The organism is bacterium (genome assembly GCA_030697645.1).
GTDB lineage: Bacteria > Patescibacteriota > Minisyncoccia > Phycocordibacterales > VMGT01 > JAUYPI01.
This window is the reverse complement of the sequence record JAUYPI010000018.1, coordinates 1-56,345: the sequence shown is the minus strand read 5'-3', so window position 1 is coordinate 56,345 and position 56,345 is coordinate 1. Positions and strand designations below refer to the sequence as shown.

At 54.3% G+C, this 56,345-nt stretch carries 55 protein-coding genes, 3 tRNA genes and 1 other RNA gene; 23 read left to right on the top strand and 36 right to left on the bottom strand.

All coding sequences use genetic code 11. From position 1 onward, the window contains the following. Positions 1–31: 31 nt before the first annotated feature. The 3 genes from Q8R39_04510 to Q8R39_04500 form a co-directional block, all read right to left on the bottom strand. Positions 32–808, bottom strand: coding sequence for a hypothetical protein (locus Q8R39_04510; GenBank protein ID MDP3735658.1), 777 nt, complete (start codon positions 806–808; stop codon positions 32–34). Positions 809–1,051: 243 nt separating this feature from the next. Beyond that, positions 1,052–2,281 carry a DUF5667 domain-containing protein gene (locus tag Q8R39_04505; GenBank protein ID MDP3735657.1) on the bottom strand — a complete coding sequence of 410 codons (1,230 nt, stop codon included), beginning with the start codon at positions 2,279–2,281 and terminating at the stop codon, positions 1,052–1,054. Positions 2,282–2,301: 20 nt separating this feature from the next. Then, a complete protein-coding gene (locus Q8R39_04500; GenBank protein MDP3735656.1) occupies positions 2,302–2,811 on the bottom strand; it encodes a sigma-70 family RNA polymerase sigma factor in 510 nt (169 codons plus the stop codon). Between the two features lie 92 nt (positions 2,812–2,903). Between Q8R39_04500 and Q8R39_04495 the strand changes: the two genes are divergently transcribed. The 4 genes from Q8R39_04495 to Q8R39_04480 all read left to right on the top strand — a co-directional run bounded on the left by Q8R39_04495 (position 2,904) and on the right by Q8R39_04480 (position 7,800). After that, the gene (locus Q8R39_04495) at positions 2,904–4,217 is read left to right on the top strand and encodes a glycosyltransferase (GenBank protein ID MDP3735655.1); all 1,314 of its coding nucleotides are present in this window, start codon (positions 2,904–2,906) and stop codon (positions 4,215–4,217) included. 56 nt (positions 4,218–4,273) lie between these two features. Further along, positions 4,274–5,905: a polysaccharide deacetylase family protein gene (locus tag Q8R39_04490; GenBank protein MDP3735654.1), complete on the top strand. Its 1,632-nt coding sequence runs from the start codon at positions 4,274–4,276 to the stop codon at positions 5,903–5,905. 151 nt (positions 5,906–6,056) lie between these two features. Continuing rightward, complete coding sequence (locus Q8R39_04485; GenBank protein MDP3735653.1) at positions 6,057–6,734, top strand: response regulator transcription factor; 678 nt, start codon at positions 6,057–6,059, stop codon at positions 6,732–6,734. 34 nt (positions 6,735–6,768) lie between these two features. Then, positions 6,769–7,800: a HAMP domain-containing sensor histidine kinase gene (locus Q8R39_04480; GenBank protein MDP3735652.1), complete on the top strand. Its 1,032-nt coding sequence runs from the start codon at positions 6,769–6,771 to the stop codon at positions 7,798–7,800. A 236-nt stretch (positions 7,801–8,036) separates the two neighbouring features. Here Q8R39_04480 and Q8R39_04475 read toward each other — a convergent pair whose 3' ends face one another. Continuing rightward, complete coding sequence (locus Q8R39_04475; protein MDP3735651.1) at positions 8,037–9,653, bottom strand: hypothetical protein; 1,617 nt, start codon at positions 9,651–9,653, stop codon at positions 8,037–8,039. Positions 9,654–9,935: 282 nt separating this feature from the next. On the opposite strand from Q8R39_04475, the gene Q8R39_04470 reads away from it, so the two are divergent. Then, the gene (locus Q8R39_04470) at positions 9,936–11,276 is read left to right on the top strand and encodes a nucleotide sugar dehydrogenase (GenBank protein ID MDP3735650.1); all 1,341 of its coding nucleotides are present in this window, start codon (positions 9,936–9,938) and stop codon (positions 11,274–11,276) included. A gap of 906 nt (positions 11,277–12,182) precedes the next feature. Here the strand turns inward: Q8R39_04470 and Q8R39_04465 are convergent. From Q8R39_04465 to smpB, 3 genes are all read right to left on the bottom strand, one after another. After that, positions 12,183–12,482: a potassium channel family protein gene (locus Q8R39_04465; GenBank protein MDP3735649.1), complete on the bottom strand. Its 300-nt coding sequence runs from the start codon at positions 12,480–12,482 to the stop codon at positions 12,183–12,185. 795 nt (positions 12,483–13,277) lie between these two features. Continuing rightward, positions 13,278–13,692: a transfer-messenger RNA gene (ssrA, locus tag Q8R39_04460) on the bottom strand. 51 nt (positions 13,693–13,743) lie between these two features. After that, positions 13,744–14,196, bottom strand: coding sequence for an SsrA-binding protein SmpB (gene smpB, locus Q8R39_04455; protein MDP3735648.1), 453 nt, complete (start codon positions 14,194–14,196; stop codon positions 13,744–13,746). 346 nt (positions 14,197–14,542) lie between these two features. On the opposite strand from smpB, the gene Q8R39_04450 reads away from it, so the two are divergent. The 3 genes from Q8R39_04450 (at position 14,543) to Q8R39_04440 (ending at position 15,880) form a co-directional block, all read left to right on the top strand. Beyond that, on the top strand, positions 14,543–14,926 hold the full coding sequence (locus Q8R39_04450) for a hypothetical protein (GenBank protein ID MDP3735647.1): 384 nt from the start codon (positions 14,543–14,545) through the stop codon (positions 14,924–14,926). 100 nt (positions 14,927–15,026) lie between these two features. Then, positions 15,027–15,101: transfer RNA gene (locus tag Q8R39_04445), tRNA-Thr, on the top strand. Beyond that, positions 15,077–15,880 carry a hypothetical protein gene (locus Q8R39_04440; protein ID MDP3735646.1) on the top strand — a complete coding sequence of 268 codons (804 nt, stop codon included), beginning with the start codon at positions 15,077–15,079 and terminating at the stop codon, positions 15,878–15,880. Before Q8R39_04445 ends, Q8R39_04440 begins: the two co-directional genes overlap by 25 nt. Positions 15,881–16,105: 225 nt before the next feature. On the opposite strand, the gene pgk is transcribed toward Q8R39_04440, so the two are convergent. The 9 genes from pgk to Q8R39_04395 form a co-directional block, all read right to left on the bottom strand. Beyond that, positions 16,106–17,281 (bottom strand): phosphoglycerate kinase, encoded by a 1,176-nt coding sequence (gene pgk, locus Q8R39_04435; protein MDP3735645.1) that lies wholly within the window; start codon positions 17,279–17,281, stop codon positions 16,106–16,108. A gap of 139 nt (positions 17,282–17,420) precedes the next feature. After that, positions 17,421–18,194 (bottom strand): triose-phosphate isomerase, encoded by a 774-nt coding sequence (gene tpiA / locus Q8R39_04430; protein MDP3735644.1) that lies wholly within the window; start codon positions 18,192–18,194, stop codon positions 17,421–17,423. A gap of 78 nt (positions 18,195–18,272) precedes the next feature. Continuing rightward, positions 18,273–19,562 (bottom strand): hypothetical protein, encoded by a 1,290-nt coding sequence (locus tag Q8R39_04425; GenBank protein ID MDP3735643.1) that lies wholly within the window; start codon positions 19,560–19,562, stop codon positions 18,273–18,275. Positions 19,563–19,698: 136 nt separating this feature from the next. Continuing rightward, positions 19,699–20,229: a hypothetical protein gene (locus Q8R39_04420; GenBank protein ID MDP3735642.1), complete on the bottom strand. Its 531-nt coding sequence runs from the start codon at positions 20,227–20,229 to the stop codon at positions 19,699–19,701. A gap of 295 nt (positions 20,230–20,524) precedes the next feature. Beyond that, positions 20,525–21,571, bottom strand: a complete 1,047-nt coding sequence (locus Q8R39_04415) for a prepilin-type N-terminal cleavage/methylation domain-containing protein (protein ID MDP3735641.1) — start codon at positions 21,569–21,571, stop codon at positions 20,525–20,527. A gap of 157 nt (positions 21,572–21,728) precedes the next feature. Further along, a complete protein-coding gene (locus Q8R39_04410; GenBank protein ID MDP3735640.1) occupies positions 21,729–22,175 on the bottom strand; it encodes a prepilin-type N-terminal cleavage/methylation domain-containing protein in 447 nt (148 codons plus the stop codon). Between the two features lie 201 nt (positions 22,176–22,376). Further along, the gene (locus tag Q8R39_04405) at positions 22,377–23,606 is read right to left on the bottom strand and encodes a type II secretion system F family protein (protein ID MDP3735639.1); all 1,230 of its coding nucleotides are present in this window, start codon (positions 23,604–23,606) and stop codon (positions 22,377–22,379) included. A gap of 140 nt (positions 23,607–23,746) precedes the next feature. Further along, entirely contained in the window at positions 23,747–25,513 is a 1,767-nt protein-coding gene (locus tag Q8R39_04400; protein ID MDP3735638.1) for a GspE/PulE family protein, read from the bottom strand. A gap of 246 nt (positions 25,514–25,759) precedes the next feature. Continuing rightward, positions 25,760–26,101 carry a hypothetical protein gene (locus Q8R39_04395; protein ID MDP3735637.1) on the bottom strand — a complete coding sequence of 114 codons (342 nt, stop codon included), beginning with the start codon at positions 26,099–26,101 and terminating at the stop codon, positions 25,760–25,762. Positions 26,102–26,541: 440 nt separating this feature from the next. On the opposite strand from Q8R39_04395, the gene rny reads away from it, so the two are divergent. From rny to Q8R39_04380, 3 genes are all read left to right on the top strand, one after another. After that, entirely contained in the window at positions 26,542–28,071 is a 1,530-nt protein-coding gene (gene rny, locus Q8R39_04390; protein MDP3735636.1) for a ribonuclease Y, read from the top strand. A 211-nt stretch (positions 28,072–28,282) separates the two neighbouring features. Then, positions 28,283–28,555 (top strand): HU family DNA-binding protein, encoded by a 273-nt coding sequence (locus tag Q8R39_04385; protein ID MDP3735635.1) that lies wholly within the window; start codon positions 28,283–28,285, stop codon positions 28,553–28,555. Between the two features lie 207 nt (positions 28,556–28,762). Next, on the top strand, positions 28,763–29,443 hold the full coding sequence (locus Q8R39_04380; GenBank protein MDP3735634.1) for a hypothetical protein: 681 nt from the start codon (positions 28,763–28,765) through the stop codon (positions 29,441–29,443). Positions 29,444–29,601: 158 nt separating this feature from the next. On the opposite strand, the gene Q8R39_04375 is transcribed toward Q8R39_04380, so the two are convergent. Next, positions 29,602–30,405: a hypothetical protein gene (locus Q8R39_04375; GenBank protein MDP3735633.1), complete on the bottom strand. Its 804-nt coding sequence runs from the start codon at positions 30,403–30,405 to the stop codon at positions 29,602–29,604. A gap of 237 nt (positions 30,406–30,642) precedes the next feature. Here Q8R39_04375 and Q8R39_04370 point away from each other — a divergent pair, with 237 nt between their 5' ends. The 3 genes from Q8R39_04370 to dxr all read left to right on the top strand — a co-directional run bounded on the left by Q8R39_04370 (position 30,643) and on the right by dxr (position 33,534). Beyond that, positions 30,643–31,260 (top strand): isoprenylcysteine carboxylmethyltransferase family protein, encoded by a 618-nt coding sequence (locus Q8R39_04370; protein MDP3735632.1) that lies wholly within the window; start codon positions 30,643–30,645, stop codon positions 31,258–31,260. Between the two features lie 66 nt (positions 31,261–31,326). Next, positions 31,327–32,199: a laccase domain-containing protein gene (locus Q8R39_04365; GenBank protein MDP3735631.1), complete on the top strand. Its 873-nt coding sequence runs from the start codon at positions 31,327–31,329 to the stop codon at positions 32,197–32,199. A gap of 177 nt (positions 32,200–32,376) precedes the next feature. Then, on the top strand, positions 32,377–33,534 hold the full coding sequence (dxr, locus tag Q8R39_04360; GenBank protein MDP3735630.1) for a 1-deoxy-D-xylulose-5-phosphate reductoisomerase: 1,158 nt from the start codon (positions 32,377–32,379) through the stop codon (positions 33,532–33,534). Here the strand turns inward: dxr and Q8R39_04355 are convergent. From Q8R39_04355 to Q8R39_04340, 4 genes are all read right to left on the bottom strand, one after another. After that, positions 33,531–35,117 (bottom strand): Mur ligase family protein, encoded by a 1,587-nt coding sequence (locus Q8R39_04355; GenBank protein ID MDP3735629.1) that lies wholly within the window; start codon positions 35,115–35,117, stop codon positions 33,531–33,533. The two genes, dxr and Q8R39_04355, sit on opposite strands and share 4 nt — an antisense overlap. A 32-nt stretch (positions 35,118–35,149) precedes the next feature. After that, on the bottom strand, positions 35,150–35,599 hold the full coding sequence (locus Q8R39_04350) for a hypothetical protein (GenBank protein ID MDP3735628.1): 450 nt from the start codon (positions 35,597–35,599) through the stop codon (positions 35,150–35,152). Positions 35,600–35,612: 13 nt separating this feature from the next. After that, positions 35,613–36,197, bottom strand: a complete 585-nt coding sequence (locus tag Q8R39_04345) for an alpha/beta hydrolase (protein MDP3735627.1) — start codon at positions 36,195–36,197, stop codon at positions 35,613–35,615. Between the two features lie 32 nt (positions 36,198–36,229). Continuing rightward, positions 36,230–36,313, bottom strand: a tRNA-Leu gene (locus Q8R39_04340). A 287-nt stretch (positions 36,314–36,600) separates the two neighbouring features. On the opposite strand from Q8R39_04340, the gene Q8R39_04335 reads away from it, so the two are divergent. From Q8R39_04335 to Q8R39_04325, 3 genes are all read left to right on the top strand, one after another. Next, positions 36,601–37,464: a DHHA1 domain-containing protein gene (locus tag Q8R39_04335; protein ID MDP3735626.1), complete on the top strand. Its 864-nt coding sequence runs from the start codon at positions 36,601–36,603 to the stop codon at positions 37,462–37,464. Positions 37,465–37,532: 68 nt separating this feature from the next. Further along, positions 37,533–37,781: a hypothetical protein gene (locus tag Q8R39_04330; protein MDP3735625.1), complete on the top strand. Its 249-nt coding sequence runs from the start codon at positions 37,533–37,535 to the stop codon at positions 37,779–37,781. After that, positions 37,741–38,094, top strand: a complete 354-nt coding sequence (locus tag Q8R39_04325) for a type II toxin-antitoxin system PemK/MazF family toxin (GenBank protein ID MDP3735624.1) — start codon at positions 37,741–37,743, stop codon at positions 38,092–38,094. Before Q8R39_04330 ends, Q8R39_04325 begins: the two co-directional genes overlap by 41 nt. An 18-nt stretch (positions 38,095–38,112) precedes the next feature. On the opposite strand, the gene Q8R39_04320 is transcribed toward Q8R39_04325, so the two are convergent. The 6 genes from Q8R39_04320 to Q8R39_04295 all read right to left on the bottom strand — a co-directional run bounded on the left by Q8R39_04320 (position 38,113) and on the right by Q8R39_04295 (position 41,471). Beyond that, positions 38,113–38,241 (bottom strand): hypothetical protein, encoded by a 129-nt coding sequence (locus Q8R39_04320; GenBank protein MDP3735623.1) that lies wholly within the window; start codon positions 38,239–38,241, stop codon positions 38,113–38,115. A gap of 50 nt (positions 38,242–38,291) precedes the next feature. Then, on the bottom strand, positions 38,292–38,873 hold the full coding sequence (locus Q8R39_04315; GenBank protein MDP3735622.1) for a DNA-3-methyladenine glycosylase I: 582 nt from the start codon (positions 38,871–38,873) through the stop codon (positions 38,292–38,294). A 163-nt stretch (positions 38,874–39,036) separates the two neighbouring features. Then, positions 39,037–39,720 (bottom strand): hypothetical protein, encoded by a 684-nt coding sequence (locus Q8R39_04310; GenBank protein MDP3735621.1) that lies wholly within the window; start codon positions 39,718–39,720, stop codon positions 39,037–39,039. 146 nt (positions 39,721–39,866) lie between these two features. Continuing rightward, positions 39,867–39,941, bottom strand: a tRNA-Ile gene (locus tag Q8R39_04305). A gap of 135 nt (positions 39,942–40,076) precedes the next feature. Then, on the bottom strand, positions 40,077–40,493 hold the full coding sequence (locus tag Q8R39_04300; protein ID MDP3735620.1) for a hypothetical protein: 417 nt from the start codon (positions 40,491–40,493) through the stop codon (positions 40,077–40,079). 96 nt (positions 40,494–40,589) lie between these two features. Beyond that, positions 40,590–41,471: a ComEC/Rec2 family competence protein gene (locus Q8R39_04295; GenBank protein MDP3735619.1), complete on the bottom strand. Its 882-nt coding sequence runs from the start codon at positions 41,469–41,471 to the stop codon at positions 40,590–40,592. 260 nt (positions 41,472–41,731) lie between these two features. Here Q8R39_04295 and Q8R39_04290 point away from each other — a divergent pair, with 260 nt between their 5' ends. Further along, the gene (locus tag Q8R39_04290) at positions 41,732–42,505 is read left to right on the top strand and encodes an NTP transferase domain-containing protein (protein ID MDP3735618.1); all 774 of its coding nucleotides are present in this window, start codon (positions 41,732–41,734) and stop codon (positions 42,503–42,505) included. 249 nt (positions 42,506–42,754) lie between these two features. Next, a complete protein-coding gene (locus tag Q8R39_04285; GenBank protein ID MDP3735617.1) occupies positions 42,755–43,705 on the top strand; it encodes an NAD-dependent epimerase/dehydratase family protein in 951 nt (316 codons plus the stop codon). A gap of 66 nt (positions 43,706–43,771) precedes the next feature. Here Q8R39_04285 and Q8R39_04280 read toward each other — a convergent pair whose 3' ends face one another. Further along, the gene (locus Q8R39_04280; protein MDP3735616.1) at positions 43,772–44,638 is read right to left on the bottom strand and encodes a VIT1/CCC1 transporter family protein; all 867 of its coding nucleotides are present in this window, start codon (positions 44,636–44,638) and stop codon (positions 43,772–43,774) included. Positions 44,639–44,772: 134 nt separating this feature from the next. On the opposite strand from Q8R39_04280, the gene sodN reads away from it, so the two are divergent. The 3 genes from sodN (at position 44,773) to Q8R39_04265 (ending at position 46,049) form a co-directional block, all read left to right on the top strand. Next, entirely contained in the window at positions 44,773–45,243 is a 471-nt protein-coding gene (gene sodN / locus Q8R39_04275) for a superoxide dismutase, Ni (protein ID MDP3735615.1), read from the top strand. A gap of 267 nt (positions 45,244–45,510) precedes the next feature. Next, positions 45,511–45,819, top strand: coding sequence for a hypothetical protein (locus Q8R39_04270; GenBank protein MDP3735614.1), 309 nt, complete (start codon positions 45,511–45,513; stop codon positions 45,817–45,819). After that, on the top strand, positions 45,816–46,049 hold the full coding sequence (locus tag Q8R39_04265; protein ID MDP3735613.1) for a hypothetical protein: 234 nt from the start codon (positions 45,816–45,818) through the stop codon (positions 46,047–46,049). Before Q8R39_04270 ends, Q8R39_04265 begins: the two co-directional genes overlap by 4 nt. 304 nt (positions 46,050–46,353) lie before the next feature. On the opposite strand, the gene Q8R39_04260 is transcribed toward Q8R39_04265, so the two are convergent. Beyond that, positions 46,354–47,328, bottom strand: a complete 975-nt coding sequence (locus Q8R39_04260) for an NAD(P)-binding domain-containing protein (GenBank protein MDP3735612.1) — start codon at positions 47,326–47,328, stop codon at positions 46,354–46,356. A gap of 125 nt (positions 47,329–47,453) precedes the next feature. On the opposite strand from Q8R39_04260, the gene Q8R39_04255 reads away from it, so the two are divergent. Then, on the top strand, positions 47,454–47,615 hold the full coding sequence (locus tag Q8R39_04255) for a hypothetical protein (GenBank protein MDP3735611.1): 162 nt from the start codon (positions 47,454–47,456) through the stop codon (positions 47,613–47,615). A 46-nt stretch (positions 47,616–47,661) separates the two neighbouring features. Here Q8R39_04255 and Q8R39_04250 read toward each other — a convergent pair whose 3' ends face one another. The 7 genes from Q8R39_04250 to Q8R39_04220 all read right to left on the bottom strand — a co-directional run bounded on the left by Q8R39_04250 (position 47,662) and on the right by Q8R39_04220 (position 56,193). Further along, positions 47,662–48,783 (bottom strand): glycosyltransferase family 4 protein, encoded by a 1,122-nt coding sequence (locus Q8R39_04250; protein ID MDP3735610.1) that lies wholly within the window; start codon positions 48,781–48,783, stop codon positions 47,662–47,664. Positions 48,784–48,908: 125 nt separating this feature from the next. Further along, entirely contained in the window at positions 48,909–49,238 is a 330-nt protein-coding gene (locus tag Q8R39_04245) for a hypothetical protein (GenBank protein ID MDP3735609.1), read from the bottom strand. Positions 49,239–49,295: 57 nt separating this feature from the next. Further along, positions 49,296–50,141: a hypothetical protein gene (locus Q8R39_04240; protein MDP3735608.1), complete on the bottom strand. Its 846-nt coding sequence runs from the start codon at positions 50,139–50,141 to the stop codon at positions 49,296–49,298. 91 nt (positions 50,142–50,232) lie between these two features. Next, a complete protein-coding gene (locus Q8R39_04235; GenBank protein ID MDP3735607.1) occupies positions 50,233–51,564 on the bottom strand; it encodes a glycosyltransferase family 4 protein in 1,332 nt (443 codons plus the stop codon). A 317-nt stretch (positions 51,565–51,881) separates the two neighbouring features. Beyond that, positions 51,882–53,030: a glycosyltransferase family 4 protein gene (locus Q8R39_04230; GenBank protein MDP3735606.1), complete on the bottom strand. Its 1,149-nt coding sequence runs from the start codon at positions 53,028–53,030 to the stop codon at positions 51,882–51,884. A 164-nt stretch (positions 53,031–53,194) separates the two neighbouring features. Beyond that, entirely contained in the window at positions 53,195–54,559 is a 1,365-nt protein-coding gene (locus Q8R39_04225) for a glycosyltransferase (protein ID MDP3735605.1), read from the bottom strand. A 20-nt stretch (positions 54,560–54,579) separates the two neighbouring features. Then, the gene (locus tag Q8R39_04220; GenBank protein MDP3735604.1) at positions 54,580–56,193 is read right to left on the bottom strand and encodes a lamin tail domain-containing protein; all 1,614 of its coding nucleotides are present in this window, start codon (positions 56,191–56,193) and stop codon (positions 54,580–54,582) included. Positions 56,194–56,345 lie beyond the last annotated feature (152 nt).

Genomic DNA, 56,345 nt, shown 5'->3' with positions numbered 1-56,345 from the left:
GGGAGGTACGAGTACCTCCCCACACTATGAGCTATAGACCTCCTGTACTGAGGCGGGCAAAGAATTCTTCGACACCGCCGTACGGACCAGGCTTTTCTATTTTTAACCCCTTTCTTTTCTTGACGATTCTTTGGATGTCAGCGGTACCGTTTGCAAACGTTACCGGAATTATCCCTCTCAAACGCATGGCACCCGCATCATTCCCCGAGTCGCCCAGATAATAGGCTCGTTCATGGGATGTGCTTCTCAAAATCACCCTGACCACACGTTCTTTTTTCATGACCTGCGGGTGGCCGATATCAAGATACGTGTACGTGCCACTTCTGCCAGCTCTCATATAGAGCGGCAAGTCCAGCCTTCTAATGTGATTTTGAATCCATGCTGCGACGTGCTCAGGCTCTGCTGTTGTGGACTGGCCGGGGTAGAGCGCATGCTCTCCAAAAAAAAGTGTCAGGGATGTATGCCGTACGCCCTCAAGGCCAAACGTGCCGTATGGACTGCCGACGATTCCATCTTCGGCTCTGACGTCGAGACCCTGTTTTAGCGTGCGTAGAGCTCTGACTGCCCTCTCGGCATAGCGTGCTACGGCGACAGCACCATCGGGCAATAGTTCCACGCCACCGGCTTCGCCAAAAGCGCGATCAGCTTTGAGGCCGTCAGAGAGGTGGGCAACGGGGGCGCCGGTGATTCTGACGAACATGATATCGAGCCGCGCGCGGGCAGTGTCGATTGCTCGAATGATTTCTAGTGGCACCGGCTTCTTGCCATCTTTGAGAACGCCGTCTGAATCAGAGCAGACTAGAATCACCTCTCAAACCTCCATGCAGTATAGGAGAACTGTTTTTGTGTCGCGACATTTAAGAAAACAAAGAGTGCGGACGAAAAGTTTCTCGGAACCGTCCGCACATCACGAACCGCGCAGCTTGCTGCGCGGTTCGTGATGTGCGGTGTGCGCTTGGTGGTGGAGATGGGGGAATGTTTCGCTTCGAGCTCTTTGGAAATCCAACGCATAGCTTCGTGGTGCAGCAAGGTAGCGCAACAGCGGAGATGGTTACAACCCAACATCGATTTTTATCTTACCTTCTCCTTCAATTTTTTTAGAATCAGTTTCCGATTCCAGTTTTGTTTCCGATTCCAGCTCAATGAAAGCCCTTGACGATGTTCCTTGTGTGGCACCCTCTTCGGCTTCTCCCGCTCCTTCCACTCGTGCCTCATCCTCTAAGGCGTCGCCGGTTTTTATTTTTAGATCGATCCCCGGCACCTCGATTTCAATGTCGATGCGATCTTCCACTGCCGTGAGCACCTGTACCTCCTGGGCAATACGGATTGCCTCCTGCAAGCTCGCAAATGCACTGCCGTATGTTTCGGCCTCCATTTCTGCTTTTCCTCGGGCAATGACGTCTGCTGCAACACCGAGCCGTGCTTCGGCCGCTGCGTATGCGCCTGCGCTGATGGACGCTTTCTTTCTCTCGAGAAAGCTGCGAACTTCGCGGATTTTGTTTTCTGCAGCGCGCATCTTACCTTCTGCCGCGGTTTTGAACTCGCCGTTCGCTTGTGCTCTGACATCCGTCTCGGCGCTGACCCTCGCTCTCTCTGTTGCTTCGAGCCGCGTACGTACGCTAATCAAGAGAGGTTCCAGCACGAGACGAGCCTCTGAGCGCTCGAGGGCGAGCCGAGCCAGAACTTGTTCGTGAGCACCGAGCGACGCTTCAAAGTTTGAATGCATTTCAAACGATGATGGACTATTTTTCTTTGCCGCTACCGCCGCGACACCCTCTTCGAATGCTTTGGTGTGACTCTCGAAGCGAGATTCTATTTGAGCACTTGCCTCGGCATCTAATCGTCCTTTGGCGGCGAGCTTTTCCGCCTCCTCGAGCCTATTCTCCGCCCTTCTCGCATCGAAGCGGGCTTGCGCTTCGTCGGAAAACGCGAGGAAACTGCCGACCTCTTCATTGACGCCGATCTTGACCGGGTACAAGACATCGCCGGGAAGGGCGCTCCCCGCCGCAAACGACGTGCCTCCTCCTACGAGGAGTGCAATAAGTAAAGCTATAAACATAGGTTGTAATCTGCTTAGCAATGATTGTAATGCCGACATTTCCGCAAACGCGAGAATATCGGGTTTCGACCTTTCTCTCATGAGTTGTCGGGCGACCGCGATGTTTCTTACCGGGTGTTTTTCCGTGAACAACACCAAGCCCGCCCGCATCTCTGCTTTTTCCACAGATGAGAGGCGTACGTGCTGTGCTGTATTAAAAATGTTTTGTAGATCGTTGTCCATACGAGTGAGATAGGAAAGGATCATGCTTGTTCTGCGTGTAGTAAGTGCCGCAGTTTTTTCGTCCCCCGGTGTATACGTACCGATACGACGTTTTCCGATACGCCGAGAATCGAGGCTATTTCTTTGGGAGACAGCTCGTCAACAAATCGCATGCGGACCGCATCTCGATACGGTTCATCAAGGCGGCTTAATTTCTGCAGAAGCTCGGTGACGACACGGCGCTGATCCTCGCCCTCTAAAAAGGATTCGTCCTGCGGCGAGAATCCCTTTTCTATAAGCCGATCGAGCGAGATCGACTTTTTCCGTCTTATTTCATCGACAATGACGTGGTGGAGGACGCGGTAGAGAAAGGCGCGGATGTTGCCGATCTCTTTGCCTTCGGCAAGATACGTCCACGTTCTGCAGAATGTCTCCTGGGTCAAATCCTTCGCGAGCTCCCGGTCGTAGACGCGGAAATAGCAATGGCGAAAGAGCGCATCGGCGTATGCGTCGTGTGCTTTCAAAAATTGTTCCTCGATATCCTGATTCATACTAGTTGTCGGCGTGCCCCATGAAATCTTACATTTCCTGGGGGAAGATTCATTCATCTTTTTTTAATGCTCCTGTTGCTAGGGTGAGGCACATGCCTCGAAACGCCCTCCCACAGCAGCGGCATGTATTTCGCTATCCTGGCTCTGTCCGGGGGGTTTTTGGCGACCTCGGCGCTTGGTTTCTTTTCTTTTTTACCATATATGTCATCTTGCTGCTCAAGGCCCTGACCGCGTCTTCGATTACCGACAATATACTTTTTGGGACCTATAGCATCCTTATCACCGTCTATATTCTCTCTCGGTTTTTGCTTGCATACTTTCAGCGTTCTCTGCCGTACGACAAGAATTATGAACCGTCCGTTACTTTTGTCGTACCTGCAAAGAACGAAGAAGACAATATTGCGCAGACGATATGGCGGTTTGCGGAGGTGAATTATCCGCACGAGAAGATCGAAGTGATCGCGATCAATGACGGCTCGACGGACGGGACGCTCGAAAAAATGCTCGAAGTCGAGCGCCTGATCGAGCCGTTCATCAAGCGCGTTGAGGTTATTGATTGGAAAAAAAATCGTGGCAAACGGCACGGGATGGCCGAAGGCGTCAAACGCGCGTTGAATGAGATCGTCATCTTTATCGACTCCGACAGCTTCATTGAACCGGACTGCGTCAAACACCTCGTGAAATATTTTTCGAATCGCGCTGTGGGAGCCGTGTCGGGGCACACGGATGTCTATAATCGGGAGACGAATCTCCTGACGCAAATGCAGTCCGTCCGTTATTATATTTCTTTCGCGGTATACAAGGCCGCGGAATCAGTCTTCGGGATGGTTACCTGTTGCCCCGGCTGCTGCAGCGCATACCGGAGGGCCTATATCATGCCGGTGATTGAGGAATGGCTGCACCAAAAATTTTTAGGCACCGAGTGCACGTTTGGCGATGACCGCAGTCTGACCAACTTCGTGATTCGGCGTTGGAAAGCCGTTTATTCTCCGGAGGCAAAGGCGCACACCGTTGTTCCCGATACGTTTAAGAAGTACCTGCGGCAGCAGCAGCGCTGGAAAAAATCATGGGTGCGGGAAACGTTCATCGCCAGCTCGTTCGTGTGGAGAAAAAATCCGATTGCCGCGCTCTCGTTCTACTGTTACGTCTTTCTTGCTTTTGTCTCGCCGATTGTCTTCTTTCGAGCGGTTCTCTGGCTGCCGCTCTCGACGAGGGCACTGCCGATCGCCTACCTGTTCGGTCTTTTTTGCATGTTGCTTCTCCACGGCGCGTATTATCGGCTGAAAGCAGGGCCGCGGGCATGGATTATGGCGGTTTTATATTTTTGGATCAATACGGTCGTGCTGATATGGCAGCTGCCGTGGGCCATCTTCACCCTGAATGACTCCCGGTGGGGAACGCGGTAAATCCCCTTTTTTCTAATGACGAAAGGGCAGTTTCGTAATTCACGTTCTTTATCTTCATGCACGCCGACATCTCTTTAAGAAAAATATGTGTGCTCGCCGCCATCATAATCATGCTGATGGGGTGTGTCGCGGGTACCCTCGCGGTTAAAGAAGCCCGGTTTGGCAGTATGCCGTTTACCTACGCGCTCAAGCGCATCGGTGAGCGGTATGTTTTCCTGGCGAACTACTCGAGCCGGTGGGCGCTCGGCGGGGGTACGTCGCTCGCGGCTGCCATTGCCGGTATCAGCGCGGTGCGCTACAGACATGAATCCCCGCCCACCGAGGCTCTTCCGGTCCTGATATACCACGCCCTGACACGTGAGCCAAACGGGCACAAGGTGACGCGAGCGCTGTTTGCGGAGCAGATGTTTATACTGAAGCGTGCCGGGTGGCACACGGTGACGCTTAGAGACGCAGCGGCCTTCCTTGACGGCACCAAGCGACTTCCGGCGCGCTCATTTCTCCTCACCTTCGACGACGGTCCAAAAGAGAGCTTTTACCCCGTCGATCCTGTGCTCCAGATTCTCGGGTTTAGAGCGGTCAACTTCATACTTCCCAAGTATTCAACCAGAGAAGGCAGCAGTTATTATCTCTCAGAAGGCGAAATTGCCTCGATGCTCGCGAGCGGCAGGTGGGAGATCGGCTCTCATGGCCAGGACGGACACGACGCCTCAGTCGCTATAGACAGAGAGGGGAATACCGGCTCGTACCTCGCGCACCCGCTCTGGCTCGCCGAGGAGGACCGCACGGAGACTCTCGAGGAGTACCGCGCGCGCATCGGCGAGGATCTCAGAGTCTCGCGGGAGAGACTTGAGGCAGTTTATGGCCTGCCGGTGCACACGTTTGCATTCCCCTTTGGAGATTTCGGGCAGTTGGATTCAGGCCTTGAACCGTCAGTCGTTTTACGCGACAGAGCGCACGCTGTCTATGATACCGTGTTCTACCAGACTTTTAGGGGCGAAGGGCTCTCGCAGAATTATCCTGATCCGCACCATGAGTCGTTTATGGTAAAGCGCATCGAGGTATCTTCTCTCTGGGACGGAAAAGACCTGCTCGCGGTACTCGAGAGCGGGTACGGAAAAGACTTGCCGTATCGCGATATATTCGAAACGAATACTCTTGACTGGTTCTCGATGTGGGGTGAGCACGCCCTCGAAAACGGAGTATTGAAAATGGTGAATTCCCCCGGGGAAACCGGCAGCGCCGCTTTGCTTGATGGAACCGGTCATTGGGGTGATTATGAATTCAGGGCACTCGTCGCATCAGAGCCCCGCACCGGAGTGCTCCTCTGGGCGCGTTTTAAGGACAAAGACAACAATGCCGCTTGCAATTTCGGCAATGGGTTTGCGCACGTCGAAGAGACGCTTGAGGGGGAGCGGCGTGTCATAAAGGGCGAGCGGCGTCCTTCGTTTTTGATCCCGGAGGGCACCTTTAGCGTCGGTATTCGTGTGGAAGGCAGAGTCGTCTCCTGTAGCATGAACGACGAGGTGCTCGTGGCAAGCGAATTTCTCGAGCCCGAGCTGTCTCAAGGTGGCATCGGTATAAAGATCTGGGACCCTGAGGTAGACAAAAGCGAGCTTGTGGTTGATTCCGTCTCGGTAACCCCAATTAGAGCGACAACCCCTCGTGCGACGCCGATCGACGAATAGCGCTCGAAAACCCGTCTCTCGCATCGGTGGACGCCCGTTCATGAAAAATTCATGTACGAGTAGTATACTGAACTGTAGAGACGATTTCTGAGACGACGCGTGAGCAGCGCAGAATACCTACCTACTCGCTTTAACCAGTATATATTCTCGTATGCGAATACTACTCATTGAAGACGAAGAGAAGCTCGCCCAGAGCCTCGAAAAAGGACTTACGAAGATGGGCTATGCGGTAGATATATTAGATGACGGACATAAAGCCCTCCGTCGTATCTTGCTCTACCGCAATGAGTATGACCTGGCGATAGTTGACTTGATGCTCCCCTCGCTTGACGGTATAGCCATATGTCGCGAGGCGAGAGAGGCGGGAGTGTTGATGCCGTTTTTGGTGCTCACCGCCCGCCACGAGATTGACAAGAAGGTTGAAGCTCTGAACGCAGGTGCAGATGACTATGTCCTGAAACCGTTTTCATTCGCCGAGCTCTGTGCGCGTATTCAGGCGCTTATGCGGCGGCCGCAGAAAACGCTGCCGACTAAATTAAGCGCACACGGTATCGAGCTCGACCCCGCGGCACGGGTTGCAAAAAAAGAGGACGTGCTGCTCGCTCTGACGCTTCGGGAGTTTGCGCTGCTTGAATACCTGATGCGCAATCCCGGCCGAGCGCTGAATCGGGAAGAGATCATAACGAACGTCTGGGATTTTTATTTCGATGGCTTTAGCAATGTAGTCGACGTGTATGTTAAAAAACTCCGCAAGAAGCTTGCGAACAAAGGAGACACTGCGGAAATTATTGAAACGGTCAGGGGAACTGGCTACCGTTTTAAGGAATAAAATCCCGCGAGGCACATTCGCCAACACGACCATCATGGTGGTCGTGTTGATGGTAGTGTTTACCATCACCATGGTGATCGTCTTCACGGCGATGTTATATAGGTTCAACGCGCGGATAACGGAAACCATAACCACCGGCCTCTCGTCGCTTATAAAAACCGGCACACCGCCGAAAATATCCATCGACGAATCCCTTCGTAAGATATACGGCCATAACTACCTCATTTTTTATGCGGTGATGCTCTCGCTTACCGCCGTGTTCGGATACTTCCTGACGCGTCTCATACTGATACCGACTCGTAAAACGATTGAGGCACAAAAACGATTTATTTCCGATATCGCCCACGAATTACGCACGCCGCTTGCCATAGTGAAGGCAAATACCGAAGTCCTCCTGCTTGAGGGAGAAAAATTCGATGCAGAAACGACAAAACAGCTGCAAAGCAATATAGAAGAGCTCGACCGCATCTCTGAAATCATTAACAACCTGCTCACGTTCAACCGGCTCCTTCGGCCCGGACGTATCGAGTTCGTGGACATCGACCTGGGGGTGATAGTGGATCGTACGATTAACAAATTGACCCAGATGATTCGCAGCCAAAACATCGACATCGTTATCAAACGAAGCGATTTTTGCAGTATATGGGCGAACGCGGTGGCGATGGAACAGGTGGTGATGAATCTTCTGAAAAACGCCGTCACGCATACGCCAGAGGGCGGCGTTATTACCCTCACGATTCGGCCCGATTATAAGGGTCATATTGAACTGGTCGTCGCGGACACCGGCAGGGGCATCGCAAAAAAGGACCTGTTTCATATTTTCGAACCTTTTTATCGAGGCGATCCATCGCGCGGCAGAAAACAAGGCGGGAGCGGACTCGGGCTTGCGATAGTGAGCGAGTTGATTCGTCTCCATAATGGCCGCATCAGCATAAAAAGCAGTCAGGGAAAAGGCACGATCGTGTATGTGCTGCTCCCGTGTGGCAATTATGATCCGCGCGCACACGATACAGCCCCTGCTGCGCACTATCAAGACGAGATATCGATCGACTTTTTACGTAAATAGATACATGTTCACGAATTGTTCACGATTGTTGTGGTATTCTAAAAAACAGAACGACGGAAGAGGATTGATATGAAGGCGTGAATGCGAAGGAGTCGTCTGCATTGTATGGGTTGCATCGGTGGTGAAAGTGTTGAGAGAATTCTTGAAAGTTCTGTTTAGTTCTTTTGCGTATAGCATGAAAGACAAACACCCCCGCTATAGGCGGGGGTGTTTGTCTTTCGGTCTCACTGGCATGGCTAGAGTGAGTCGAATGCGTATTTTTTGAACACGACATCCATAAAGTCGGTGCGCATACCCGCGTATCCTGTCTGGTCGATTGTTGGCCCGAAGCTGGTTCCATCGTCAAGAGCGCTGAGAACACGCTCCCAAGAGCCGCTGTTGTTTTTATCCACATCGACCGAGATCAGAATGGTGCCGTCTGGCATCGTCGCCACTACAGAGCGCACGCCGATCCAGACAAGAGTGGGGAGGAGGATGGGGCTCGTCGTACGATTATATGTTCCGTCAAAGATTTTTTTCGTCGCGAGCGTGTAGTACGTTCCTTTTATTTTTTTCTTAATAACAACATACCCGTCAACCCGAATGCCGGTATAGTAGAGATTATTTGCGTCAACGTAGCGGCTGAAGAAAAGGATACCATTATGAGCTTGGCGGTTCGGGCTCTCGCTCGTATTATATCGTTCGATCGTAAAGTACGCCTGCTGGCTCACGTTTTTTGCTTGCTTTTTGGTAACAAGCCGGAAGACATTCTGCGGCCGGTACCCATCGTCGGTGTCTATCGGATTGTCCAGAGCATATACTTTCCGCCAGTAGTCGTTATCTGCAAGCTCTCCGCGCACCGTAGCTCCGGTTTCTCCGAGAATGGAGAAGTAGCCGCCGGAGCTTACCCACCATGCCGCATCGCTGGTCTCCGCCATAGAGCCCTCTTCTTGAACGAGCCGTTCCGGAGAGAGGCCATAATACGGGACGGCGGGTTCCGCAGGGATGCTTTCAATGACGATATCGTCAAGTGTGATGTCGAGGAAGTCTGAGAATAGACCGACGCTGCCGCTTGCGGGGAGGATTGCGCCACCGAGCGCTCCGGTATCGAGTGTCTCGACAAGCGACGTCCATACCCCCGAGCTCGTCGGGTTTTTTTCGAGGGCGATGCGAACATTTCCACCCGGTTCATTTAAGACGCTCATGCGGAGGCGAATGGGTTCGTGGTGTGGCAGGAGATTGTGGGATTTGAGCGGGTCATACAAACCACTAAATACCGGCGCTTGGGCGAGTGTGGTATAGATACCGCCCGATTTTTTCTTTATGGCCGCAGTGCCGTCAAAACGAATTCCCGCGGCGTAGTAATTATTTTCGTCAGTGTAGCGGGCAATAAGGTGCGCGCCGTTCCACGGGTGAGCGTTGTCGGGGTTGAACAGATTGGTGCTATCGAGAGTAACGAGGGCGTCAACATGGACATTGTCCCATGACGTATTTTTTGTAAGCAGCCGGAATACATTTTGGGGATGAAAGCCGTTGTCGGTCGCGTATGCATTTTTCTTTGCAGTAAGTACGCGGACGGGATCAGCGACGTCGAGCGCGCCATGCACGCTCTTCCCGACACCTCCTTGTATGCCGAGATAGCCGCCCGATGCGAGCCACCAGTACGGGCTCGAACTCCCTTCTTTTGTTGCGGATTCTCGCAGGTTTCCGTCTGTTGAAAATGTGTACCGAAACGGCTCACTCGGCGCGGCGCGTACTCTCCCGCGAGTGCCGAGGGTCATTATACCAAAGAGCCCGAGCGAAAAGAGAATCGTCGCCAGGAGCATATTTGAAAGCGCGCGACCGTTATTTTTTTTATTCGGGTTTGTATGCATAGGATGCAGAGAAGTGTATTGGAATTCATTTTTATTTCAAAGCATTTTTGTGCGTGTCTGTTCATAAAATTTTTCATGAATGGAAACCGGCCCACGGCGTCGGGATTTTTAAATCAGTTGACATATCTTTAGGCATATCGCGTATCTCAAAGCGCAGGATGTCTGATGCGTACGTTCATGCTTCGTTCACCGACTCTGCGATACAGTGTATTCAGAATCGTTGAATCGTTGGTCTTTTAATTATTAGTTTGTTTGTTTTTCGCGATTATTCGCGATTATGTTATGAGTACACATAAAGAAGCGCAAAAAACCGAGCGGCGTGAATGGGGTGCTGATGAGCCGGAGAAGAACCGAGAGGAGCAGAGTACGGCTTGGAAGACCCTTGCGGTCGTGGGCGTTGGCTATGTCGGCCTGCCGCTTGCGGAGCAGGCGTACCGCAGAGGGTATTCTGTAACCGGCATAGACATAGACGAGGAAAAAGTGAGCGCACTTGCACACCGCCTCGAGAGGAAGAATGGCGCGAATCCGTCGCTTACATTCTCGACGGATTTTCTCGCCGTGGCCGACGCTGATATCATCGCGGTATGCGTGCCAACGCCAGTCTATAAGAATCATGCGCCGAACTTAAGCCCGCTCAAAGCGGCCTGTCGGGATGTCGGTCGGTACCTCCGGGCAGGGCAGCTCGTCATACTTGAGTCGACCGTAAACCCCAATGTTACAGAGAGTATTGTTGTTCCGCTCCTCGAGAAGAACTCCGGGCTTGCCGTCGAACGTGACTTTTTTGTTGCCCATGCGCCGGAGCGGATTAACCCGGGGGATTCCCTGTGGCATGTCGGGAACATTCCGCGGGTGGTGGGCGGCATTGGACCGGAGAGTCTCGAGAGGGCGTCCGCGTTTTATCGGTCGGTCATTGATGCCGCGATTCTCGAGATGAACTCCGTTCGAGAAGCGGAGGCGGTCAAAGTCGTCGAGAATTCGTTTCGCGACGTGAATATCGCATTTGCAAACGAGCTTGCGCTCTCCTTCGCGCGTCTTGGGATTAACGTGGAGAACGTGATACGTGGCGCCTCGACAAAGCCGTTTTCGTTTCTGGCGCATTACCCCGGCTGCGGCGTGGGCGGGCATTGCATTCCGGTTGATCCGTATTACCTGATCCGCTATGCCGAGGAGAATGGTTTCCACCATGACTTTCTTTCCCTGGCGCGGAAGATCAACAATCGCATGCCTGCCTATACCGCAGACCTCTTACTCCGCGCGCTAAAGGATCTCTCAATACCATTCGCCAGCGCCTCCGCCGCGGTGCTGGGTGTCGCATATAAGCCGAATATCGAGGACGATCGTGAGAGTCCGTCGTATAAGATTATTGAGCGTTTGGAGCGAGCCGGACTTTCCGTGCGTGTCTTTGATCCGTTTGTTCCAAAACAATCCACTGCCGAGACTATCGACGAGGCGGTTTCAGGAGCAACGGCGGTCGTTGTTGCGACAGCGCACCAGCAGTTCGTGGACCTATCTCCCGATTTTTTTACGACGCACGGCGTCAGGGCAGTCGTGGATGGGCGCAATTGTTTAGATAAGGAGAAATTTCTTACGGCAGGAATCGTCTATCGCGGCATCGGTATATAACCCCCACATCTATCAAGATATCAAGAAAATAAAATGTAACACACTAACTATGAATTACGCACCATTATACGAACTGCATGGTAGGGAGCGCTATAGTTGTTCTCGAGCGCGCACTCGATTCCCTCCGTATCTGCTCATCATACAAACACCGCCACGGCAGTGACGGTGTGCGGGGTGGCGTGTGGAGACGGGGGCAATCGAGTAAGCCGCGCTTCTACAAATCAAACGTATATAAACAACCCTGTGCGAAGAGCACAGGGTTGTTTACGGGCTTGATTTCCGTGCGAAGTGCGTGATGGGTTTAGCACCATAGAAACAAAACGAAGTTCATCAAAAAGACAGGGTAACTTACGTATGCTGTTTTTAACGCCTCGTTTTTTTACGAGCGTTACGAGCGCGCCCCTCCGTGAGGAGGGGCGAGTCGAGTGGAGCACCGTGCAGGACGTTAGAACTATTTTTGAGGGGGAAATGGGATATATTCATATGCCAGATATTTCGCTTGCTTGTGGAACCTACGAGCGCAATTTTTGACTTATTAAGATATACATAGTAAAATTTTATAAGATTAGAGGGGTACGTCACTACACATTCGTTTGCTTTCTACATAAGGAAAAGACATGGGAGTCGTGAATAATTCTACTGCCGGAGAACGAAGTATGCGAGAAGCACGGGTGATTTGTATACGCGGGGGAATCTTTGTATCGCAGGCAGAAATTGACGAAGGAATGGCCGAAGAGCAGAGGAGGAAATTAGCAAGAATGAAAAGACGTCGCGCCTGTATCGCCTACGTAAAGGGATTAATACGCCGCCTGCTCGACAGGAAATAAAACGGCAGTCCTGCTCTCACAATATTCAACCCCCTGATTTCAAAAAATCAGGGGGTTGCTCTTTCTGTTACGCCCGGCATTATGCTGTCGTCTGGTCATGGTTGCCCATATATCCGGTAATCTTACCGACCAAGCGAGCGATGCCGATAATCACGATGAACATACCCACGAGGACTTCAGCCATGACAACCAACCGAAGACAGTCACGAGGCACGTGGTCACCAAACCCGAGCGTACTTATGGTTACGATGCTCACGTAGAGCGCGTCCCATGCCGGGGAGGAACTTGTTTCGAGCCCGATATACGGCGCATATGCGCGATAGATCGCGGCGGCGTATATCACCACCGTGAAAAAGATCTGGATCTCTTCAAAGAGCATACGATACACGATTGAGAATCGGACTTGTCGGCGCAGATTTGCCGGCAAACCGCTAATGTATATCAGTTCATATAGAAATACGGTGAGGTGCTCGCCTATCCGAAGTATGAAGAGCGGCAACGGTAAATCCACATACTGAGGCCATAGTAGCGTTGCCAATGCAAGCGCGACCCAGAACGCAAAATACGCGTCGTGCACAACGATATGCCAGCGCAGTGAAAATACTTTCGAGAACGTTGCTAGCGGGAGGACTCTACTCACGACACTCAGCCCATAGATTAGCCATGTCGTGGGCGACTGTGAATCTGGACCCGTTGGAGGAGTTGGTAGCCACTCACTTAACGATATGGCTTCTCCGCGCCGTGAGCGGCGCATAGTATGGAGGAACAATACTAGAATACATCCCAACACCACTGCAATCGGGAGTATGAAGCTCCAGGCGCCGCCATCGAACAATGCACACTCCAGCTTAGGCACAGACTCCCACCGATCTTGAGGAGATATGCTCCCTCCTTATGTTATGAGGATCGGAATTGTCGGTCTTTAGTCTGCATTAGCACTACAATATTTTATACAATAAATCAAGTGGTATAGTAATCCACAGAAATAGTTTGTTTTAAACTATTTCGCGCTTTAGTGTGCAGTGGTTAAAACGATGCGCGGAATGTGGAGGACTAATCCCAGCAGAAGAAAAAAAGTTCATCAAAAAGACAGGGTAACTTACGTATGCTGTTTTTAACGCCTCGTTTTTTTACGAGCGTTACGAGCGCGCCCCTCCGCGAGGAGGGGCGAGTCGAGTGGAGATGCCGGGAGTCGAACCCGGGTGCAAAAGAATTGCTCTGAGGCATCTACGCAGGGTAGCTTGTTTTTATACACTGGCGAGTGAGAAACAAGCAAAATCTCACCGAGCGTGCCGTCCCTAGAATCTTGAGCGCTGCGCGGGACACGCGGCGCTCCAGTCCGAATTTTTATTACACTCGTTCGGTCTTATCGGGCGTCAAAGAGAACAAGCGTCGCAGACGTGAAAACCGCTGACGCGGCTTTAGGCGTATGCGAGAGCAAAGTCGCTTACCCCAAAATAGGGAGAAAGAATAGACTTTGCTCGTGCAAGAGTGTTCTTGGCACGTATTGGTTCCGGCCTTTTTAAGTGATGTCGGAGCACTCCTGCGCACCTCACGGGCGTATTCTTTTGTCAAGACCAATCATCCCCAGCACCACTTTTACAAGCGTAAAAGTGGTGCTGGGAACGACTGCTGAGGGTTTAGCGCGAACTGCTCTTTACAGTGCGTCGCATGTCGCGCTCGGCGTCACGCTTTTTGAGAACCTCACGTTTATCGTGTTTTTTCCTGCCGCGGCCGATCGCGAGCGAGATTTTTATCTTCCTGCGGGAAGTATACACAGAAATTGGTATGATTGTCAAGCCCTTCTGTCGTTCGTAGCCGGCAAGGTGGGCGATTTCTTGTTGTCTGAGGAGCAGTTTTCGCGGCCGCTCTGGATCGTAGCCTGCGGGAGTGTTCGCGCTCTGGTAGGGCGGGATCGACATGTTGACGAGGAACGCCTCGCCGCCGCGCACGATCGCGTGTGCTGCCGAGAGCGACCCCATGCCGGTGCGCAGGGCTTTTACCTCGTGGCCGAGGAGCTCGATGCCCGCCGCGAGCGTCTCAAGGACGTCGAGGTCGGTCAAGCGCTTTTTGTTGGTGAGCAGCTGGGGCATGGTATGGTAGTACAAAAAGCAAAATGAATTTCCAAATTCCAAAAAACAATTTCCAAACAAATCTCAAACTCCAAATCTCAAACGTGCGTGTTTGGAAATTGGAATTTGAATCATTGGAATTTGTTTGGAGCTTGTTTTTTGGAGCTTGGAATTTACGTGGAATTTGTTGGTTGGAGCTTGGAATTTTTACTGTGTTATTTTGCATTATGCGCTAAAATTATGACCTCCAACTTCCAAACCGCGGCGCTGGAAGCGAATGAATACGAAATTGTGGAAAGAGCTGGAGCATATTTTGCGTCAGTATGCTACACTGTAATCATACCATGACTTCTAGCGCAGAACTTCTATGACGGCCTTGATCGTCGTGTTTCTAAGCTCGCTCGGTGCCCTTGCCGCGCTTTTTATCCTCGCCGCCCGTCAAATGCACGTGGGACGACGCTTTGGCGGCACAAGGAGAGAAGCCGCGGATGCGGTGGTGAGCGGAGCATTCGATGCATGTCGCTCGGCGCTTGGGGCTGATTCACGAGTGCGTGTGTGTGTGTGTATCGCGCGCTCTGCCAATGCCGTGATTGAGCAATTCTCGCGCGTGCGCGCGCCGAGCGCGCTGATCTCTCAGCGTGCGACGAACATGATGTTTGCGAGCAAACGTGCGCTCGCCGCGACATCCACCGCCTCGCCCTTCTTGCGTAAGATGGCAGGGTACAAAGAGAGAGTAGCGGATGGAAAGTAGAGGGTGGAGGGTAGAACGAGAAAGCGGCGAGTGGAGAGCAAAGAGTGCCGACAGCCCTGCAAGAGGCAGGGCTTTTGTGTTAGTGTGGTGGTTGAGAGGCGCCGGTGTAGCTCAATTGGTAGAGCAGCGCTTTTGTAAAGCGAAGGCTTTGTGGGTTCGAGTCCCTCCACCGGCTCTATGAGATACGCTTTTTACGATTCTTTGGAATACAGAGAAAAACAAAGCGTGATTTCTATCAACGGTTGGAAGGAAGGTAAGTTAGGTAGTTTGTGCAAAAAGGAGGAACGAACTTGTCTACAAGTTGCCTGTGGTCGGGTGTTCGTCGTTAATCCCTCCGACCCTAAAAAGTTTTGTTCTCAATCTTGCGCGGCGATGTATAATAACGTTCTGCGTCACCACACTGAGGCCACGAGGCATAAAATTGCAAACGCACTACGCGGTCGCCCCAATAAGCATAAAGGTGTCATCCGGGTACCTCCTGTACGAGGGAGGTGTGAAAACGCACTGTGCGGCAAAGAAATTGTATTTGCGCGATGGCAGCCTCGAAAGTTTTGCAGCAATAGGTGCGCGATGCAAGTAATTGGTGGAAAACCAACGTCTCCACGAGCCGCACGCGCCAAGGCTGGCGTGCGTGCTGATCTCGGAGATATATATTTCTATAGTCGGTGGGAGGCCAACTTTGCCCGCCTGCTTGATTTCTTTAGTATTAGATGGGTACATCAACCAAAGACGTTTCGGCTTTTAAGACAAAATTATACGCCAGATTTCTATTTACCCGAGTTGGATCTTTTTGTAGAAATTAAAAATTTTCTCGCGCCATACTCATACCAACGTGATCAAGAATTTCGTTTGTGCTACCCCGACACCCAATTGTTGCTCTTACTGAAAGAGGAATATCTTATATTGCAGGAGCAGTATGCAGAAAAAATTAGAAATTGGGAATATAGCGTGTGATATTTTAGCGAGAAAGCCGTCAAAGACATGTTCTGGCGGTTTCAAGCAGAAAAACTAGAAAAATTTCCAAGACACGCGAATTTGAAGAGGCCTTAGTGGGCGCGATACAGAGAGGCATTGAGGCGCGAAAAAGTCCGCGCAAGATGAAAGCTGATATTGGGTATTCAGTCGGAGAAGTGGTCGTCCCCAACCCCAAAAACCCCGGAGAGTGAAAACTAACCGACTTCACACACGCGCCATCAACGCCTCAAGACCCGGCAGCATGCTATCGGCGAGAAAGTCGAGCATCGCGCCACCGCCGGTGGAGACAAAGGTGAACTTTGCTTCAAGTTTGAGGCGACTGATCGCGGCAATGGTATCGCCGCCGCCAACGACCGAGCGCCCGAGTGCCGCAGCGATCAAAGCCGCAAGCGCCTCGGTCCCCTCCTCGAAATCATGTTCGTAATCGCCAAGGGGGCCATTCCAGACAATGAACGCTGCCGAGCCGATGCTCTCGCGAAGCGCCTCAAGTGTCGCTGGCCCCGCGTCCATAATAATCTCGTCGGCGCTGACATTCTCCGGCCGCGCGAGGTGCGCTGCCTCTTCGCGCGGATCATCCGCCGGACGCACCCGGACGTCCGAGGGCGTGAGGAGTTTTGGGTGATTAACGATGCCAGATAGATCAAGCGCTTCCTCTGAAACAACCGATTTCCCCACCGAGAGCCCGCGCGCCCGGAAAATGTCGTTTGCAAGCGCGCCGCCGACAAACACGGCATCGGCGATATCGAGGAACTTACGCACGAGAGGCAACTTCGTCGAAAATTTAATGCCGCCGATGATAAAGATAAACGGGCGCGGCGGGTCAAAGGCCTGCGAGAGGTGTTCGATTTCATCAGTAAACTGGAGCCCCGTATAGGATGGAAGGAGTTTTGGCACGCCGACAATCGAGGCGTGGGGGCGATGCGACACGGAGAACGCGTCGTTGACATATACATCCCCGAGGCCAGCGAGACGCTCGGCAAACGCCGGGTCATTACGCTCTTCCCCGGGCTCGCGGCGGATGTTTTCAAAAAGCACAATCTCGCGCGGACTCTGGCGCTCGAGTACGAGTGCAGCTTGCGGGTGCGCCATTTCCGGCACAAATGTGAGCGCGACGCCAAGATGCCGAACCATATAGTCCGCAACCGCGCGCAGCGACCCCCCCGCACCGTCAATGTGGCTCACGGCGCGCACCAGTGCTCCCCGCTCACCGAGCAGCGCGAGCGTCGGCAACACCTTGCGAATACGAAAATCGTCCGCCACCTCGCCTTGCGGAGTCAGAGGGACATTCAAGTCCAGGCGCAGCACTATCCGCTTGCCTCGAAGATTGGCAGCGTCTCGAATGCTCGGAATATGTGCACGGTCTAAATTTCCAATTTCCAATTTCCAATTTCCAATAAATTTTCAATGTCCCAATGATTCAAAGACGGGCTGCGTCGTGTTTGAAAATTGAGTAATTGAAAATTGATTGAAAATTGAAAATTGAGCATTGAAAATTCTGACAACGCCTGATGATTGAGGATCAAATGCTGTCAAGCTCTCCCATAATCTCCCCGAATGCCTTCGGGTCAAGCGACTTATGGCCCACGAGGAGGCCTTGGACTTCGCCGTCCCGCACAATCGCTGCCGCGTTCTCCGGTGCGACTGATCCGCCGTAGAGTATGGGCACGGCAAACGCCGCTCTCTCGCCATAGCGCTCGCGAAGAACTTTCCGGATAAAAAGCGAAGTTTCGTGCATGTCGTGCGGACCCATTGCGCTCTCCGCGCCCTTCCCAATAGCCCAGATCGGCTCGTAGGCGACCATGAGCTTGCCGAGCTTCTGCCGCGAGAGCCCTGCGAGCGCCGCCCCAAGCTGGCTTTCGAGAAACGCGAGGTAGCGACCCTCATCGTCCCGCTCGCGCTCGCCGATGCAGAGCACTGCGGTGAGCCCCGCGCCGAGCGCGGCGCGTACTTTCTTACTAACCGTCTCGTCAGTCTCACCGAGTGCGCGGCGCTCCGAGTGGCCGAGAATCACATACTGCCCCCGCACGTCTTTAATCATCTGCGCCGCGATTTCTCCGGTGAATGCGCCGCGCTCTTCAAAAAAGCAATCCTGCGCGCCGAAGGAGAGCCTCTGCGAGCTGTAGCGTGCGGCAAGCTCCGCGAGAAAAATCGCGGGCGGACAAATTACGCTCAGCACGCGAGTGCAGCGATTCGCCCGCTTCTTTGCAATACCCGCGAGCATCTTCGCCTCGGCCATCCGCGCCGGGTGAAGCTTCCAGTTTGCAACGAGAAAGTATTGTCTGCCTGCCGCCATGGCCCCAGTGTAGCGCACGCGGCACGCTGAAGCAAAATTGTTTGGAAATTGGTTATTGGAAATTGGAAATTCGCCCACCTACTCCTCCTCCCGCCAGCTTGAGATGATATAGCCGCCGCTGGGGCCGGTAACAAAAAGGAGCGTTGCAAGTCCGCCTTCGTAGACAACCTGAGCACTGTTCTTTGCGTGCACGCAGTTTGCGGTCACTTCTTTGAGATTAATGTTGTCCTCAATCAATACCTCACCATGGCCAGCGTAGACGAGGAGGTCGCCGGTCGCAAAATTTTTGGCATCAATCGCCGGTGTGCCCCCACAACCGCTCGAAGCATGCTGCGAGAGGACTAATACATATGAGTTACCCACTCCAGATCCTTGGAACGTGGCGTGGTTTTGCAGTATCACCTTTCCTTTGGTGAGAGGACTCGACGGCTTGTCAGCGATAATTGGCACGCTCTTCGCGCCCAAAGAAGGATCGACGCGGATAATAGAATTATTCTGAACATTCATATCTCCCTCGACCCACACCACGCCGCGAAGTGTGATCGTCGTATTGCCGGAAATCTCAAGATCGCAGGGAATTTTTACCGGGCCAAGTGTCGTATCGCTTGTAATTTTATGCTCTGATCCGCTATTGCACACGAGTGTGCCGCCCAAGACAGCGTCCGCCTCCCAGTCTGCTACCATCGCGTCACTTATGGGGAGCGTGCTCGTCGCTTGATCCGGACTCTCATCGAAAGGCGTGCCGGTGACAGTCGTGCCGGTTATGATCTGATAGTAGGCATCGCCGTCAACGAGGGAATCTTTGATCATGTGTGCGAACGCATCCGCTCCGGTATGAATGTCGTCTATAAGCCCCGTTGTACTCGCTGAAACGGCTGAGCCCGTAATGTCGTTGAGGCCTTCGCCTACTATTGGACCATTTGAATAGACATTGCCTATAACGCTCGCGTTGTTATCGAGATCAACACCGCCATCGCCTGCTTGAATGCCGAAGTTAAACACCGCGCCACCGCTGCCGATATCAAGAAGCGCGCGCACCTTACGCACTGAGCGCAGTCGCTCACCACGTGAGACGATCTCCTGGAGCGTCCCCACTGCTGTTACCGTTGCGGTGGCGACGCGGCCGCTCTCCGAGAAAACCTCGAGCGTATCCACGTCGACGTCTTCGCGCATCCGATAGAGCACGTCCTCAAGCAATCCTTCAGCATGAAAAAAACTGTCCTCGGAGCGCGTGAACTCGTGCGCGGAGCGGATCGCGTGAAGCGCAGGGAACATCACGCCGCCGACGACGAGAATCATGGCGGCGGTGAGCATCAGAACGGCGAGAGTGAGAGCGGCGCCGCGGTTTTGAGATTGCAGGTATGTCATAATTTTCAATTTACAATTTTCAATGTTTCAATGACTCAATGACGACGGCGTCGTGTTTGAAAATTGGGTAATTGAAAATTGATTGAAAATTGCAAAATTGATAATTAAAAATTTTTTCACACACGAAGACATACGATTACTCCAACTGATACGAATCCCGCAAAACGGTAGTTACATAAAATTTCTCCGTACTCGACGCCCGCCCCTGCTCCGCATGCAGCGTGAGCTCGATGCGGAGCGCCTCCGACACCGGCGTTACGACTTCCCGAAAAACAAGATTCGCAACCGAAACGGTGTCGGGCGTCAGGGATCCTTCAAGCACGCCGTTGCGCCGCACTTCGAGCGCTGACGCTACCGCCTCGAAGGCGTACGCGACATCCGGCCCGCCGCCCTCATCACGAACGAGCAGGGTCACACGCCCGGGATGCACGCCAAGCGTACTCGCGAGCTCGTCAATGTCATGGGCCACTCGCGCGTCGCGCACGATGCGCTCAAGTACCACTGCGGCCGTCGCCTGAACGCGGCGCGCAACAAGCGTCTGCGCAATCGCGCGCTGCATCGCGACAAGCATCGTCGTCACGATACCGCCAATGATGACCACGAGCGCAGCATAGACGAGTAGTTCAATCAATGTCTGACCGAGTTTTGGATGTTGGAAATCTCGCATAATTTTCAATTTGCAATTTTCAATGGTTCAATGTCTCAATGACCACGGCACCGTTCGTGTTTGAGTAATCACTCACGCCCGTCTTTGCGAGCGACTAAAAGGAGCGAAGCAATCCAGGGGTTTTACGTACTGACTCTGAATTGCGGAGCCTGTCCCGAGCGAAGCGAAGGGATCTTGCTCCTCGCAATGACGGCTTTGTTACGCGGTTGTGTACGAAGGTGAGTGGTTACGTGTTTGAAAATTGATTCATTGAAAATTTATTGAAAATTGCAAAATTGAAAATTGAAAATTTCGCCTACGGTGTCTCAAACAAATTCACAAGGTGTGTCGTGTACTCGATTGCCTCAGCAAAACCGCCCGGCACTTCCTTGTAGACACGAAACGAAAAGTCGTACTGATCGAGCGCCTGACCTTCGTCCAGTGGATTCCCAAGACGTCCAACGTATCGTCGCGCGATGCCGCCTCCGTAGGGGCTCGGGTCAGCCTGTAGATAGCCCCAATGAATCGTTCCGATCGAACCGGAAAATGCGACGGTCGAATCGGGATCACTCCGAAGGCGCAGGTGGTAGAGAACGCCCCCGGTGAGCGTCGGCCGTGTCGGAAAAGTAAATGAAGTCCACAACAGTGTCGCAGGCAGGGACGCGCCATCAAGCGTCGCGGACGTCGCAACGACGGGCCCTACCGTCGAGCCGCTTCGGATTTCAAGGTACAAATCAGATGGTGCGGCGGTTACACGACGCAGATAAAGCTCCACGCGCGGCACCACGATGTCGCTCCCGGCAGGCACGGTGAAACCCTGCGCGATGTCGCCATTGCCGCCGTTATTTGACGGAAAGCCCCCAAGATCCCCGTCTGTGGAGCCTGCCTCAAATGCCTCCGCAGAGGCCTCGGAGAACGGCAGCGGGCTCCAGCTGAGGCGCACTAAAACGTACCGCGCGTCGGGGTCGATCGCCTTGCTCGCGAGCGAGGTTGACGCAACGATATCACTATCGCTCGTCCGCCGATACACGCTCTGAAGCGTCATCGTGCGATCAAACGCGCCATCAATGAGCGCCTCGCTTGTCGTCGCCTCCCACACGCCGCTTGAGAGCGCGAGCCGGTACGGCGTATCGAGCGTGAGCGCGGCAAAGCTGGTCCAGCTCGCGTCGCGGAGGATACGCGCCACTTCAATCCCCTCCTCGGCAAGATACGTTGCTTGTACCCGATCGGTAGTGCGGAAAAGCGTCGCTGCGTAGCGAGTGAACGCGGCAATAAGCCCGCCGAGCACGATGAGAATGATGGCGGAACCGACGACGACCTCAACGAGGCTGAAGCCCCGTGGTGGCTTGGTAGTAAGCAACATAACCGCAATTAAATTTCCAATTCTCAATTTTCAATAAATTTTCAATGTTTCAATGACTCAATTACGGACGGCGTCGTGTTTGAGAATTGGGTAATTGAAAATTGATTGAAAATTGTAAATTGAAAATTCGGCCCGACCAGCTGCCTTGGCCATTTCGCTATTCCACAAGCCCCGTCTGCGCAATCGTGATGACCTTATTCTCGCTCACGTCACTCGCGAGAGCCACCGTTATCGTACCGTAATCACTCGTCATCCCAGTTCGTTTGTCGAATACCACGTCCGCGCCGCCGCCAGCAAGTGCGTGGGCGGAAATCGTCACGAGCGAATCGAGCACATGCAGTTCATTGTCTCCTGCAGCAGGATTGTACGTCACACCCCGAAAAAGCGTGACTGATGAAGTGGTTATGTGGAGCCCGAAAACGCTGTCATCTTCCGCGGCAAGCGTGCGCGCCCGGGCACGAGAGAGGAGTGTGCGCACCTCCTCGACGCCGATTGAAAGCGCCTGCCGCTCGCGGAGGCCCGTAAACGAGATTGTCGCAATGCTTGCGAGAATCGCAATGACTGCAACAGAGATAAGAATTTCAATTAAAGTGAAACCGCGCATAAATACTGGTAGTCGCACTAATATCACATGCCAAAACCAAAGTGCTCGCCGTATCTTAAATTTTCAATTTTGCAATTTTCAATGTGTCAATGATTCAATGCCGGCGGCGTCGTTCGTGTTTGAAAATTGAGGAATTGAAAATTTAATGAAAATTGAAAATTGTAAATTGAAAATTCTAGCAGCACTTTGCGCTATACAAACCTAAATTGCCGACGATAACGAATAAATGGGCTGGATCATGGACACGGCAAAGAAGCCGACGCCGGCGCCGATCGTCACCATAAGAAACGGTTCGATGACCGTTGACATGTCCTTGGTCTTGCGCGATACTTCCTCCTCGTAGAAATCAGCGACGCGCACAAGCATTGCGGAGAGATCGCCTGTCTCCTCGCCAACCGCGATCATCTCGGAGACGAACGGCGGATAAAGATGTTCGGCGGCGCGGAACACATCCGCAATCGACGTCCCTTTCTGAATTCGCCCCTCGGCCTCGACGAGCACGGCGCGAAATGAGCTGTGCTGCACCACGTCGGCAGTAATCTCAAAGGCGTGGGTAATCGCCACGCCGGCAGAGAGGAGCGAGGAGAGCGTGCGGGCGACGCGCGCGGCATTCGTCTCCTGGACCAAGGGGCGAATGATCGGGGTATAGAGTAGGACGATCTCCTTGGCGCGGCGACCAAGACGCGTGCGGAGGAGCGCGAAAAAGCCCACGATTGCCGCTACGGCTCCACCAAACGCAAGCAGATAGTGCGCTTTCATAAAATCGCTAATGCCGATGATGATGCGCGTACTCGTGGGAAGTTCTACCTTGAGTTCGCGAAAGGTGTCCGAGAGGGTCGGCACCACATAGACCATCATTGCCGCGCCAACCGCTACCATGGCGCAGAGGACGATCGTCGGGTACATCATTGCGCCGCGAATACGTTTTTTGAGAAGATACGTTTGTTCCATCTGGGTCGAAATGAGCGCGAGCGCCTGTGCGAGCCCGCCGCTCTCCTCCCCTGCCCGCACCATCGCGATAAAAAGCGGCGGGAACACGCGCGGAAACGCGGAGAGCCCCTCATGGAGCGTTTTGCCGGCGCTGATTGAGCCCTGGAGGTGCCCGAAGACTCTCCGGAGCGCTGGGTGCCGCATCTGGCGATCGAGAATCTCGAGCGCGCGGGAGACGGAGAGCCCGGCGGATAGCATCGCGCCGAGGTTCCTCGCGAGAGAAATTTTATCGTGCTCTCTGACCCGGCTCAAAAACGCGTTAATCGACTCGAGGTTCACATGGAACGCACGGCGTTTCTCTCCTCCTTTCTCCTCAAACGAGACCACCGTGCCGCCCTCCTCGCGGATATGGTGAAAGAGCGCGAAGCGATCAACGCCGTCGAAGGTGCCGTCGTATTCGGCACCGTCGGTTTTTTTGGCCTTGTAGGTGAAGGAAGGCATAGCTATCGCAATTTCCAATTCTCAATTTTCAATTTTCAATAAATTTTCAACGTCTCAATGACGACGACGTCGTTCGTGTTTGAAAATTGAGTCATTGCAAAATTGATTGAAAATTGCAAAATTGAAAATTGAAAATTTGCCTACTCTGATATTACCCTGAGCACCTCTTCTATCGTCGTTATCCCCTGCGCCGCTTTGAAGATCCCGTCCTCAAACATGGTGAGCATCCCATCCGCCCGCGCACGAGCCGCGATCTCATCGGAAGGGACGCCGCGCATCACGAGCTCTTTAATCGCCGGCGTGACGACCAGCACCTCGTAAATGCCCGCACGTCCCTGATAACCTTCCAGCGCATCGGGGTGCTTCGGCCGGTAGAACGCGATTTTGTCGAACTTCGTGCCTTCCGGTATCACACTCTCCTCCTCAAGCTGCTTCTGAATGCGATCGAGATTAACGTGCTTCTCGAGCGACGCGAGGTCGTTCTTCGTGAGGGATAGTTTCTCCCGCTCTTTGCCGATGCGGCGCACGAGCCGCTGTGCGATCACCACGTTGAGAGTCGAAACGAGAAGGAACGGCTCGGCCTTCATATCAATCAAGCGCGGCATCGCGCCCGCAGCGGAGTTTGTGTGCAAGGTCGAGAGCACGAGGTGGCCGGTAAGCGCGGCATTGATCGCAAGCCCTGCGGTCTCAGTGTCGCGTATCTCGCCGACCATCACGATGTCTGGGTCCTGCCGCACGAGGGTGCGCAACCCCGAGGCAAAGGTAAGCCCGATCTCGGGGCGAACCTGCGTTTGGTTGACGCGCGCCATCTGGTACTCGATCGGGTCTTCAATGGTCGAAATGTTGACGCCCGGAGTATTTAGGATGTCGAGCATGGTATAGAGCGTCGTGGTTTTACCTGATCCAGTGGGGCCTGTGGTGAGAACCATCCCGGTCGTCTTGGTGAGCGCATGGTGCACCTGCTCAAGCGCCGCACCGTGAAAGCCAAGCCCCTCGAGTGTGTATCCCTGAACGCTCTCTCTGAGGAGACGCATCACCGTCTTCTCGCCAAAGTAGGTGGGTAGGATCGAGACGCGGATCGCCACCCGCTCGCTCTCGGACTCCACCTTAAAGCGCCCGTCCTGCGGCAGGCGCTTCTCGTCGAGCTTCAGCTGCGCGAGCACCTTGATACGCGCCGTAATGCTCTCCGCCGCGTGCCGCGGGAGCACCATCGCGTCGCGAAGCAGGCCGTCAATCCGATAGCGCACGAGAACCTGATTTTCCATCGGCTCGATGTGGATGTCCGAGGCATTTTGGAGCACGGCGTGCTTAAGGAGCGTGTCGACAATTCTTATAACCGGCAGATCCTCCGCGAGCTTCTTGAGGTCTGCCTCGCTTTTCGGCTCGCCGCCCCCGCCTATATCCTCCGCGGCGGCTTTAATGTCCGGCAGCGCGGCGGTGTCGGTTTTAATAAGCTCCCCAAATTCCTCATGGAGCCCGCGCTGATAGAGCTTGAGCGCGTCCTTGATCGAAACGCTGTCGGTGAGGCGCGGCAGGATTTTGAGACCGGTCTTCTTCTTCACGAAATCAATAGCTCCGAGGTCTTCGACGTCGAGCATCGCAACCTCGAGCGTCTCGCCGTCTTTGCGGAACGCGACGATATTGTGCGTGCGTGCGATGGGCTCGGGCACGAGGGCGAGCGTCGCTTGGTCAAGCGGTTGGTCATGCAAGCTTACAAAGGGTATGCCGAGAATATAGGCCTCGATGCGACGTAAGTCATCCGCGGTAATCTTGCCATCGGTCACCAGAAAGTCGCCGAGGGGTGTTTTCTTTTTCGTCGCCTCTGTCTTCGCTCGGTCGAGATCGGCACGCGAGACAAGCCCGGCGTCTTCGATGAATTCAATGAGCTGGGGGTCCTCTATGTGCATACAAAATTTTCAATTTACAATTTTCAATTTCCAATAAATTTTCAATGTTACAATGATCCAATGACGGTGGCGCGCCGTTCGTGTTTGAAAATTGAATAATTGAAAATTGATTGAAAATTAGAAATTGAAAATTCAATCCTATATTTACACACAGTATACCAAACAACCCGCGCGATAATCTTTGCGGTCTGTGCACAAGCCTGGCGGGCAGCCACGACGAAACCCCCTACGCCAAACGTAGGGGGGTTAGGGTGCGGCGCATACCGCCACAGGCTCGCGCGCCGATCGACGCCGCCGCTCATGCCATCTGATCGCAGCCATCGCGAGCATCGCGGTCGGGATCGCCACGGCGATATCGAGCAGTGTGTCCGTCCAACCGTCTTGCGCCGCCGCAAGATGGAATGGTAGAGATAACCGCACACGATCGAGAGTCCACTCGAAAAGCTCCCACACCACACCCTCGACAATCGCAAAAAAGACAGCCCGTGTATACGTATGATGGACGAGAAACCACTCGCACATACGCCGTGCCCAGCCGGGCAGCGGGCTCGGCTCGCCGAAGGCAACGTACCACGACAGTAGAAGCATGGCCCCAGAAACCGCATGCGCCCCAAGGTCGCGCCACCACGTACTGTCGAATGTCGAAAATGAGCCCCACAAACACAAGGACCACGCTAGGTGCGCGCACCAATAGCTCCCAATGAGGACACCCGGACAACGGCTACATAACCCACTGAGAAACGCCATGGCCTATCGCCTCCTCCCTCAAAGCAGCTCGACAAAAAGAACACTCCGGCGTATAGTGTAGCTATTACCGGAATTTAGTCAATTGTTGTTTGCTCCGGCCGTATCGTGCTTGTCTCTCTCATGAGCATACCCCACCTGAGCCGCACATGTCGAGATTCCTTCCGCTCGAGCCCTGGCGCACACGGGGGTATCTCTTCGTACGTCTGACTCAGGATTCCCGAACCTCGCGCGCCTCAAAGAACACTCATGCACGACCGGCATAGAGCAAGCCCTTCGTCTCTATGTCACTTAAAATAGCACTGGCTCTCGCCGCCGCCTCCGGCCTACTAGGCACAGCGTTCGGATATTTCCTGCGCTGGATCGTCTCGCTCGGAAAAAAGGGCTCGATGGAACTTGCGATTAAGCAGATGATGCTTGACGCCAAGGAAAAGTCACAAAAAATCGTCGCCGAGGGAGAAGAAAAGGCAAAAGTCGGGATGGCCGAATTCGAGCGCACGCTGAAGACCCGTGAGGGCGAATTCAGACGCACCGAAGAGCGCTTTATTAAAAAAGAAGAACTCCTCGACCGCAGGCAAGGCGAGATTGACGCCGAGGTCGAGCGGGTGAAGCAGAAAGTCGAGGAGGTAAAAGCGGTACGCGCGCGAGCCGAGGAACTCGAGCGCCGCAAGCAGAGCGAGCTCGAGCGCGTCGCGGGTCTCAGTGAGGAGGCGGCTCGCGCGGAACTGCTCGCGACGGTCGAGAAAAATTTCGACCAGGACATGATGGTGCGCGTCCAGAAGCTCGAGAGCGCGGGTCTCGAGCGCCTGGAGCGCCGCGCGCGCGAGATCCTCACGACCGCGATCCATAGGCTCGGGAACGCCGTCACCTCGGAGACGCTCGCGACAACCGTGGCCCTCCCCTCGGACGACGTCAAGGGAAAAATTATCGGCAAAGAGGGCCGCAATATCAAAGCCTTTGAGCGCGCAACCGGCGTCGAGGTGATTGTTGACGACACGCCGGGGGTGATCACGCTCTCCTGTTTTGATCCGGTGCGCCGCCACGTCGCGCGCCTCGCACTCGAGAATCTCATCCTCGACGGCAGAATCCAGCCCGCGCGGATCGAGGATCTTGTTGAGAAAGCCCAGGCGGACATCAGTAAAATCATCAAAGAGAAAGGCGAGCAGGCCGCCTATGAGTGCAGCGCGCTCAACCTCGACCCGAAGCTCCTCGGCATCCTGGGGCGCCTCCATTTCCGCACGAGCTACGGACAGAACGTGCTCCAGCACTCAATCGAAATGGCCCATATCGCAGGCATGATCGCCGAGGAGGTCGGCGCAAACCCCGCTGTCGCGCGCGCAGGGGCACTCCTCCACGATATCGGCAAGGCCGTGGATCACGACGTGCAAGGTACGCATGTTGAGATCGGGCGACGCATCCTTCAGAAGTTCAACGTGGACCCCGCGATCGTTCTCGCCATGCAATCGCACCATGAGGAATACCCGTACGAGACGCTCGAGTCCATCATCGTCCAAGTCGCGGACGCGATCTCCGGAGGCCGCCCCGGCGCGCGCCGCGACAGCGTAGAGAACTACCTCAAGCGCCTCGGAGACCTCGAAGCGATCGCCAACTCGTTCCCGGGAATCGAAAAATCCTTCGCCCTCTCGGCAGGCCGCGAGATACGCATTTTTGTGAAGCCCGAGGACGTCTCCGACGCCGAGGCGCGCGCCACCGCGCGCGAGATCGCAATACGCGTCGAGCAGGAGCTCAAATTTCCGGGAGAGATCAAAGTAACCGTGATTCGCGAGACCAGGGCGATAGAGTTCGCGCGGTAACTTGTAGCTTGTATTTCGTATCTTGTATCTCGTATTTTGTATAGCGAGATTCAGCTTTTATACAAACTACGAAATACAAAATACAAGATACACGTCCACTTTCGCTATCCACAGTCACGATTTTTATCATTTGCGCACCGCCGATAGTGCCCTATAATGGCTAGGTGTAAGGGTTTGGGTCGATTTTACTCGCGATAATTAACCTTTTCCTATGAACAAAGCAGATTTAGTGAACGAAATCAGCCACAAGGTCGAGCTCACGAGGGCTCAGGCCGAGCGGGCCATGGAGGTCCTCATGGAGGCCATTGTGGCAACGCTCAAGCAAGGACGCGAAGTCTCGATCGCTGGCCTCGGTATATTCTCGGCAAAGATGCGTGCCGCACGGCAAGCCCGCAACCCGCGGACCGGAGAGACGATCCAGGTGGCAGCACAGCGCGTGCCGAAGTTCCGCGCCGCAAAGGCGCTCAAAGACGCGGTGAAATAACCGCGTAAAAGAAATGTGTGCTCCGGAGCGCACGTATCCCATTTATACCAAACGCCCCTTCGGGGGCGTTTGGTATATGTAGGCGCAGCCGCGTCTTCGACAAAGAGACTTGCCTCACTGCAGCATTCCTGCTATATGTAAGAATAGATACCAAGTGCACAGGTCATGCCTGCGCGAGAATAAATATTGCACAGAGGAGGACGTCTCATGCAAACAGATATTTTCCGTACGCACACGCTTGCAACACCGGACAACACGGCGCTCACCGAACTCGAACCATCACTCTTCTACCCTGTGATCTCGGCCGAAGAAGAGAGCACGTGGCAGGCGTGGCTCCCGACGCGATATGCATACTCGCATGCCAATCGCGCCCTTTTGCACCACACCGTCGCGCGCACCCTGGCGCAACACGAAGCGCCAAAGGAAGTCCATGAGGAACTCCGCTTCGCGGATGAACTGGAACTCTTTGCGAGCTACGAGCTTCGCACGCCGGAGCGGCGCGATCTTCGCGATCCCCTTTTTATTGGGACAGACAAAAATAGCGTCCGCCACCGCATCGCCCTCTGGGGCGAGAGCATCCGACCGATCGGGGAAATCGCGAGCATTGTTTCCGCAAGCAGGCGTGTGAAATTTCGCGGCTGGCTCTGGCGGCTCGGATTTGTTGGCGCTGTTGCTGCCCTCAGCTACCTCGCGGGACTCGAACTCGAAGTGGCATACCCTGCACGAAATGCCGCAGCACACGCCAGGAACGCCCTAACCTTCCTAACCTTCTCGTGCTTGGTCACATTTTTTGCTCTGGTGGGCGTGTTCTTATCGAGATCGCCCGAAAATGCGCGACAGGACTTCCTCGACCGCTTCCGTCTCGATCCCAACGCACAACTTCGCTGATCAGTAAACAACGCCGAGCAAGCCATACGCAGCACGCGCTCAAACGTACACCGCTCCCTCACGCGCGAGGGAGCGGGCTTCGTATCGTTGTAAAGAAGTCTGCCGAAAAATCGGATAGCCCAGTCGCTTAAAAGCGGCTGGGCTATGTTTCTGGGCCTTTAGCTTCTTGGGTCCTTCTCGGGCTCGGCAAAGAGAACCTCGCGCAAACGCGGCGCGTTCGCCTCACACTTCGCCATCAACTGCACCAACTGTAGCGGGTCCGTCACCCTGCCGATCGCGCCCTGGAGCGCGTGCCGCAGATACTTAACGACATGGTCATGCCCGAAGATCGGATACCACAAAACTTCTGTGGCAAAGAGCGCCACGCCGATTTGACCCGTTGTCTCCATGGGTTCCTGGATCGTTCCGAATCCGAGCTGTAAACACCGACGCTCAAGAACCACGAGTTCCTTTTTGACGTTTTTTCCTACAATGTGGAGCTCGCCGCCGAGTGTGCTACCGTCGAGACGTGTTTTAATAGAATAATCTCCTCCGCCCGCCTGCACCACTACCCCCAGCGCGCTTGAGTCGATAGAGACACGGCGAAGTTTGGTAAGCACGGGGTCAGAAGGAGGCACATCAATCCCCCACTTCATAGCGGCGCAAATAAGTGGGAGAAATAGGCCATGCTCTTCGGTCAGAAAAGAAAAACCGCGCAAACCGTAAGGGGCGCGTTCGGGCACTAAAAGCCGCCGACACGATTGAACAAACCCCGACTCTTTCCGTGCGACGCTGACAGCGTCGAAAAACCTTGCCAACTGGCTCTGCCTGGCTTCATCATGGACAAAATCAAAAAGAATACGAGATGCCGCCAGGGTCTCTGCCGTCTGCGTGGTCCGCACCGGCACCGCGATAGCACTCGACGGAATCGGTATTGCGTCAAGATACCTCAGTATGCCGCCATATGTGGCCTGGTTCTCCATCTCAACTTCCTTTCCCTGCAACAATACTGTTGCGCTGAAACGTACGTTGCGCTGCGGCACTATGCCGCGATGCAATCCTCGGCGCAAGCTACCACAGGACCTTGCCGAAAGCAAGCCCGTTCGCGCCCGACACCGTCCGTCTGCAATGTAGCGTGTCGTTGTGCTCCGGCGGCAACTGTAGTAGTTTGAAGCGCGGACAGTTGAATCTTCGCAGTCACTCACACGGAGGAGAAAACCGTGATCGAAAACACAACGTTGTTCGTTATCATCGTTTCGCTCTTTGTCGTCCTCAGGACTGGCAGGTGGTGGCTCTCCAAAAAAATAGTACAGGGGCGTGTCGAAAAGCACCGACAAGTACCATGGCTTTGGGTTCAAGAACGAGCACTCCTCTTGTTGTGGGGCGCACTCATTGTTCGTTCTCTTGCACCGTGGTTGTTTGTGAGCGTGCTTCGTCCATTGAGGGCCATTCCTGTGGGCATTTTTGCAGAAGATGACGCGCTCTGCCTCGCGGGACTTGCGCTTCTTATCGCGGCAATCGTGCTTCAGCTTCGTGCGAAGTGGGAGCTTGGCGCGAACTGGAGCAATGCAGTCAAGGGGCCGATTGTTCGCGAAGGAAAAGTGACGGTGCGCGGACTTTACCGATGGAGTCGCAACCCGATGTATTGCGGTTCACTCGCCGAGGCATTCGCGCTCGTGTTGCTGCTACAAAACGTCGCCGCACTTCTGCTCGGCGTACTCACCTACTGCTACGTCCGGTCAAACATCGCGCGCGAGGAGACGCTCCTTCGTGAGATGAAAGGGCCCGAGTACGCACGGTATTACGAAAGCGTACCGCGCTTCTTTTGGAAATGGTAACAAAGTACATGTCACACACGCCTAGAGACGAGGAGAAAAAATATGCTCGGAAATCGATCGAACCCTATGAACCCCAGCGCAATCTTCACGCCGTTCGACGGCAAGGTTGAGGTACGCCTTTTCGGCCGTAATGGTGCTGACGTTGATTGGCGTATTGATGCGGTGCGCCGGCAAGAGGAACTCGAACACGCGGAAGCACTCGAGCAATTCTCGCAGCTACGCCACGTCGCACTTCAGGCAGGCATCGATACGGTGTATGCGCCTGACCATTCACGATTTAACGCAGCTATCTGCGAGAGCGAGGATTTCACCGAGCGCATTTCGCTCGCCAACAGCAAATTCGCACTGCTCCGTGGCCCATTGGCAGAGGGGTGCGTGCTCCCGCCACACTCGGGCGCATGGTTTTCTGTCGCGGACTGCCACGTTATAGTCGCGTACAACACCGCAACGCACTGGGTCATCGCGGCGCACGCCGGACGAGATTCCCTCTTTAACCGCGCTGCTATCGTCGGCGACATCGAGCCCACAGTGCGATCGGCAAGCGTTGTTGACGCGATAATAAATGGCATACGTAGAGGCATTTCGGCTGAGATAAAAGTGTTCGTCGCCGGAGGTATCGGCCCGGTACACTTCACTCACGACCCACGCCATCCGCGCTACGCTGTGGCCAACAAGGCCATACTTGCACACTTCTACGCTACCTGCGGCCACCTAGCGAGTGGTGGTTACCCCGCATCGGGCTGCCTCTCAATACCGGAAATCATCCGGGCACAATTTCAGCACCGTGACATCGAGCCATCGAACATAGCTACAGACGGCACCGACACCTATAGCGCCCTCGACGCGGATAACGATTACGTGTGGTGGTCACACCGCCGCGCCGTGAGCCTGGGCCAGCACGACGGCCGCAATGGAGTGCTTGTCATCCGCCGGCGGTAAGGGTGGAGAACGCTTGAACGGTCTACGGCCGCCTGCTCTACAGGCGGCCGTATTTTTTACAACGACTCCTATGTCGTCAGGCTCTATTCAACTAACCCGTGTCTCCTTTTTTGGCGCAGCGTGGTTATACACCACAGACACAATTAAAAACCCGCGAGCCAACGCAAGGGAAAAGCGATGAAAAAACTTACCGTTTTAGGATCAACCGGTTCTATCGGAACGCAAACACTTGATGTGGTGCGAAATAACCCTGATCTGCTCGAAATAGTTGCTCTTTCCACGCACCAAAAAATCGCCCTGTTGTATAAACAGATCAAGGAATTTCGGCCCCAAGTCGTCGCGGTCAGCGATCCATCGCAGGCAAAAATTTTAATACCGGAGGTATCAATCCCGGTGTTTGTGGGGGAAGCGGGGCTTGCACAACTCGCGACTCTCGGAGAGGCCGATCTCGTGGTCAACGGCATTGTCGGGGTTGCTGGAATCAAGCCCACTCTTGCCGCGCTCGGAAAAGGAAAGGACATGGCGCTCGCGAACAAAGAAACCATGGTCGCGGCTGGAGTCCTCACGATGGAAACCGCAAAAAAATACGGGGCGTGGATCCTTCCGGTGGACTCGGAACCGAGCGCCATCTTTCAGTGCCTCGAGGGAGTGCCGCGAGAATCAGTCGCACGACTTATCCTCACGGCTTCAGGGGGGCCGTTCCGCAAAACCCCCAAAAGAAAACTCGAGCGCGTGACACCTCTACAGGCCCTCAAGCACCCCACCTGGAAAATGGGTCCGAAGATCACCGTTGACTCAGCAACGCTGATGAACAAGGGTTTTGAGGTGATTGAGGTGATGCATCTCTTTGAGATTCCTCCGGAGCGGATAGATATAGTGGTTCACCCTGAGTCAATCATCCACTCCATGGTGGCATTCAAAGACGGAACAACCCTTGCCCAGCTGAGCGTGCCGGACATGCGTATTCCCATTCAGTACGCGCTTCTGTACCCACAGCGGCGCCCCGTACACAACGCAACAAAATTTTCATTGTTTGACGCACCAGGAGAACTCACCTTTGAGCCATGCGATACCGATCGTTTCCCGTGCGTCAGTCTGGCCTACGAGGCGGCGAAAATCGGCGGCACCATGCCAGCGGTGATGTGCGCGGCGAATGATGTTTTTGTGCGGGCATTTCTCGACCGCTCCATTGGATTTCACCAGATTCCGCTCGGTATCCAAGGCGTGATGCGACTACATACGCCGTACGAAGCGAACGATGTGGTGTCGCTTTTCAGCGCGATTGAATGGGCGGAGCAGCAAGCACGCAGTTTGCTCACCAAGTTACGTGTTTAAGATTCGTTATGTTGCATTCTACTGACCCGCGCCTTCGCGCGGGTCGTGTCTTTACGGGCCGCTACCGCGCGATTAAATTTTTCTCCCCGGTCGTACTCATTCTTGAACATGCCGAATGAGGCGAAGGCGGGGCTGAAGAGAATACTATCCCCCTTCCTTGCGACAAGGACCGCCTGCTTTATTGCCGCGCTCAGTGTGGTTGTGTACATCTCTTGAATCAAGAATTTGGAATAATGAATTATTGCTTCCGTTTCCATGCTTCTTGATTCATGCTTCATAATTCTATTTGTGCCAGTACCCGGAAGCCAAATAACTGCTCTGCAATACCTTGGAATCTCCTTGAGCAGCCCCGACATGTCGAGCCCTTTGTCCGCTCCACCCATAATAAGAATTATCCGATGGACCTTGCTGCTTGCTGCTTGCTGCTTGCTGCTTAGTCTGCCGAGCGCGCGGAGCGCGGCGATCGTTGCCTCCGGAGTCGTCGCACACGTGTCGTTATAAATTTTGACGCCGCGGAGCTCTCGCACGAGCTCGAGGCGACCGGGGAGACCATGAAAAGAAGTAATAGCGCGCTTGCTGACCGAACGCGGCACACCAAGTGCATCCGCCGCCACGAGCGCCGAGGCAGCATTCGCGCGATTATGCTCGCCAGGAATCGCGAGCTTCCAATTTTTCGGTACATTGCTCGGCCGCACCACCTTCATCCGCTGTGCGTGCTCCGCAAAATGTTTGCGTATCAAAGGTGCCGCCTGTGCGCCCACAATCAATACTGGCCGAGTTTGAAAATTGAAAATTGAAAATTGAAAATTTTTTACGCCACTTTGGTATGTAAAAATGTTTGCCTTATCCTTCAAATAACGTCCGCGGTCCCTATCATAGTAATTAAGGTGGTCATCGAAAAATGTCGTAAAAACCGCAACGTGCGGACTGATCTTCGCCTCGCCGAAGCCCTGAAGCTGCCACGAGTCGAGCTCGAGAACGACGATGTCGCCAGGGCGGACTTTTTTGAGGAGTGGCAGGGTTGCCATGCCACGGATGTTACCGCCGAGGAAGACGCGATGTGACCGCGAGGGACTGGTAACTGGTAACTGGTAACTGGGGAGTTCGTGGCCGGAACGTCCGCCAACCTGATACCTAACACCTAATACCTTACGCCAGTCGTTTAGCACCTCGTAGAGCAACTGCGTCGTCGTTGACTTCCCGCGCGTTCCGGTAATGCCGACAAGAAGCACGCCGGGCGGCGCGAGCTCGGCAAAGAGTGACGCGTCCATTTTGACCGGCACGCCATGTGAGCGAGCCTCGGCGATAAACGGCGAATCAAGCGGCACGCCCGCGGCCTTGATCACCATGTCGACACCCCGGAAGTTCTCGAGTCGGTGCTCGCCGAGCACGAAGCGAATATTCTTAAACCGCGCGAGTTTTTTAAGCGACGGCTGAAGCTGATCCTTCGTTTTCAAATCGGTCACGAGCATATCCGCCCCACACTCCGCAAGAAACTTCGCCACATTAACACCGCGCCCAAGAAGCCCCAGGCCTATTAGCGTAATCTGCTTGCCGCGAAAATAAGCGCTGTAGTCACCCATGGTTCAGTGGAGAAGCGAACTATAGTGGCCTTTCAGCTGATCCGCACCCCGAGCGGCACGCGGGCGGCCTCAACAAACTGCGTCTCATTCGGGCCGCGGATATTCACCGCAAACGAATATGTGCCCGCAGTGGTAATCTTGAGCCCATTCATCTTGAGACGAAAACGCGTACGACTATGCTGCGGCGCGATGTCGAGTTTGTAGATCACACTCTGAAGCCGCGCCCCTTGAGGATCAAAGAGCGCCACCTCGACGTCGGCAATCACGTGCTGCCCCTCGGAGCGCTTATGCCAGAGCGTCACAAGCTCGCAGGCGACGGGGATCACGACGCCCCCCTCAGGCGGAGGCGGCGCACTTTTCGCGCGCTCAATCGCCAGCTCTTCAATCAGATGAAAAAGCGACACGCTATTCGTGTCCTGGTCCACCGAGGACAATTGACACAGCTGCGACCAGACGTGTTCGATATGGGGGATTTCGTTCATAACGGTGCCTTGATTACTTCCCAACCATTGCTTCAAGTAATTCGGGGAACTCCTCTGTTCCCATGTCATTCATTGTGTAGTGGCCGTGCCCTTGCAATTCGATAATTTCACCGCCTAATGCGCGGTGAAAAATTCGTAAACTTTCTTTTCCATCACTTTCCTCGTCGTCGGCAGTAAACATCACAACCTTGCTGACTCTCGATTTTATCGTCTCGTCGATGGGGCATGCGTAAAATGCTTTCCGGAACGCGTCATCTTTGTCAGAGATTTTCCACGGAGCAACAAGCACAAGTTTGCAGATTTTTCTCTTCGTTTCTCCGAGCCACCGAACCAAAAAGGCCGCTCCGCAACTATGGCCGACCACGGTGGTATTTTCTCCCACTGTATATTTTTCAAACTCCGATTTAAATTTTTCATAGTCCGGCTCCCAAGGACTCGGCATGAGCGGCGTTTCTGTTTTTATGCCCAGTGTCGTTAGTTCCTTTTTGGCCCAAGGAATCCAGTGCTTGTCGTATGTTCTGGTTGTGGGATTCATCGCCTTCTCCGCATCTGATGGGCAGCCGTGGATAATTATGCAGTTTTGTTTCAAAGTATCCATACAACGTAAACAAATGGAAAAATTCGCGTTTGTGGGCACGGGGAGAGTCGAACTCCCAACCCCTTGCGGGGACTACGCCCTGAACGTAGCGCGTATACCAATTCCGCCACGTGCCCGAAAGACTATGCTATACTCTAGCAAAATTCGTTTTAGTTGGCACTTTTTGCGCTGAACAACAAAATTGTGGGGCGTCCGATGCCTCAGCCCACTAAATCCGAATATCGAAGCACAAAATACAGGCAATGCCCGAATTTCCAAGCTCCAAGGAATCAATTTGGAAGACAATTTCCAAATCTCAAAGCTCCAATTTCTAAACCCGAACGTTGTTCGTGTTTGAGATTTGAAAATTTGGAAATTGGTTGCTTGGAAATTCGATTTGTTTCGGATTTCGAATTTTGCTTATATGCACCACCCTCACACTATCGGCCTCTATCACAAAGACTGCACGGACGGCACTGCGGCCGCCGCGGTGCTGCTCAAAAAATTTCCGCACATCGAGCTCCATCCGGTGGGCCACGACATTTCACACTCCGAGCTCGAGAACCTCCTCGGGCGTGTCAGCGCAGACACAGAAGTCTACACCGTTGACATTGCGGTCGGCGTGCAGGAGCTTCTCGCACATGCAAAAAGCGTCGTCACGATTGATCACCACATCGGCATTAAAGAGACCCTCGAGCAGCTCGCGCGCGAACACGAAAACTTCACTTTCGTCTTTGATAACGAACGCTCCGGTGCCTCCCTCGCGTGGCACCACTTTTTTCCCGAGAAGCCCGTGACGGAACTCATCACGCTCGTCGAAGATAATGACCTCTGGCGCTTTAGCTTCGGACAACGCACGCGCCATCTTCTGATGCACCTCTCGACGCTCATGAACCAGCCCAAGCGCGTACTTGAGCTCCTCGGTGGCAATCTCGAGCCGTTTATTGCGGCCGGAGAGCACATGACCCGCTACGCCGACACCCTGATCTCGCACTTTGCCGAGGGCCGCGATCCGACATGGCTCCGTGTAGGAGAGCACCGTGTACCGGGCTACAATTCGCCCTACTTTGAATCCGAGCTCGGGCATGCGCTCTCGAAAAAACACGACTCCGCGGTCGCCATTTTTCGCTTCAAAGGGGCGGTCGTCAATTTTAGCGTGAGGAGCGCCGATGGGCAGAACCCGTCAGCGCTCGATCTCGCCACTCTCCTCGGCGGCGGCGGGCACCGCAATGCCTCCGGCGCAAGCGTGCCAATCGAAAAATTCGTCGCGATGCTTGAACTGCCCTGAACTGCCGAGTCGGCGTACGCGCCTGCGTGTTGCCCTTTCCCAATCGTTTGCTATGATATGCGCATGTTATGCAAACGACCACGCACAATACAATAGACGTCCGCGATCTCCGCTCTGATCAAGTACGGCTCGTTCATCGAGTGGTGCGCTTGCTCCGCCGCAATCGCACGTCAGACGATCGCCTACACACAGTCCCGGTAGCGAACGACACCGCGTGGAGTTCGCTCGCCGCGACGAGTTTCGCTGCCGACTGGGACAATCCACAGGACGCCCTCTATGACAACTGGCAAAAAATCTACGATGTACCGCAGAGGTGATGTCGTCCTCATCCCCTTCCCCTTTAGCGACCTCTCGACCGCCAAAACACGGCCCGCTGTGGTGGTGAGCGTGTCTGCGTTCACACACGCAACTGACGATCTCACGGTTGCCATGATTACCTCAATGCGGCATGCCACGCGGTTCGATTACGCGCTCAAAGACTGGCGACAGGCAAACCTCCTTGCACCGTCGTGGGTCCGCGCGAAACTGGCAACGCTCGATCCGCGCTTGGTACGCTATGCGCCAGGCAGACTAAGCAGTGCCGATATGGCCGAAGTCGACACGCGCATTCGTCGCGCGCTCGGCATGTAGTGTGCACGACTGCCGCCGCTACTTCGTCTCTATTGCACGTGCTTTCCGCACCGGCCGTGAGCCGCGTCGCGCGACTTTCCACTCGAGCCGCGGCGGCCTCCGTGCCGACCGCGGTCGCGCTTTCTCTTGTACATACTCGCCTTTCATAAAACGACATCGTACTCGGCTACCGTCGCCGAAAGAAGATGGTAGTCGAATTATACGCGTGTGCGACGAAAACATCCTATCATGTGATCATTCACCATGCCGACGGCTTGCATGTGAGCATACATGATCGTCGGGCCGAGAAATTTGAATCCGCGATTTTTCAGATCGGCAGCAAACGCAACTGATTCAGCGCTTATCGTTGGATAATCAGCTATTCCTCGAATAGAGTGTCTTATTGGTTCGTTATGAACAAACCCCCATGAATATGCCGTAAAGGAGTCGAACTCTTCCTGTACTTCAACAAACCGATGTGCATTATTAATGGCTGCATTAATTTTTGCATTGTTTCTAATAATGCCAGAGTTTTTTAACAATCGCGCAACATCACGACTCGAAAAACGAGAAACTCTTTGTGGATCAAAGTTTGCAAATGCTTTTCGATAGTTTTCTCTTTTGTGGAGAACTGTGCGCCAACTTAATCCTGCCTGGGCACTTTCAAGTACAAGAAATTCAAATGCCCTCAGGTCATCGTAGGTAGGCACGCCCCATTCCTCATCGTGATATTGCTGCATCGGCAGATCATTTCCAACCCACGAACAGCGTTTTTTCGATTTTAAAATCGTAGCAAGCATAACAACGTCATGCAGCATTCTTACTTAAATTAGTCCGAACGCATTTCGCCGCCTGCGGCGGCGAAGAAATCCCCCCGCGAAAATTCGGAAAGGCGGCGGAGCCGCACCGATAACAATTTCCAATTTTTCTTTGGCGGCGACCCATCTTAAAAGTTGTTAATAATCAGTGGCAACATTCGGAAAGTACTTTAATGACAAAAACTAGCCCTGTTGAGAAAATTATGACGAGTAGACCAAGAATAGAGAAGAAAAATGATGACTTATGTGTTTCTCTCCATGATTTAATAAGTAGGGTGAAAAAAGAAAATAGGAAAAATACGAGGCTCGCAGGTAGTAAGACTAGACCTACATATGACAACTCAGAAGCACTAAAAATAGTCCCTGATACTAAAACAACTATTGATGCAATCAGTTCGGCTACCCATAAACGGCTGCTACTTTTATAAAGACGGAGAGAATGATAGGAGAGATAAATAAATGTCGTAAGCGTTCCAACAAATCCCAATAATCCTATTATTGGATCGATAGGAAGATCATTACTACCTATTCCAAAAACTAAAAGTGTACGCCATATATAAATTGAGATAGAAGAAAATACTAAAATAAAACCGCTTGACTTTAAAATAATATTTTCTCTATCTTTAAATAGATAATGAAAAATGAAAAAAAACAATACAAAAATTATCGCGGGAATAATTGATAGAAAAGCTAAATTGGCAATTGAGTAGTCGGCAGTCTGTAATCCTAACCCTGGATAAAAAGAAGATTTACTAAAAACTAATCGCGCTATTATTCCCGCGAATATATATCCTAATAAACCTATAAAAAAAGTAACCTTCTTATTCATAGGATTAAAAAATTTTCTTCCCCCAAAATTAAAATATGGTTCCCTCCAGAGGCGGGCAGGCGAGCCGATGTTTTTCTCCAGGTTCTTTTGCGGTTTTGAGCGGTGCGGCTCCGCCGCCTTTCCGAAATGCTTTGACTTTTCCTATCTGGTGCGAGCGGAAGGAATCGAACCTTCGACCTCTGACTTATCAGGTCAGCGTTCTACCACTGAACTACGCTCGCGCGCACACCAGAGAGGTATGCATTGTGCTTTATCAAACCAAAATCCTCGCTGATTAGCAAATTGAAGCATGAAAAAATAAGCCCTGTGCTCGTGAGACAAACACGAGCACAGGGATACGGCAGGCTTTCTACGGTTTACGATCGAGAAACCTCTTCTGCATAATCTCGAACGACCTCTAGCCCTCCATCTTGTTTTCCTACCTCCTCCCATTCGGTAAAGGCGCGTTCGGTACTGTAACGCCCATCCCAACGACTGAAAAATAATCTAGGATTTTCGTCGACCACCATCCATTTCAACATACACCCGTCGTCGACAGCACGTCGTAATACTTCCTGAAGTGCAGGAGGAATAAAGTCGCGTTCAGGCCCTAAATCAAATTCGATAGCATGCGCTCGATCAGCGATAGGTCCTTCTTTTACGCGTTTTAAGCGCGTATCATGACACTCAGAGATCAAAGCCTCCATAACAAAATACTCTGATTTTCTAACGACCAAAACTCCCTGGAGGCGACGTTCTGAACCACCATACTGTCTGACAACATAAAACGTCATCGATGATTCCTCCACATGTAAGGTGGCGTGGCTATCGAAAAACCCCTATGTCAGGTGTAGCACGCACTTTAATATATGTCAATCGTTCTCTCGCCCCTATTTCTTCAGCCGCACCTCCCTGCCGTCGCTCTCAAAAATGATGGTGCCTCGCTCATACGTGCCGAGGGGCTTGACTCCGAAACGTGCCAGTGCGTCGAGCACCTCCCGGTGCGGATGGCCGTAGCGGTTGTCATGCCCGGCCGAGATCACGGCATAGGCAGGCGAGGCAAGGCCGAGGAGGTAGTCTGACGTCGACGTCTTCGAGCCATGGTGCCCGGCCTTTAGGACGTCAACGTCGAGCGCTTCGCCGTCGAGCGCCGCGAGGTATTCCTCGATTTGCTTCGGCGAGTCGCCGGTGAGGAGGAATGAGGTCGCGCCATAGGTGAGCTTTAGAACGACAGAGGCGGTATTCGTCTCGAGGCCGCCTGCGTCGCGGTCCGGGAAGAGAATGTCGAGGTACGCCCCGCCGCCAAGCTCGATTTTCTGCCCGCGCCGTGCGAGTATGTGTTCCGCACCCTCGATTCGGACGCTCTCTGCAAACGCACCGTACACGGCCGTGTCCGCAGCGACGCCCGGCTCGAGGATATGCGAAACGCGATAGCGCGCAAGCACCTCCGGCAGCCCGCCGATGTGGTCCTGGTCTGGGTGCGTTGCAATTACGACGTCAATCGAGCGGTCGAAGAAAGGCATAGTGCGCCCCAAGGCGCGGAGCACGCTCCTCCCCGGCCCGCCGTCAATGAGCACCTGGCGGCCAGTCGGGCTCTCAATCAGGGCCGCGTCGCCCTGCCCTACGTCGAGGAATGCCACGGAGAGCACGCCGCCGCGCTCCTCGCGGAGCGCGGCGTACCAGACAAAGACGGTCACGGCAAAAAGCGCCACGAGTGCGTAGGAGCGAATATTTTTCTTAAAGCCGACGAACATCAGTAAGGCCCCGTCCATAAATAAGTTCCCCTAATATCGTGCTCAGTGCATGGCCTGATGCAGCTTGGCGCGGAATGAGCGAATCCGAGACGTATCGAGATACGATGAGGATTTCGCGATTGAGCACGATGCTCGATAAGGGCGTGCAGTGAGTGCGAGATGGGGAAGGTATTTATGGACGGGGCCTAAGCATTGTATCTCACGCGGGCTCGCGAGAGTAGCGCCCAGGCATGTAGCGTCGCACAGGCGTGCGAAGTTACAGAAAGTGCATATTTTCTATGCGCTCCCTTGCAGTAATAATCCTTGCGGCGGGTAAAGGTACCCGTATGGGTGGCGACATCCCGAAAGTCTGCCACGAACTCGATGGCAAGCCATTGATCGCGCATGTGCTCGAAGCCATTGTGCCGCTCGCACCCCAGCGCGTCATTCTCGTCGTCGGCTATCGGGCCGAGGCAGTCGCCGGGGCCGTGCGTGCGTACTCGGAGCTTCCTATTGAGTTTATAAGACAGGAGGAACAGCGCGGCACTGGGCATGCGGTCTCCATTACCGAGAGCCTCCTCAAAGGATTTGACGGTGACGTCCTCATCCGCTACGGCGATACGCCGCTTATCCGCTCCGAGACCCTCGCGCGCCTTTTTGTCGCGCACCGAAAGGCACGCGCGACAGGAGCACTTCTTACCGCCCTCCTCGATAATCCAACCGGCTACGGCCGCATCGTCCGGAACGCCTCGGGCCGCGTTGTGCGGATTGAAGAAGAGAAAAGCGCGACTGAGGAGGAGCGAGAGATCCGCGAGATCAACGCGGGCGCCTACTGCTATCGTGCGCGAGCGCTCTTTTCTGCGCTCAAAAACCTCCGGCCGAACAGCGCAAACGGCGAGTATTATCTCACTGACGCCGTGCGCGTGCTCACCGGGCGCGGCCGCTCTATTCTCGCCCTGCCCGCCGCGCTCCCCGAAGAAGTCCTCGGCGTCAACACGCCAGAGCAGCTCCGGACAGTCTCAAATGTGCGCGCTTCGCTTTTCTCCGGACGCAGTGATGTCGTCAATGCCTAAATCACTTAATTTCCAATTTTCAATTTTGCAATTTTCAATCAATTTTTAATGTGTCAATGACTCAATAACGACGACGGTCGTGTTTGAAAATTGGGCCCTTGAAAATTGAAAATTGTGCAAACCGCTGACGCAAATTCGAATTTTGCTAACGCAACTTCGGATTTTTAATTTCTGATTTCGAATTGAGGTAAGTCCGTACTCAAAAATCAGAAGTTAGAAATTGGAAATTGTGTAAACATTGTGTAAACCATGTCTATCCTCATCACCGGCATCGCCGGCTTTATCGGCAGTAATTTCGCGAAGCGCTTCATGAGGGCACGACCACGCGTGCCAGTTATCGGCATTGACGATCTCTCAAACGGCCGCGCTGAAGTGGTGCCTCAGGACGCCACGCTCTATCGCGGTTCAATTTGCGACCGCGAGCTTCTCGCGCGTGTGTTTCGAAACCACTCCCCTTCCTATATCTTCCACTTCGCGGCACTCCCGCGCGTCGCGTATTCGGTGGAGCACCCGCACGAAACGGCGGAAACCAATGTCTTGGGCACAATCGCGCTTCTTGAAGCAGCCGCAAAACACCACGTCAAACGCTTCATATTCTCTTCCTCATCGTCCGTGTACGGCAACACGACACAACTTCCGACGAGGGAAAGCACGCCCGCAAACCCCCGCTCGCCCTACGCGCTCCAAAAATACCTCTGCGAGCTCCTCTGCCAACAATGGAGCAAGCTCTACGGACTCGACACGGTCTGCCTGCGCTATTTCAACGTCTACGGCCCCGGGCAGCACGGCGACTCGCCGTACTCGACCGTCATTGCCGCATGGCTCGAAACACTCTTTACAAACGGCGCGAAAACACCCTACCTTGAAGGCGACGGGGGGCAGTCACGCGACTTCTGCTACGTTGACGACGTAGCCGAGGCAAACATCCTCGCGATGCGCGCCGCAAAACCTTTTTCCGGCATGGCAATCAACGTCGCAGGCGGCACCAGCGTCTCGCTCTCTGATCTGCACTCGCTTATTGAGAGGTCGACTGGCAAGCCGCTCGAGCTCGAGCGTCGACCGCCGCGCATCGGCGATGTCCGCGCCACCCGTGCGGACACACACAAAGCCCGACGCCTCCTCGGCTTCAGAGCACGCACGCCGCTCAAAGAGGGCCTCGCAAGAACAGTTCGCTGGTTTCAAGACTCGGCCAAAAACTAACAACATTCCGCAGCCAACACGACGAAAACTAGAGCAGGGGAAAGGTACGCTCGCAAACTGCCACCCTTATACCGTAACGCCTGTGAGTGTACGAAAAAGAAACCCGATCGAGAATGCAACTGCCGCAACGCCGAGGCTGAAGAAAAGCATCGTGCCGAGCTGGCGCGCGAAGGAGCGGCCGAAGATCACGGCGGTGTAAAACGACACCGCGGCGATGATCGCGACGGCGCTCGTAAGCATCAGGGCGAGCGCCGAAAAAACGCTGCCGAAAAAGAAAAACGGTGCGACGAGGATGCCGACGACCGCGAGGTACGAGACGCCGGTGTAGAGCGCGGCGCTCTGCGGCCGCTTCCCTGCCTCAAACTCGGCCTGGAGGAATGCGCTTGCGGCCATAGAGAGCGACGCCGCGACGCCGGTGATGAGCCCGGCCGCGGCAACGAGGCGCGTCGTGCCAAGCGCAAAAGAGAAACCGGTGAGCGCACCGGTGAGCTCGATCAGGCCGTCATTAAGCCCCAAGACGATACTCGACATGAACTCCACTTTTCCCTCCCTCACCTGGTTGATGAAGTACCGCTCGTGCTCGCGCTCATGCGCGAGCACCTCCTCCATCCGCACTCGGAGCGCAGCATCTTTGACTCCCGCGATGTAGCGCTCGTAGCGCTCGATCATAAGCCGCTCACGTCCCTCAAGAAACTTCGCGGTAAACGTGAGGCCGAAGAGCCGCCGCAGCAGCAGGTAAAACACAACATCAAGCCGCCGCACGCGGAACTCTTTTTGCGTTGCAAACTGTTTCCAGAACTCGTAGTCGGTGTACTCCTGGCCAATCAGGAGCTCGAGAATCCGACGGAACTCCGGATTACGCTCGCGTCTTGCAAGCGCGGTATAAATCACGTAATCACGATATTGGTGGTGGGCAAAAAAATCTGGCGTCATTAGAGGCAGTATAGCATCTCGCCGCGGCTGCGCGCGCAGCAGAGCGACGTCCACTTCCTCGCGGGCTTCCGTGCCATGCTCGGCTTTGCTATACTACGTTTACCATTATTCGCGTAACTTTAGTGAGAACGTCTATGAAACTCATCCACACGATCCGCGCCGAGGCGCACTGTGACATCCCGTGCGGAATCTACGATCCCACACCGGCGAAAATTGCCGCAAAAACGGTTGCGCGCATGGTCGAGCAGCTCGATACGCTGCCGCTGCCCGGAGATGAAAACGACATGCTCGCAATCAACGCATATCACAACGCTCTCATGCGGCGCATTATGATCAAGGAGCAACATGCCGAGCTCGTGAAGCGCGAACTTGAAATCCTTTGGTCAGACTTCTTCAAACCCGAGCACCTTGAGAAATATCCGAACCTCCATGAGCTTTTCTGGAAAACCATAAAACTCGCCTCGAAGCTCAAGCAAGATCCGCACACCGAAGATGCCGTCGCGCTCCTCGCTGGTGTCGACGAAATCGCGCGCATATTCTACGAGACTAAAGGCGCGCCGGAGAAATATGAGGCGTATAAAACGATCACTGATACACTTTACTGACACGGCCTGGCAGCAAGCAGTATGCGGCAAGCAGTAAACAACATGCAGCGCCATGGTCGAAGCCCGCATAAGCTCCAATTTCCAACCAACAATTTCCAAACAAGTCTCAATATTCAAAATCCAATTTCCAAACACGACGTGCGTGTTTGAGATTTGATGCATGGGAATTTGAAATTTGTTTGGAGCTTGTTGGTTGGAGCTTGGAATTTATTTGGTTTGGAGCTTGTTTTTTGGAATTTGGAAATTCGAGTAACGGATATATACTGCATGCTGCCAATTTTTCGAGTCCGCGTTTCCGGTCTCTCCTGCTGGCCCTGCCTCGTCCCCGGGAAAACTTACTGGGCCACGTCGCTCCGGCGAGCGCGTGTGGGTGATTTTGTCGTCGTTTCGGGCGCGGCAATAGGTGAATCGTGCATACTGTATGTCGTCAAACGCGTCGCCGAGCAGAATGTCGACACGCTCGTGCTCGCAAGTACGCTGTCGTGGAGCGAGGCGACGTATACCGTTCCGCGTAACGCTGTCCACGGCGTACTCGCGCGCGCATTTTTACGTGCATGTGATACGGTACAAATATGACGTTGCTCAGCGCGCTCAAAGAAATAGGGAAGCTGCTCCTCGCCATCTTTCTCACGCCGTTCGCGGTGGGCATGTGGTGCTTTTGCGAGTGGTGGGAAGGCCTCCTCAAAAAAATCATCAAGAAAAAGAAACACCGCGTGCTGAACGCCGTGCTCCTCGCCGTCACCGCGCCGCTCTTTATCTTCTATCCACTGGCATGGCTCAGCGGCAAAGTCGTCGAGGATTTCTAACTCACCTTACGCATCACGACTGTTCTTTCCGTCTTTGCGAGCGAAGCACCTGCATGCCAGCAGGCCGGAAGCAATCCAGGATCATGTCGTTATACTCTGGATTGCTTCGGGCTGCGCCCTCGCAATGACGAGTACAGATACTTTCACACAGTAATGCATGGTTGCGTAAGGTGAGTTTCTAAGACAGCAACAAACAAAAAAACAAAGCCCCGACAGTGTGTCACTGTCGGGGCACCCTTGTTTCCAGGCCATGGCAAGCCCGCATTAGGTCACTCAAAACTCCTGCGAAAAAACCGAGGCCTGTTTAAAGACGCACTCTTGTCTTGGATGCAGCAACCGTAGCGGGGTCAGTTACCAGTTCTGTTTCTTGGCCAGCCGCTGTAAGTATTTCGGGCCCATACACCGCGACGAGCTTATCGAGGTCTTTGCCGCTCGCGCGAAGCAGGGCAATGTTGTAGTCTTCAACGGCGGAGATAAGCGCATAGACGTCGAAATTCTTGCCGAGCGGCTCTGTCACAAACTGCCGGAGCGCAGCAATGTCTTTGATGAAACAGTCGCCTCCTGCGCCGCGTCCCCCGTCCGCATATACCTCGCTATGTGCAGCGCCAATACGCGGGTCGGCAGCAATACCTCGTCGCACCGTCTCCCAGTTCGCACCAAATTCCTTCGCAATATCATAACTCTGATTCCACCATGCCACTTGCGTGTATAGGCGATAATTGCTCAGATACTTGATGAGCGAGGCCTCTCTCGCCGAACATATGACTGTCACGGGCGCCGGCGGCAGCACGGCAAGCACCTCGTTTGCCTTGGCACGGTGTGCGCTCGTCGCACCGTCCGGTATCCCTACTACATTTCGCGTCGGACGTACGGCGTCGTATGCAGCGCTTGCTTTAGCCAGAAACTCAGGCGAGTGGAAAAGGAACTTGTCCGAATGTTCCTGCTGCAGCGCGTCCAAGGCACCAGGCGGAATCGTCGATTTGACCACCGCGATCTTGCCGCTCCCGACGTGCTGAAGCGCGTCACGCACGCACGAGTCATCGCAGCCACCGTCTGTAAGCCGTGTCGGTGTCGGCACAGCAACAAAAACGATATCGCACGCTTCAATGCGACGCTGGTTGTGCGCGTACGGCTTCCGACTATCTGTATCAAACGCAATGACGGTATACCCGCGCTCACCTATCGCCCGCGCGACGTTCGCGCCGACCCAGCCCATGCCAATCATGCCAATGAGCGGTTTCTTTTTTCCTGTATCCATAATGCCCTCCTTTGTATGCATACAACATTGAACATTGAGAGCTCAAACTCCCTCCTGCTTCTGAAACCCCTCTATGAGAGCATATGTAACGGCTCACACGCGCATGCACATTTGACTTGCGACCAGCTGAAGGAGAATACTGTGGCATGCATGAAGGACGACGGTCGAGCGAGTTTGGACGCACGCTCGCTGCGTGCTGGAAACCTGACGACTTCGACGCGCTCCTCAAGCGACACAGGTTCGATATCGTCTACGCAGACTCCCATTTCGGCATGCTCCTCTATGTCGTCAAGCGCATGCCCGTCTAACACCCCAAAGCTCCGCCACTCTGGCGGGGCCTCTACTTTCCGCTCATCACAGAGCGTCGAACTGCCGCCGCACCTCCGCTGCAAGCGCGGCAAGTGTGTGGTGCTCCACGACATACTCGCGAAGCAGCGCGCCGATGCGACGCTTCTCAACCTCGGGCAACGCGAGGAGATAACGCGCTTTGCTCACCAGCTCATCGGCGTTGCCTTCAGTAAAACGGCACGGGAGCGGCAGGACCTCGGCAAGCGCCGGGTTTGACGTGAGCACCATCGTCTCACAGCTCATCGCCTCAAGAATCGTTTTATCAAAATTGCCAGCCTGCGAGGCATTTATATAAAGTTCGTGCTCGCGAAAGAGCTGCGGCGTCCTCTCGTGCGGCACCCCTGCTCTCCAATGGATGAAGCCGTCCTGCTCAAGCTCGCGTGCCTCCAAGCGCATTTTCGCAGCATAATCTTCCTCGCCCGGAATCTCACTGCCGATAATGTCGGCAACACAATGAACGCCGCGCTCACGCACGAGCTTTAGCGCCCCTATCATCACGTGGAGTCGTTTGTAAACGGAAATCCGCCCGAGTATCAAAATCGAGCACGGCCGCGGCGCACTCGTGTCTTTCCTTCCCGGACGAAACTGCTCCGTATCAATCCCCACCGGCATCTGCCGCGCCTTTCTCCGATATCGAGCGGTAAACGATTGCGGCGAGGTATAAAAAATACGATGCGCAAGCTGCGCCGCAACGCGCACTTTCATGCTCCGCGCCGGGTGGTTGTACCAAAGCGCAACCCGCTTCCCCATAAGCCGCCAGAAGATACCACCAAGCACCACATACTCGGCGTTCATGTGCACGAAAACGCAATCGTACGAGCGGTGTGTACCGATGATAAGTCGCAAGAAACGCGCGGTATACACGAAGCGACGAGCAGCATGCAGCAAGCAATATACAACACGCACGTTTTGCTTGCTGCATGCTGCTTGCTGCATGCTGCTTTTCCCTAAACAAAACACGCGCACGTTCTGCGGCACCGAGCGCTCGCCCTCGTCAAGACAAATCACCGTGATCGCCTCCCAGTGCTGTGCAAACTCCTCGATCCACGCCTGAAAAAAGCCGAGCACCGGATCAGCGCGGTCAACTTTCTGGGTGACGATGAGGAGATGGGTGCGGACCTTTGACATGTGACCTTTGATCATTGACGTACGGGGCAAAAACATCGAGCAGCGCTGACCGTGTCAAAATATCAAAGGTCAATGGTCAAATGTCGTTTCCGTACACCAACCGCACATGCCATTACGCTTCGCTGTTACCACGACAAAAGGCCGACCGCAGCCAGTCCGACGATGATGCCAAGGGTCTGGGTCGTTGTAAGCGTTTCGCGAAAAACGAAAACGCCGATGACGGCGGCCAGCAAGGCGGAAGCAACGGAAAATAGAATGCCACCGCGTGCAAGCCCTGCGCCGCCGCGAAGCGCAAAGAGCCAAAACGTATTGTCTACGACATAGAGGGTGAGTGCTGTCGCGGCAAGGACAACGCCGCCTTTCACGGACCATGACTTTGCGAATACATCGGCGGCCGCTTCAAAGGCAACAACGAGCGCGAGTAAAACTCCCCACATGACTTCAGCATAACGCATTCTCGCTCCAGTAATCAAACGTCGCGTCCGCAGTTACTAGTTACCAGTTACTGATTACTAGTCCCCCGTCACGCCGTACACCGCTCGAATCTGCTCAAGCCCTTTGCCGCTCTCGCGCAGCAGCGCGATATTTTTATTTTCTAGCGCCTTGAGGAGGGTCAGACCCTCCTCGTCAGCAGGAAGGAGAGAAGCGTAAATCTGGGCAAACGCCGCGAAATCTTTCACGAAGCAGTTTCCTCCGGCGCCGCGGCCGCTTTTGTGCACCGGATCGAGATGCTTCTCGGCGATCCATGGGTCACGCGCAAGTATCGCGCGAAGCGCACTCCAGTCTGCGCCCAGGACCTGTGCCACGTCGTAGAGCAGATTCATGTACACAACCTTGGTGTAGAAAAAACAATTTCGTAGGTACTTAAAAAGTTCTGCCTCGCGCGCAGTGCAAATTGTGCTGTATCCCGCCTGCGGCAGTGTCGCCATCACGCGCTCGGCGGCCTCGCGCCCTCGCACATCTCCCTCCGGCACGCCGATAATATTAAACACCGGATGCGCTGCGTCCTCTGCCGCCGTCGCCTCACTCAAAAACTCCGGTGAGTGGAGCACGGTAATCTTGGGGAACTCTTTTTGCAGCCGCTCCGTCGTCCCGGGAAGAATCGTTGATTTTATCACAGCGATATTTCCCTCGCCGACAAGCCCGAGCGCCGAGCGCACGATGGAATCGTCGAAGCCGGTATCGTGCTTTGTCGGCGTCGGCACAGCGACGAAGACAACGTCGCACGTCTTAATCGCCTCTTTATTTTGCACATACGGCTCTTCGAGCGCGTAGCGCACCACGCTAAACCCCCGCCGCTCAAAATCGTCGGCGTAACTTTTTCCTATAAATCCTTGGCCGATGAAGCCGATTAGCATAGGGGGCTAGTAATCAGTAACTGGTAACTAGGGGCTACGATCGCCCGCGAAAATCCCACGACAATTACAGAGCGGCATTAAAAATTGTCGCCTATCTTTCCCATTCTTTAACCTGCGGCGAAAAATCGAGCTGGTAGTCTGGAATCCCTAACGAAACGCCAAACCTCGCCACGTCATCGTACTGCTCTTTTTTGCTCCGATCAACTTTGAAAAATTTGTCGCGAAAAATAACGAAGTGAGATGCGTTGTTTTTGAAGTCTGCATACCAGGGATGTTTGCGGTCGAGCGCTTTACTGATTTTCCCCGCGACACTATCGGCCTGATTTTCTGAAATTTTAACGGTGTGTAAAGTCCACTGTTTTATCCATGGAGTTTTATGTTCTGCCGTGACCTCCTCAATTTTTGTGCTAGAAATATGCACCTCTTTGAGGACGTCTTTGTTCTCCAGACTTTCTTCGATGATCACGCCAGTGTAGTCCATATTTTCATCATTTTTTTCTAAAACCCTAGAGGTAGCGCACCGCTCCCACGTTTCCTGATATTTTCGCACATACTCCTCCTTACTCACCGCGTGTCGCATCACCGCCTCCTGCGCTGCGCTGCCGAGGCGTATCTGAAGTGTCTCGTCGCCGAGAAGCCGCAGCAGCCGTTCTCTGATGCACGCGCGGTCGCCGACCGGGCAGACGAACGCACTCTCGCCGTCGCGGAGTATATCCCCTACGATGCCGACGTCGGTCGTTACGATCGGCAAACCCGCTGCCGCCGCTTCAACTAATACCATACCATAGCCTTCGTAGTTTGAGGTGTGGAGGAAGATATCAGCTGCGTGGTAGTAAGGCGCAAGGTCAGCGGCGGAAGATTCAAAAATTACATTATTCTGTAACTGGTAACTGGTAACTGGTAACTGGTAACGGCTTTTTTCTGACCCGTCGCCCACAACGATGAAGCCGGTGCGCGGATGTGCCTTGACGACATCTCGCATCGCCTCGATCGCAAGCGCGATGTTCTTCTCCTGCGCAAGACGGCCGACCATGAGGATCAGGCGGCCAAACTGTGCGTAGCGCGCCCGGATCTCGCGAACCGCCACCTCGTCAGGTCGCGCGCTGAAGCGAGCGGCGTCAACGAAGATGGGGAGGGTGGCGACATTTGACATTTGACATTTGACCCTTGACAACGACTGTCGGATACGCTCGGAGACGACGCGAATGCAGTCGGCGCGAGGAAGCGTGAAGCGTGCGATACGCACGCGGGCGCGATTGAGCAGCGACTGCCACGCAAAGTGCGGGCTCAAAAAGTCCGTGTGTACCTGGATTTGAAGCGCCGCGCCGAAACGCCGCTTGAGAAGCACGCCGACGAGGCCGGTTTCGAACGGGTCCTGACTCGTGATCAGCCACCGCTGATCACGAGAATTTCCAATTTCCAATTTCCAATTTCCAATACGACGCTTCGCACAGCGATACGCATCGAAAACATACAGCCACCTGCTCCAAGAATGTGTTGGATACACGAAAACGTTTTTGGAAATTGCATCATTGGAAATTGATTGAAAATTGAAAATTGAAAATTGAAAATTTTTCTGCCTAACAAAAACAACAAGGTGTAGTTCGTCGACAATACGGCCGTACTCCCGCATCCGCTCTCGCGCCGCGCTCCCCGGCACAAGAATGCTCCGGTCGGTTGAAATCATGAGGACTTTCATAAATAAGCAGCAAGCAGCATGCAACATGCAGCAAGCGCGTTTTACACGGTGCTCTCGACGAGAACCTGGACAAGGCGCTCTGCGATTCGCGCACGATTGAATGCGGCGACCTTTTCACGTGCGGTGCCGACAAGCCCGACCGCGACCTGCTCTTCACGAAGCACACGAAGCAGTGCCGCCAAGAGGGCGTCGGCGTCATTGTAGCCCACGAGAAATCCGCTGCGGCTATCTTCGATAAGCTCGCGGTTGCCGGGAATGTCGCTCGCAATGATAGGCGTCCCGAGCGCCATTGCCTCAAGGAGCTGGTGAGAAAAACCCTCGTAGCCGGAATTGAGCACAAACACGTCGGCGGCTCTGATGTAGCGATGCAGCTCGTTCTGCGGCAGTGCGCCCGCGAGCGTAACGACACTTTGTGCTTTGCACTTTGCGCTTTGAGATCGTAATCGCTCCCGCTCCGGCCCGTCGCCGATAATAACTAACTTCGCGTCCGGAATGTCGGGAACGATCTGCGGCATGATCTCGATGAGCGCAGAAAAACCCTTCCACGGCACCAAACGCCCAGCGCTCACGATAATACTCCCTGAGAGCCCGAGCGCGCGCCGCGCTTCATCTTTCGTCTCACTCTCCTGCGGCGGCTCGAAGGAATTGTACACGACGCTCATCTTCTCCTCCGGCACGCCCCACATCGAGACAATCCGCTTCAAAAACTCACTCGGCACAATCACCCGCTCCGCCCGTCGCGCAACAAATCGTTGCCCCCACCGCCGCAGCGTAATGCCTAAACCAAAATTTTCATATTGAAATTCGTCAACATTTTTAAATTTTACATTGTCATTTTGATTTTTGATTTTTGATTTTTGCATTCGGGAAGCATACGTTTCCCACGCCCTATCTCCCACCACCCGCACCAAAAAACGCCTGCCCCGAAGCCGCGCGGCAATCAAGGCCGGCAGCCCGATCCCAAACGGATCGAGCGCAAACACGACGTCAACCTTCCCCGCCGCGCGAACGAGCCGCCAAAAGTATACGATATACCGTATAGGTTTCGGGAGATGGCGCACATCGCTAAATTTTTCAACCGCCACCGCAACGTCGCGTTTCGGCAACTCCTCCTCTGCAAACCGCGTAAACGTCGCCGGCCCGCCGATCTCCGGTGGATACAGCGGTGTCGCAATAAGCAATTTGAACATATCCCCAAAGGGCGCGCCTTTCCCTAAATCATACAATGTTTTCCCCGCTGCAGTTACTTACCACGACGACGTAAGCCCCTCCACAAAAGACGGCCGACTCCCGTCCCGTCATAATAACTATGCGGCCGCATAGTTATTATGACGGAGGAGACTGGACGGTGATGCTAGAAATAGTCATCGTTCACTCGACGATAAAAAAACGCACGCGTCGCCATTTCACTGGCGATCGTATTCCAATCGTAGCGCTCGGCTACCTCGCGCGCGCTCACTCTGATGCGCTCACAGAGCTCGTAATCTTTGAGTAGTCGCGCGATCTGCGCCGCGACGCTCTCAGGATTATCTACTTCGGCAAAGAGGCCGGTCTCCTCATCGCGCAGAAAATCGGGGATGCCGCCGACGCGCGTTGCGACGACCGGTACTCCTGCGGCCATTGCTTCAATAAATGCGCTCCCCATACCCTCGGAGCGCGAGGGGCGGCAGAAGACGTCGGCGAGCCAGAGGTACTCCGGAAGATTTGCGTGATTGACGTGGCCGAGGAATTTAACGCGAGCTTTTAGCTTATAGCTTTTAGCTTTTAGAAGCTCTTCGAGCGGCCCGGCGCCGAGGATGAGTAGTTTTACATTCTCTGGTAGAAATCTCATTGCTTCGATCAGTGTATCCACGCCATTCTTTTCAACTAAACGCGAGACGGTGATGACCACCCGATCGTCATCGGCAAGACCAAGGCGCCCGCGCAGGGTGTTAGGCCCGGCGTGTTTGAAAATTGAATCATTGGAAATTGATTGAAAATTGAAAATTGAAAATTGAAAATTTCTCAAATCAACCCCATTCGGTATCACCTCAACTTTTCCTCGCGCTCCCATCTCGCGCGCGAATTCAGCAAGATATTTTGAAATCGCGGTGACCACCGCGGCTCTGCGGAAAATCTGCCTAAACAATGGCCGCATGACGCCGACGCGGCGCAGGATGTGCTCGATCGGATCGCCCTCCTGGAGGGTGAGCACGAACGGCACGCGCGGGCAGAGCCAGGTAAAAAAAAGCACGGCGAAACCTGCCTGGTTCGCCATGATCGCCCACGCGGCGCTGTAGCGCCGCGTACCATACAGGCGAAACGCTTTCCACGTGGCAAGAAACGGGAACAGTATTTTATTCAGCGAGAGCGGAAAGCGGAATGTATCGTTTATCGTCGCGCCGCGCCGTGCAAACCCAAGCCGGTGCACCGTGACATTCCCCACGCGCTCAACGCACGACAGTGCACCATCAAACCGCAACGTCACGAGGTCGAACTCAATCTCCCCCGGCGCAATGCGATCGGTAACTTCTTTCACCGCAAGCTCCGCTCCGCCGACAAAAGGGAGGTACGCGAGGGAAAATATGAGAATACGTTTTGGCGCGCTATTGTCAACCTTGTCAAACATCCAATGTCTGCCAGAGCGCTGGCAGACATTGGATGTTTGACAACAGGGCAGAGCTTCAACCAGATGCGAGCCAACAAATCCGGCACCGCCGGTAACAAGTGTCGTTTTCATGCGAAGTGTGCCGAGGGGTCTTACTCCTCCACAATTTCGTACCCGTCCGCCTCACTCACCGGCGCTACCTCAAGCGCTCTCGCGCGCGAGGCGAGGAAAGCGAGAACGCCGAGCGCGGTGAGTCCGCCAAGCGCAGCGAGATACATACCGAGCCTGCCGCTAAAAAACGCACCGCCGGCGGCACCCTCGCAGCCAGCGGCTGGCGGAGGCAAATCAAGCGCACCGATTCCTGTAAGGCCAGCCGCCGACGCTGCGTCGGTGTTCGTAGTCGAACTCTCTCGCGCACTCGTCGTGGGCTCGGGGGCGATGTACGGCACCACGGTCGGCGCTCGCCCGCTCGACGGCCGCGTCGGCTGGCGCGATGCAGGCGAACGCGACGTGGTTTGAGCATCGGTCGCCGACGCCGATGACGCAGCCGCCGCAACGACACGCTCCGTGACTGCCCCAATGAAAGCCGCACTCCCGTCCACACTAACGCCCGCGCTCGGAAACGCAGGCCACTTGTACTCGACTACAATCGAGCCGTTTGGGTACAAAAGTGCAACTTGCTCGCCGCGCGCAACCACAAGTCCCGTCGTCTCAGCCCCAAAACGAAGCGCGGCACCGGCCACAAGGATCGTATTTTTCGGAAACGTAAAGTGTCTCTCCCCCGCATGCAACCGCCACGCTGAGAGGTCAACATCCTGCTTCCCTTCGTTTGTCAATTCAATGAATCCGGAGGCCCCCTCCGCGACTGCGCTAATCGTAAGCGCTGCTGCCGCCGCGCGTACCGTAAGACGCGCCGTCGCCGTGTATTCACCCGAGGCCAGAGAGAGCACCACGACGTATTCCCCCGGGTGACGCCACGAGTGGAGCACGGCGCGGCCTTCACCGCTCGATCCGTCGCCAAAATTCCAGATTAACCGCGCGTTCTCGAGCGGCTCGCCCTTGAATCCGATCGCCTCTCCTCTAAACTCGGCAAGCGCCCCCACAGTGACCGCGCTCGGACCGCTCGTGCGGGCGCTGATCTCGGGCTTGGCCGCAGATAGAGAGCCGCCTCCTGTACTACCACTGCTCGTCCCGCCGCCCGCAGGCGGCGTTGAACCACTCTCAGATGACCCACCCGTCCCTGCACTACTACCCCCACTTGAAGACCCGCCGCCAGAAGTCGGCGCGGGCACAGGCGTCGTCGCGTTCGCCGCCCCAGGTGTCGGAGAAGCCGCAATCCAACTTCCACCACTTTTCTGAAGCGAGAGTCCATCACCTACGGCACCCCACTCGCTCGAGTAAGTAACTGAGTCAGTGTCCGCAAGCGCACCATCGCGGAGTGCAAGCAACTCGCCGGTGTTGCCGAGCGAAAACGAACTGTCAAAAAGCACACCGGAAAAACCCGCGTGGTCTCCCAAAAATTGCGTCGCGTTATCTGCGATGACGGCGTAGCCGCCCGGCGCAAGCGCACTCCCGCCTTGGACAGTAGTGAGCTTATGGTTCGTTTCTCCCTCGAAAAACCGCCAATCGAAAAGGTCAACGTCGCTGCCGCCGCCGTTAAATACCTCCACCCACTCACGGCCGCTGTCGGACCCCTCAAGGTCATACATAATCTCAACAATCGAGACCTGCGCGAGCACGCTTATAGGCACGCCGAGCAGTACCATCGCGGCAAAAATAGACTTCTTTCGAAACCCCTTTCGTGGCGAAATTTCTGATTTTTGAGCGAGACGAGGAAAGTGAGCGAAATGATTCGACGCGTTACTCGAAGTACGACGAGGATCATTTTGCGATACTTTACGAAGTCGCAGCCGAAAAT

What these genes read in the sequence shown, in the direction of transcription:
- Q8R39_04505 (MDP3735657.1), bottom strand. Translation starts at nt 2,281, where the DNA reads ATGGACAACGATCTACAAAACATTTTTAATACAGCACAGCACGTACGC.
- Q8R39_04500 (MDP3735656.1), bottom strand. Translation starts at nt 2,811, where the DNA reads ATGAATCAGGATATCGAGGAACAATTTTTGAAAGCACACGACGCATAC.
- Q8R39_04495 (MDP3735655.1), top strand. Translation starts at nt 2,904, where the DNA reads ATGCCTCGAAACGCCCTCCCACAGCAGCGGCATGTATTTCGCTATCCT.
- Q8R39_04490 (MDP3735654.1), top strand. Translation starts at nt 4,274, where the DNA reads ATGCACGCCGACATCTCTTTAAGAAAAATATGTGTGCTCGCCGCCATC.
- Q8R39_04485 (MDP3735653.1), top strand. Translation starts at nt 6,057, where the DNA reads ATGCGAATACTACTCATTGAAGACGAAGAGAAGCTCGCCCAGAGCCTC.
- Q8R39_04480 (MDP3735652.1), top strand. Translation starts at nt 6,769, where the DNA reads ATGGTGGTCGTGTTGATGGTAGTGTTTACCATCACCATGGTGATCGTC.
- Q8R39_04475 (MDP3735651.1), bottom strand. Translation starts at nt 9,653, where the DNA reads ATGCATACAAACCCGAATAAAAAAAATAACGGTCGCGCGCTTTCAAAT.
- Q8R39_04470 (MDP3735650.1), top strand. Translation starts at nt 9,936, where the DNA reads ATGAGTACACATAAAGAAGCGCAAAAAACCGAGCGGCGTGAATGGGGT.
- Q8R39_04465 (MDP3735649.1), bottom strand. Translation starts at nt 12,482, where the DNA reads ATGCTCTTTGAAGAGATCCAGATCTTTTTCACGGTGGTGATATACGCC.
- smpB (MDP3735648.1), bottom strand. Translation starts at nt 14,196, where the DNA reads ATGCCCCAGCTGCTCACCAACAAAAAGCGCTTGACCGACCTCGACGTC.
- Q8R39_04450 (MDP3735647.1), top strand. Translation starts at nt 14,543, where the DNA reads ATGACGGCCTTGATCGTCGTGTTTCTAAGCTCGCTCGGTGCCCTTGCC.
- tpiA (MDP3735644.1), bottom strand. Translation starts at nt 18,194, where the DNA reads ATGGCGGCAGGCAGACAATACTTTCTCGTTGCAAACTGGAAGCTTCAC.
- Q8R39_04425 (MDP3735643.1), bottom strand. Translation starts at nt 19,562, where the DNA reads ATGACATACCTGCAATCTCAAAACCGCGGCGCCGCTCTCACTCTCGCC.
- Q8R39_04420 (MDP3735642.1), bottom strand. Translation starts at nt 20,229, where the DNA reads ATGCGAGATTTCCAACATCCAAAACTCGGTCAGACATTGATTGAACTA.
- Q8R39_04415 (MDP3735641.1), bottom strand. Translation starts at nt 21,571, where the DNA reads ATGTTGCTTACTACCAAGCCACCACGGGGCTTCAGCCTCGTTGAGGTC.
- Q8R39_04410 (MDP3735640.1), bottom strand. Translation starts at nt 22,175, where the DNA reads ATGCGCGGTTTCACTTTAATTGAAATTCTTATCTCTGTTGCAGTCATT.
- Q8R39_04405 (MDP3735639.1), bottom strand. Translation starts at nt 23,606, where the DNA reads ATGCCTTCCTTCACCTACAAGGCCAAAAAAACCGACGGTGCCGAATAC.
- Q8R39_04400 (MDP3735638.1), bottom strand. Translation starts at nt 25,513, where the DNA reads ATGCACATAGAGGACCCCCAGCTCATTGAATTCATCGAAGACGCCGGG.
- Q8R39_04395 (MDP3735637.1), bottom strand. Translation starts at nt 26,101, where the DNA reads ATGCTTCTACTGTCGTGGTACGTTGCCTTCGGCGAGCCGAGCCCGCTG.
- rny (MDP3735636.1), top strand. Translation starts at nt 26,542, where the DNA reads ATGTCACTTAAAATAGCACTGGCTCTCGCCGCCGCCTCCGGCCTACTA.
- Q8R39_04385 (MDP3735635.1), top strand. Translation starts at nt 28,283, where the DNA reads ATGAACAAAGCAGATTTAGTGAACGAAATCAGCCACAAGGTCGAGCTC.
- Q8R39_04380 (MDP3735634.1), top strand. Translation starts at nt 28,763, where the DNA reads ATGCAAACAGATATTTTCCGTACGCACACGCTTGCAACACCGGACAAC.
- Q8R39_04375 (MDP3735633.1), bottom strand. Translation starts at nt 30,405, where the DNA reads ATGGAGAACCAGGCCACATATGGCGGCATACTGAGGTATCTTGACGCA.
- Q8R39_04365 (MDP3735631.1), top strand. Translation starts at nt 31,327, where the DNA reads ATGAACCCCAGCGCAATCTTCACGCCGTTCGACGGCAAGGTTGAGGTA.
- dxr (MDP3735630.1), top strand. Translation starts at nt 32,377, where the DNA reads ATGAAAAAACTTACCGTTTTAGGATCAACCGGTTCTATCGGAACGCAA.
- Q8R39_04355 (MDP3735629.1), bottom strand. Translation starts at nt 35,117, where the DNA reads ATGGGTGACTACAGCGCTTATTTTCGCGGCAAGCAGATTACGCTAATA.
- Q8R39_04350 (MDP3735628.1), bottom strand. Translation starts at nt 35,599, where the DNA reads ATGAACGAAATCCCCCATATCGAACACGTCTGGTCGCAGCTGTGTCAA.
- Q8R39_04345 (MDP3735627.1), bottom strand. Translation starts at nt 36,197, where the DNA reads ATGGATACTTTGAAACAAAACTGCATAATTATCCACGGCTGCCCATCA.
- Q8R39_04335 (MDP3735626.1), top strand. Translation starts at nt 36,601, where the DNA reads ATGCACCACCCTCACACTATCGGCCTCTATCACAAAGACTGCACGGAC.
- Q8R39_04330 (MDP3735625.1), top strand. Translation starts at nt 37,533, where the DNA reads ATGCAAACGACCACGCACAATACAATAGACGTCCGCGATCTCCGCTCT.
- Q8R39_04325 (MDP3735624.1), top strand. Translation starts at nt 37,741, where the DNA reads ATGACAACTGGCAAAAAATCTACGATGTACCGCAGAGGTGATGTCGTC.
- Q8R39_04320 (MDP3735623.1), bottom strand. Translation starts at nt 38,241, where the DNA reads ATGAAAGGCGAGTATGTACAAGAGAAAGCGCGACCGCGGTCGGCACGG.
- Q8R39_04315 (MDP3735622.1), bottom strand. Translation starts at nt 38,873, where the DNA reads ATGCTTGCTACGATTTTAAAATCGAAAAAACGCTGTTCGTGGGTTGGA.
- Q8R39_04310 (MDP3735621.1), bottom strand. Translation starts at nt 39,720, where the DNA reads ATGAATAAGAAGGTTACTTTTTTTATAGGTTTATTAGGATATATATTC.
- Q8R39_04300 (MDP3735620.1), bottom strand. Translation starts at nt 40,493, where the DNA reads ATGACGTTTTATGTTGTCAGACAGTATGGTGGTTCAGAACGTCGCCTC.
- Q8R39_04295 (MDP3735619.1), bottom strand. Translation starts at nt 41,471, where the DNA reads ATGGACGGGGCCTTACTGATGTTCGTCGGCTTTAAGAAAAATATTCGC.
- Q8R39_04290 (MDP3735618.1), top strand. Translation starts at nt 41,732, where the DNA reads ATGCGCTCCCTTGCAGTAATAATCCTTGCGGCGGGTAAAGGTACCCGT.
- Q8R39_04285 (MDP3735617.1), top strand. Translation starts at nt 42,755, where the DNA reads ATGTCTATCCTCATCACCGGCATCGCCGGCTTTATCGGCAGTAATTTC.
- Q8R39_04280 (MDP3735616.1), bottom strand. Translation starts at nt 44,638, where the DNA reads ATGACGCCAGATTTTTTTGCCCACCACCAATATCGTGATTACGTGATT.
- sodN (MDP3735615.1), top strand. Translation starts at nt 44,773, where the DNA reads ATGAAACTCATCCACACGATCCGCGCCGAGGCGCACTGTGACATCCCG.
- Q8R39_04270 (MDP3735614.1), top strand. Translation starts at nt 45,511, where the DNA reads ATGCTGCCAATTTTTCGAGTCCGCGTTTCCGGTCTCTCCTGCTGGCCC.
- Q8R39_04265 (MDP3735613.1), top strand. Translation starts at nt 45,816, where the DNA reads ATGACGTTGCTCAGCGCGCTCAAAGAAATAGGGAAGCTGCTCCTCGCC.
- Q8R39_04260 (MDP3735612.1), bottom strand. Translation starts at nt 47,328, where the DNA reads ATGCATACAAAGGAGGGCATTATGGATACAGGAAAAAAGAAACCGCTC.
- Q8R39_04255 (MDP3735611.1), top strand. Translation starts at nt 47,454, where the DNA reads ATGCATGAAGGACGACGGTCGAGCGAGTTTGGACGCACGCTCGCTGCG.
- Q8R39_04250 (MDP3735610.1), bottom strand. Translation starts at nt 48,783, where the DNA reads ATGTCAAAGGTCCGCACCCATCTCCTCATCGTCACCCAGAAAGTTGAC.
- Q8R39_04245 (MDP3735609.1), bottom strand. Translation starts at nt 49,238, where the DNA reads ATGCGTTATGCTGAAGTCATGTGGGGAGTTTTACTCGCGCTCGTTGTT.
- Q8R39_04240 (MDP3735608.1), bottom strand. Translation starts at nt 50,141, where the DNA reads ATGCTAATCGGCTTCATCGGCCAAGGATTTATAGGAAAAAGTTACGCC.
- Q8R39_04230 (MDP3735606.1), bottom strand. Translation starts at nt 53,030, where the DNA reads ATGTTCAAATTGCTTATTGCGACACCGCTGTATCCACCGGAGATCGGC.
- Q8R39_04225 (MDP3735605.1), bottom strand. Translation starts at nt 54,559, where the DNA reads ATGAAAACGACACTTGTTACCGGCGGTGCCGGATTTGTTGGCTCGCAT.
- Q8R39_04220 (MDP3735604.1), bottom strand. Translation starts at nt 56,193, where the DNA reads ATGGTACTGCTCGGCGTGCCTATAAGCGTGCTCGCGCAGGTCTCGATT.